Origin of the sequence: Bacillus sp. NMTD17, assembly GCF_002998735.1 — a bacterium.
In the GTDB taxonomy this organism is placed as follows: domain Bacteria; phylum Bacillota; class Bacilli; order Bacillales; family Bacillaceae; genus Bacillus.
Map to the genome: position 1 here is coordinate 518,088 of NZ_PVRH01000001.1, position 57,671 is coordinate 575,758.

At 40.3% G+C, this 57,671-nt stretch carries 56 protein-coding genes and 1 other annotated feature (2 of these 57 cut by a window edge); of the genes, 44 read left to right on the forward strand and 12 right to left on the reverse strand.

The window, feature by feature from the left end; all coding sequences use genetic code 11:
• From tuaE to C6347_RS02585, 5 genes are all read left to right on the forward strand, one after another.
• Window positions 1-1,276, forward strand: the 3' portion of a protein-coding gene (gene tuaE, locus C6347_RS02565) for a teichuronic acid biosynthesis protein TuaE (protein WP_106071366.1). The gene continues 182 nt to the left of window position 1, outside the view; 1,276 of the gene's 1,458 nt are visible here — the last part of the coding sequence; its start codon lies off the left edge, out of view; its stop codon occupies window positions 1,274-1,276.
• Window positions 1,277-1,334: 58 nt separating this feature from the next.
• A complete protein-coding gene (tuaF, locus tag C6347_RS02570) occupies window positions 1,335-2,012 on the forward strand; it encodes a teichuronic acid biosynthesis protein TuaF (protein ID WP_060597405.1) in 678 nt (225 codons plus the stop codon).
• 24 nt (window positions 2,013-2,036) lie between these two features.
• Window positions 2,037-2,792 (forward strand): teichuronic acid biosynthesis protein TuaG, encoded by a 756-nt coding sequence (tuaG, locus tag C6347_RS02575; RefSeq protein WP_060597403.1) that lies wholly within the window; start codon window positions 2,037-2,039, stop codon window positions 2,790-2,792.
• 19 nt (window positions 2,793-2,811) lie between these two features.
• Window positions 2,812-4,008, forward strand: a complete 1,197-nt coding sequence (gene tuaH / locus C6347_RS02580; protein WP_066031804.1) for a teichuronic acid biosynthesis protein TuaH — start codon at window positions 2,812-2,814, stop codon at window positions 4,006-4,008.
• A gap of 131 nt (window positions 4,009-4,139) precedes the next feature.
• Window positions 4,140-5,207, forward strand: a complete 1,068-nt coding sequence (locus C6347_RS02585) for a glycosyltransferase family 4 protein (protein ID WP_034660156.1) — start codon at window positions 4,140-4,142, stop codon at window positions 5,205-5,207.
• 35 nt (window positions 5,208-5,242) lie between these two features.
• Here the strand turns inward: C6347_RS02585 and C6347_RS02590 are convergent, their stop codons facing one another.
• Both C6347_RS02590 and C6347_RS02595 read right to left on the reverse strand, forming a co-directional pair.
• Window positions 5,243-6,334, reverse strand: coding sequence for an LCP family protein (locus C6347_RS02590; RefSeq protein WP_060597401.1), 1,092 nt, complete (start codon window positions 6,332-6,334; stop codon window positions 5,243-5,245).
• A complete protein-coding gene (locus C6347_RS02595; protein ID WP_012011434.1) occupies window positions 6,319-6,987 on the reverse strand; it encodes a YigZ family protein in 669 nt (222 codons plus the stop codon). The genes C6347_RS02590 and C6347_RS02595 overlap by 16 nt, the downstream gene beginning before the upstream one ends.
• Window positions 6,988-7,208: 221 nt before the next feature.
• Between C6347_RS02595 and degS the strand changes: the two genes are divergently transcribed.
• The 24 genes from degS to C6347_RS02715 all read left to right on the forward strand — a co-directional run bounded on the left by degS (window position 7,209) and on the right by C6347_RS02715 (window position 29,281).
• The gene (degS, locus tag C6347_RS02600) at window positions 7,209-8,384 is read left to right on the forward strand and encodes a two-component sensor histidine kinase DegS (RefSeq protein ID WP_003213166.1); all 1,176 of its coding nucleotides are present in this window, start codon (window positions 7,209-7,211) and stop codon (window positions 8,382-8,384) included.
• Between the two features lie 64 nt (window positions 8,385-8,448).
• On the forward strand, window positions 8,449-9,138 hold the full coding sequence (gene degU, locus C6347_RS02605; RefSeq protein ID WP_008348273.1) for a two-component system response regulator DegU: 690 nt from the start codon (window positions 8,449-8,451) through the stop codon (window positions 9,136-9,138).
• Between the two features lie 217 nt (window positions 9,139-9,355).
• Complete coding sequence (locus C6347_RS02610) at window positions 9,356-10,198, forward strand: DegV family protein (protein ID WP_034660152.1); 843 nt, start codon at window positions 9,356-9,358, stop codon at window positions 10,196-10,198.
• 120 nt (window positions 10,199-10,318) lie between these two features.
• The gene (locus tag C6347_RS02615) at window positions 10,319-11,698 is read left to right on the forward strand and encodes an ATP-dependent helicase ComFA (RefSeq protein WP_142393300.1); all 1,380 of its coding nucleotides are present in this window, start codon (window positions 10,319-10,321) and stop codon (window positions 11,696-11,698) included.
• 66 nt (window positions 11,699-11,764) lie between these two features.
• Entirely contained in the window at window positions 11,765-12,058 is a 294-nt protein-coding gene (gene comFB / locus C6347_RS02620) for a late competence protein ComFB (protein ID WP_060597398.1), read from the forward strand.
• A complete protein-coding gene (locus C6347_RS19145) occupies window positions 12,055-12,741 on the forward strand; it encodes a ComFC family protein (RefSeq protein ID WP_181185426.1) in 687 nt (228 codons plus the stop codon). Before comFB ends, C6347_RS19145 begins: the two co-directional genes overlap by 4 nt.
• Before the next feature lie 56 nt (window positions 12,742-12,797).
• Entirely contained in the window at window positions 12,798-13,217 is a 420-nt protein-coding gene (locus C6347_RS02630) for a TIGR03826 family flagellar region protein (RefSeq protein ID WP_060597396.1), read from the forward strand.
• Window positions 13,218-13,296: 79 nt separating this feature from the next.
• Window positions 13,297-13,560, forward strand: coding sequence for a flagellar biosynthesis anti-sigma factor FlgM (flgM, locus tag C6347_RS02635; protein WP_003213252.1), 264 nt, complete (start codon window positions 13,297-13,299; stop codon window positions 13,558-13,560).
• An 18-nt stretch (window positions 13,561-13,578) separates the two neighbouring features.
• Window positions 13,579-14,061: a flagellar protein FlgN gene (locus C6347_RS02640; RefSeq protein ID WP_034660146.1), complete on the forward strand. Its 483-nt coding sequence runs from the start codon at window positions 13,579-13,581 to the stop codon at window positions 14,059-14,061.
• Between the two features lie 15 nt (window positions 14,062-14,076).
• Entirely contained in the window at window positions 14,077-15,597 is a 1,521-nt protein-coding gene (gene flgK / locus C6347_RS02645) for a flagellar hook-associated protein FlgK (protein ID WP_060597394.1), read from the forward strand.
• A gap of 9 nt (window positions 15,598-15,606) precedes the next feature.
• Window positions 15,607-16,518, forward strand: a complete 912-nt coding sequence (gene flgL / locus C6347_RS02650) for a flagellar hook-associated protein FlgL (RefSeq protein ID WP_066031682.1) — start codon at window positions 15,607-15,609, stop codon at window positions 16,516-16,518.
• A gap of 48 nt (window positions 16,519-16,566) precedes the next feature.
• Window positions 16,567-17,145, forward strand: coding sequence for a DUF6470 family protein (locus C6347_RS02655; RefSeq protein WP_034660143.1), 579 nt, complete (start codon window positions 16,567-16,569; stop codon window positions 17,143-17,145).
• A 28-nt stretch (window positions 17,146-17,173) separates the two neighbouring features.
• A complete protein-coding gene (fliW, locus tag C6347_RS02660; RefSeq protein ID WP_034660142.1) occupies window positions 17,174-17,608 on the forward strand; it encodes a flagellar assembly protein FliW in 435 nt (144 codons plus the stop codon).
• Window positions 17,602-17,826: a carbon storage regulator CsrA gene (csrA, locus tag C6347_RS02665; protein WP_003212955.1), complete on the forward strand. Its 225-nt coding sequence runs from the start codon at window positions 17,602-17,604 to the stop codon at window positions 17,824-17,826. Before fliW ends, csrA begins: the two co-directional genes overlap by 7 nt.
• Window positions 17,827-17,979: 153 nt before the next feature.
• Window positions 17,980-18,321, forward strand: coding sequence for a flagellar protein FlaG (flaG, locus tag C6347_RS02670; protein WP_060597391.1), 342 nt, complete (start codon window positions 17,980-17,982; stop codon window positions 18,319-18,321).
• A gap of 20 nt (window positions 18,322-18,341) precedes the next feature.
• Window positions 18,342-19,856, forward strand: a complete 1,515-nt coding sequence (locus C6347_RS02675; protein WP_060597388.1) for a flagellar hook-associated protein 2 — start codon at window positions 18,342-18,344, stop codon at window positions 19,854-19,856.
• A 17-nt stretch (window positions 19,857-19,873) separates the two neighbouring features.
• Window positions 19,874-20,278 carry a flagellar export chaperone FliS gene (gene fliS / locus C6347_RS02680; protein WP_058013567.1) on the forward strand — a complete coding sequence of 135 codons (405 nt, stop codon included), beginning with the start codon at window positions 19,874-19,876 and terminating at the stop codon, window positions 20,276-20,278.
• Window positions 20,275-20,616 carry a flagella biosynthesis regulatory protein FliT gene (gene fliT / locus C6347_RS02685; RefSeq protein ID WP_060597386.1) on the forward strand — a complete coding sequence of 114 codons (342 nt, stop codon included), beginning with the start codon at window positions 20,275-20,277 and terminating at the stop codon, window positions 20,614-20,616. The genes fliS and fliT overlap by 4 nt, the downstream gene beginning before the upstream one ends.
• A gap of 13 nt (window positions 20,617-20,629) precedes the next feature.
• The gene (locus tag C6347_RS02690; RefSeq protein ID WP_034660137.1) at window positions 20,630-21,010 is read left to right on the forward strand and encodes a DUF8042 domain-containing protein; all 381 of its coding nucleotides are present in this window, start codon (window positions 20,630-20,632) and stop codon (window positions 21,008-21,010) included.
• A 33-nt stretch (window positions 21,011-21,043) separates the two neighbouring features.
• Window positions 21,044-22,729 carry a methyl-accepting chemotaxis protein gene (locus C6347_RS02695; protein WP_066031685.1) on the forward strand — a complete coding sequence of 562 codons (1,686 nt, stop codon included), beginning with the start codon at window positions 21,044-21,046 and terminating at the stop codon, window positions 22,727-22,729.
• A 189-nt stretch (window positions 22,730-22,918) separates the two neighbouring features.
• Entirely contained in the window at window positions 22,919-23,482 is a 564-nt protein-coding gene (gene hpf / locus C6347_RS02700) for a ribosome hibernation-promoting factor, HPF/YfiA family (protein ID WP_003213481.1), read from the forward strand.
• Between the two features lie 186 nt (window positions 23,483-23,668).
• Window positions 23,669-26,194 carry a preprotein translocase subunit SecA gene (secA, locus tag C6347_RS02705; RefSeq protein WP_106030560.1) on the forward strand — a complete coding sequence of 842 codons (2,526 nt, stop codon included), beginning with the start codon at window positions 23,669-23,671 and terminating at the stop codon, window positions 26,192-26,194.
• Between the two features lie 67 nt (window positions 26,195-26,261).
• A protein-coding gene (gene prfB / locus C6347_RS02710) for a peptide chain release factor 2 (protein WP_106030559.1) occupies window positions 26,262-27,363 on the forward strand; the annotation gives its coding sequence in 2 pieces (ribosomal slippage) (window positions 26,262-26,333 and window positions 26,335-27,363; 1,101 coding nt in all).
• Window positions 27,364-27,487: 124 nt separating this feature from the next.
• Window positions 27,488-29,281, forward strand: coding sequence for a M3 family oligoendopeptidase (locus C6347_RS02715; protein WP_106071367.1), 1,794 nt, complete (start codon window positions 27,488-27,490; stop codon window positions 29,279-29,281).
• Between the two features lie 16 nt (window positions 29,282-29,297).
• Here C6347_RS02715 and C6347_RS02720 read toward each other — a convergent pair whose 3' ends face one another.
• A complete protein-coding gene (locus C6347_RS02720) occupies window positions 29,298-30,032 on the reverse strand; it encodes an alpha/beta family hydrolase (RefSeq protein ID WP_066031686.1) in 735 nt (244 codons plus the stop codon).
• A gap of 189 nt (window positions 30,033-30,221) precedes the next feature.
• On the opposite strand from C6347_RS02720, the gene C6347_RS02725 reads away from it, so the two are divergent.
• The 5 genes from C6347_RS02725 to C6347_RS02745 all read left to right on the forward strand — a co-directional run bounded on the left by C6347_RS02725 (window position 30,222) and on the right by C6347_RS02745 (window position 34,775).
• On the forward strand, window positions 30,222-31,070 hold the full coding sequence (locus C6347_RS02725; RefSeq protein ID WP_003212797.1) for a YitT family protein: 849 nt from the start codon (window positions 30,222-30,224) through the stop codon (window positions 31,068-31,070).
• A gap of 48 nt (window positions 31,071-31,118) precedes the next feature.
• Window positions 31,119-31,448 (forward strand): cytochrome c551, encoded by a 330-nt coding sequence (cccB, locus tag C6347_RS02730; protein ID WP_060597381.1) that lies wholly within the window; start codon window positions 31,119-31,121, stop codon window positions 31,446-31,448.
• 380 nt (window positions 31,449-31,828) lie between these two features.
• Complete coding sequence (ftsE, locus tag C6347_RS02735; protein WP_034660129.1) at window positions 31,829-32,515, forward strand: cell division ATP-binding protein FtsE; 687 nt, start codon at window positions 31,829-31,831, stop codon at window positions 32,513-32,515.
• The gene (gene ftsX / locus C6347_RS02740; protein WP_034660128.1) at window positions 32,508-33,398 is read left to right on the forward strand and encodes a permease-like cell division protein FtsX; all 891 of its coding nucleotides are present in this window, start codon (window positions 32,508-32,510) and stop codon (window positions 33,396-33,398) included. Before ftsE ends, ftsX begins: the two co-directional genes overlap by 8 nt.
• A 111-nt stretch (window positions 33,399-33,509) precedes the next feature.
• Window positions 33,510-34,775, forward strand: coding sequence for a murein hydrolase activator EnvC family protein (locus C6347_RS02745; protein WP_034660127.1), 1,266 nt, complete (start codon window positions 33,510-33,512; stop codon window positions 34,773-34,775).
• 50 nt (window positions 34,776-34,825) lie between these two features.
• Here the strand turns inward: C6347_RS02745 and C6347_RS02750 are convergent, their stop codons facing one another.
• Window positions 34,826-35,566: a sulfite exporter TauE/SafE family protein gene (locus C6347_RS02750; RefSeq protein ID WP_060597379.1), complete on the reverse strand. Its 741-nt coding sequence runs from the start codon at window positions 35,564-35,566 to the stop codon at window positions 34,826-34,828.
• A gap of 153 nt (window positions 35,567-35,719) precedes the next feature.
• Here C6347_RS02750 and ctpB point away from each other — a divergent pair, with 153 nt between their 5' ends.
• The 3 genes from ctpB to C6347_RS02765 all read left to right on the forward strand — a co-directional run bounded on the left by ctpB (window position 35,720) and on the right by C6347_RS02765 (window position 39,122).
• Window positions 35,720-37,168 carry a carboxy-terminal processing protease CtpB gene (gene ctpB, locus C6347_RS02755; RefSeq protein ID WP_095285735.1) on the forward strand — a complete coding sequence of 483 codons (1,449 nt, stop codon included), beginning with the start codon at window positions 35,720-35,722 and terminating at the stop codon, window positions 37,166-37,168.
• Window positions 37,169-37,512: 344 nt separating this feature from the next.
• Entirely contained in the window at window positions 37,513-37,866 is a 354-nt protein-coding gene (locus tag C6347_RS02760; protein ID WP_007500014.1) for a swarming motility protein SwrAA, read from the forward strand.
• A gap of 68 nt (window positions 37,867-37,934) precedes the next feature.
• Window positions 37,935-39,122: a PDZ domain-containing protein gene (locus tag C6347_RS02765; protein ID WP_181185427.1), complete on the forward strand. Its 1,188-nt coding sequence runs from the start codon at window positions 37,935-37,937 to the stop codon at window positions 39,120-39,122.
• Between the two features lie 10 nt (window positions 39,123-39,132).
• Here C6347_RS02765 and C6347_RS02770 read toward each other — a convergent pair whose 3' ends face one another.
• Window positions 39,133-39,498, reverse strand: a complete 366-nt coding sequence (locus C6347_RS02770) for a winged helix-turn-helix transcriptional regulator (protein WP_034660123.1) — start codon at window positions 39,496-39,498, stop codon at window positions 39,133-39,135.
• A gap of 229 nt (window positions 39,499-39,727) precedes the next feature.
• Here C6347_RS02770 and C6347_RS02775 point away from each other — a divergent pair, with 229 nt between their 5' ends.
• Together C6347_RS02775 and C6347_RS02780 are read left to right on the forward strand one after the other, a co-directional pair.
• Window positions 39,728-40,402: an NAD(P)H-dependent oxidoreductase gene (locus C6347_RS02775; protein WP_060597376.1), complete on the forward strand. Its 675-nt coding sequence runs from the start codon at window positions 39,728-39,730 to the stop codon at window positions 40,400-40,402.
• Window positions 40,403-40,492: 90 nt separating this feature from the next.
• Window positions 40,493-40,717: a binding site (T-box leader), on the forward strand.
• A gap of 75 nt (window positions 40,718-40,792) precedes the next feature.
• On the forward strand, window positions 40,793-42,142 hold the full coding sequence (locus C6347_RS02780) for an amino acid permease (protein WP_034660121.1): 1,350 nt from the start codon (window positions 40,793-40,795) through the stop codon (window positions 42,140-42,142).
• A 209-nt stretch (window positions 42,143-42,351) separates the two neighbouring features.
• Here the strand turns inward: C6347_RS02780 and C6347_RS02785 are convergent, their stop codons facing one another.
• From C6347_RS02785 to C6347_RS02810, 6 genes are all read right to left on the reverse strand, one after another.
• The gene (locus C6347_RS02785; protein ID WP_106030551.1) at window positions 42,352-43,767 is read right to left on the reverse strand and encodes a HAMP domain-containing sensor histidine kinase; all 1,416 of its coding nucleotides are present in this window, start codon (window positions 43,765-43,767) and stop codon (window positions 42,352-42,354) included.
• Window positions 43,764-44,450, reverse strand: coding sequence for a response regulator transcription factor (locus tag C6347_RS02790; RefSeq protein ID WP_060597374.1), 687 nt, complete (start codon window positions 44,448-44,450; stop codon window positions 43,764-43,766). The genes C6347_RS02785 and C6347_RS02790 overlap by 4 nt, the downstream gene beginning before the upstream one ends.
• Window positions 44,447-45,430 carry a YncE family protein gene (locus tag C6347_RS02795; protein WP_106071369.1) on the reverse strand — a complete coding sequence of 328 codons (984 nt, stop codon included), beginning with the start codon at window positions 45,428-45,430 and terminating at the stop codon, window positions 44,447-44,449. The genes C6347_RS02790 and C6347_RS02795 overlap by 4 nt, the downstream gene beginning before the upstream one ends.
• 277 nt (window positions 45,431-45,707) lie before the next feature.
• Window positions 45,708-47,042 (reverse strand): MFS transporter, encoded by a 1,335-nt coding sequence (locus tag C6347_RS02800; protein WP_066031692.1) that lies wholly within the window; start codon window positions 47,040-47,042, stop codon window positions 45,708-45,710.
• 40 nt (window positions 47,043-47,082) lie between these two features.
• A complete protein-coding gene (locus C6347_RS02805; protein ID WP_106071370.1) occupies window positions 47,083-47,655 on the reverse strand; it encodes a TetR/AcrR family transcriptional regulator in 573 nt (190 codons plus the stop codon).
• A gap of 90 nt (window positions 47,656-47,745) precedes the next feature.
• Window positions 47,746-50,277, reverse strand: a complete 2,532-nt coding sequence (locus C6347_RS02810) for a PEP/pyruvate-binding domain-containing protein (RefSeq protein WP_106071371.1) — start codon at window positions 50,275-50,277, stop codon at window positions 47,746-47,748.
• Window positions 50,278-50,561: 284 nt separating this feature from the next.
• On the opposite strand from C6347_RS02810, the gene C6347_RS02820 reads away from it, so the two are divergent.
• The 3 genes from C6347_RS02820 (at window position 50,562) to uvrA (ending at window position 55,961) form a co-directional block, all read left to right on the forward strand.
• Window positions 50,562-50,807: a CsbA family protein gene (locus C6347_RS02820; RefSeq protein WP_012011392.1), complete on the forward strand. Its 246-nt coding sequence runs from the start codon at window positions 50,562-50,564 to the stop codon at window positions 50,805-50,807.
• A gap of 284 nt (window positions 50,808-51,091) precedes the next feature.
• Window positions 51,092-53,077: an excinuclease ABC subunit UvrB gene (gene uvrB / locus C6347_RS02825; protein WP_034660110.1), complete on the forward strand. Its 1,986-nt coding sequence runs from the start codon at window positions 51,092-51,094 to the stop codon at window positions 53,075-53,077.
• A gap of 7 nt (window positions 53,078-53,084) precedes the next feature.
• Entirely contained in the window at window positions 53,085-55,961 is a 2,877-nt protein-coding gene (gene uvrA, locus C6347_RS02830; protein WP_060597368.1) for an excinuclease ABC subunit UvrA, read from the forward strand.
• Window positions 55,962-56,188: 227 nt separating this feature from the next.
• Here the strand turns inward: uvrA and C6347_RS02835 are convergent, their stop codons facing one another.
• Window positions 56,189-56,419: a hypothetical protein gene (locus tag C6347_RS02835; protein ID WP_034660106.1), complete on the reverse strand. Its 231-nt coding sequence runs from the start codon at window positions 56,417-56,419 to the stop codon at window positions 56,189-56,191.
• 195 nt (window positions 56,420-56,614) lie between these two features.
• Here C6347_RS02835 and C6347_RS02840 point away from each other — a divergent pair, with 195 nt between their 5' ends.
• Window positions 56,615-56,950 carry a magnetosome magnetite crystal formation protein family gene (locus C6347_RS02840; protein WP_034660105.1) on the forward strand — a complete coding sequence of 112 codons (336 nt, stop codon included), beginning with the start codon at window positions 56,615-56,617 and terminating at the stop codon, window positions 56,948-56,950.
• Window positions 56,951-56,961: 11 nt separating this feature from the next.
• Window positions 56,962-57,671, forward strand: partial view of a DUF4097 family beta strand repeat-containing protein gene (locus C6347_RS02845; protein WP_066031696.1) — the 5' portion only. It continues 382 nt past the right edge of the window; only the first 710 of its 1,092 coding nucleotides appear in the window; it begins with the start codon at window positions 56,962-56,964; its stop codon lies beyond the right edge, outside the window.

Below are 57,671 nucleotides of genomic sequence, written 5' to 3' on the forward strand. Positions count from 1 at the left end.
GCAAATCTTCATGTCAGCCATCTATCTTTTGATTGCATTGACTTTTCTCAACAACGCTTTCTTTTCTATTAGTGCCGGATTCTTTAGTCTTTTTCTCTACCGTATTATGCTTATCGCCGTCTTTGCTTTATTCATATGGCGGATGAGAGATAAGGGGACGTACATATCGCAGTGGCAGCAGATTCGTGTCAAAGGAATTCTTGGTTTTTTCGCTGCATGGTTTCTTTACGGGCTCATCTCACTGCTTTGGGCTCATTCGGTCACAGACGGCCTGAAATATATGTCCCTGCTTGCAATGGGGATGGGGTTTGTCTTTCTTGTCGTCATGTTCATTCAGCGAATGGATCAAGTGGTGACCTTTTATAGCATTTGGCTGGTCATGACTGTGTTTGTGATGGGGATTGGTTTCTATAATCACTTTACATTGAACCATTTACCGAATACCTCATTGTATCTAGGACCAGCGTATAAACAGCACTATCCTACATCTGTCTTTTTTAATCAAAATGACTTTGCGACGTTTTTATCGACTAGTTTCTTTTTATATCTAGCGTGCATGCGTCAAATGAAAAACGGTTATATCAAAGCGTTTGGATTATTAGGGGCAATCGCCGCACTGTATCTCATTTTGTTAACCGAATCCCGAGCCAGTCTGCTTGGCATATTTGCAGGAGTGGCGGTCTATGTATGGCTGCTGCTGCCGCGATTTCTCAAAAAGTGGTCAATCATTGCAGCAAGCGGACTTGTAGTCATCGGTATCGCTGTCTTTTCAGCCAAGATTTATTCGGTTTTTTATGACTTGTTTCTCGCTTCTCAGGTCGCACATTCTTTTAGTGAACCACTCCCGTCTAACATCGCGAGAGCGAATTTGATCAAAAATGCTTGGCACTTCTTTACGAATTCATACGGATTCGGGGTTGGAGCGGGGAATGTGTCTTACTACTTAGCTCACTTTTCGATCTTTGATACAGACCAGGTCGTAGAAGTGCACAATTGGCTGCTGGAATTGATGACGAACTTTGGGTTTGCAGTCATGCTGGGCTATATCTCAGTATACGCCTATCTCATGTTCACACTGTACAAACAATACCAATGGGCTGACACAAGATCGGCAAAAATGATCATTGAGGGGTTGTTTGCAGCCATGCTGAGCTTTCTCGTTTCAAGTATCAGTCCTAGCTCCGTCTCGAATTTATATTTCCACTGGGTATTTTTAGGACTGGTGATCGCAGCGGTGAATATGTTGAAAAATAAACAACGACTCAAGCTATGGTAAACCGTGTGTATGGCTACACTAGTGAAAGAGCAAATACGTCAATGTTGGGAGAATGAACATGTCTGGTTTCATATCTAGGATAGGGAAGCGAATCAAAAAGTACATCGTATGGCTCATCCTGCTGCCTGTCATATTAGGCGCCTTTGGTTTCTTTTTTGCTAAAGGAACTACGCAGCAGTCCAGTTACACAGCTGCTGTTACCCTCACTCTTGGTAAATATGATGATGGGGTGTATAACAATATGGCAGAAGTGACATCTCTATTAAAAAGCGATGCATTTCTAAATGAAGCACTCAGTGATGTCAAAGAAGAAGAAAGGCAGGATGTGAAAACCCGTCTCATCCTTACCAATCAATCAGATACACAATTACAGCTGTCTTTCACAGATGCCAATAAGGATCGCGCTTTGGCTGTCGTGAAGCAGGTGTCGGATACATTTCTTAAGCAAGACAAAGCATTATTTACAAAAAGGCAGCAGGTGATTGAAAGTAGATTAGCTGCTCTTGAAGACGAATCTGTCAGCAATGATTCCAAAGTCGATAAAGAACGATTCTTATATGAATTGGAGTCGACAAAGCTTGGAATGAAGCAGGCAAAGATTGTCGATCCTGCACAAGTACTTGATGAGGGCAATAAAGGCATGTCAGCCAAAAAACGTGCACTGCTTGGGCTTGTCATTGGCTTTAGCATCTCGCTCATGTTTGTGGTCTTACCCGAAGTGTTCAAAGAATCTTAATGATGAACTGGAGATGAGTCTTAGGTGAACAATCAACCGTTAGTATCCATCATTACACCGGCGTATAATGCGGAACGTTATTTAACGGATACAGTTCATTCCGTCCTTGCCCAAACCTATTCCAATTGGGAGCTGATCATTGCAGATGATTGTTCTACAGATGGAACGAGAAAGCTATTAGGGGATTTAAGTCAAGCGGACGACAGAATCAACGTCATTTATTTAGAGGAAAATGGGGGAGCTGCCATTGCTAGAAACGCAGCCATCAACCAGGCAAAAGGGCGCTTTATTGCTTTTTTAGACAGCGATGATAAGTGGAAAGAGACGAAGCTTGAAAAACAGGTAGACTTCATGCTGACAAATGATTATGCCTTTACATTTACGGCATATGACATCATTGCAGAAAATGGAGAACCGTTAGAAAAAACCGTCACTGCGCCAGCGAGATTAGATTATAATGAAGCCTTGAAAAATACCATTATCGGCTGTTTAACGGTCATGCTTGATCTTCAAAAGGTAGGACATGTGGAAATGCCGAACATTCGCACAAGGCAGGATTTAGCTACATGGCTGTCTATATTAAAAAGAGGATTTACAGCCTATGGTATGAGCGAACCGCTCAGTGAATATCGCATCGTTGGAAACTCCATCTCTAGCAACAAGTGGAAAGCAGCGAAAAAAACGTGGTTTGTCTACAGAGAAATTGAGCAGCTTCATTTTGTCAAAGCGTCCTGGTGTTTTATGCACTATGCGACAAATGCTGTGAAGAAGCGCTTATAAACAGAAGGGAAAAAAGGTGATAAAGGTGAAAGCAGACTCGATCATACATGTTGTCGTAGCGACGGGAGAATGGGGACAGGACGGACTGAGGTACAGACGGCATCGGTTGGCCGAATTTTTAGCATCTGATCCGGAAACGAAAGAGGTCATCTGGGTATGCCCGTCATCATCTCGTCATACAGCTCCCTTTCAGCCCATAACAGATCGAATGAAGCAATTGGCCATTCCTGATGTGCTCAAGAGTAAATTATTTCGCTTTGGCCGATATCAAGACATGTTCTATATTCATAAATTGTCCCCTCTTCTTGAGCATTTGCGGATGGAGGAAAAGAAGGGGATTGCTGTTTGTTTATGGTATACGTTTCCGGGCTTTCCGCTCTTATCTTCCTTATTTGAATGGAAACACATTGTCTATGATTGCAGTGACCTGTGGGGAGAGCCGATAAGCGGCAAACACAACATTCTTTCTTATATGAGGCAGCGTGTCATTGTCAAAGCAGAAAATCGAATCATTAAATACGCACACAGCATTACATGCTCTTCTCAATATTTACACGATCAAATCAAAAAACGTCTTATGGGAGAACCGAAAGATGTGTTTACTGTGGAAAATGGCGTCGAGTACGATGTATTTGCGAAAAGCAATCTTCCGTGTAAAGAAGATGTGCTGGAAGGAAGAGAAGGAACTGTGCTTGGTTTTATCGGAGGAATCAAGCCAAAGCTCGATTTTGACATGATGGCTGAAGCTGCTCGCATGCGGCCTGATTGGACATTTTTATTTGTCGGTCCGGATGGAACGAATGGAGATCCATCTTTTCAGCATGCACTCAAACTGCCAAATGTGATTTGGACAGGAGCTGTTGCACCAGAAGAAGTACCTGCTTATATGAAGCTGATAGATGTAGGCATGATGCCATACAAACAATCCCCTTACAATCAAGCGGTGTTCCCTCTCAAGCTTTATGAATTTTTAGCAGCTGGAATACCGGTTGTCGGTTTAAATCTCCCGTCAACGGAAAGGCTAAAAGAGAAGGATGTGTATGAATATTTAGAGGGCGATGATCCTGCGCTCTTCGTAGAAGCCTGCCTGAAAGTGATCAGCAAAAAAGACGACACGACCTATAGACATCTAAGACAAAGCCGTGCAATGAAAAAAGATTGGCACGCGCTGTTCACAAACATGGTGGAACTAACGAATATTAAAGAAAACGCATAATTCATTCGGGATTGTGCGTTTTTATTTGTTTCATCACCGGGGGAGGTTGTGATCCTCCTCTATTCAATTGTATAATGGAAAGAGCGGCCAATATACAAAATACAGATTTCAATTTAGAAGGAGACTGACCTATGGATTACGAACGCGCCTTATTAGCGTTTTTTGTCTCTCTGGCTACAGTTTTAATTGTGACACCAATCGTCAAAAAGTTTGCAATTAAGATTGGTGCAGTGGACCAGCCGAATAAACGAAAAGTTCATGATAAAGTAATGCCTCGAATGGGTGGTTTGGCAATTTTTATTGGGGTAGCGGCTGGAGCATTAGCAGGCGGGCTGTTTCTACATAATAAAATTACAGCAATTTCAGTTGGTGCCGTACTCATCGTCATTTTAGGTATATTTGATGATAAATATAATTTAAGTGCAAAATTTAAATTTCTCGTACAAGTTCTTGTTGCTTGTTTGATTGTGAGCACAGGCTTAAAAATGGATTTTTTCTCTGTTCCTTTTTTAACAGATCGAATTGAGTTAGGCTGGATGGCATATCCCCTCACCGTGCTATGGATTGTCGGCATCACAAATGCCATTAATTTAATTGACGGTCTTGATGGACTAGCTGCCGGTATTTCCGTCATCGGTTTATCAACGATTGCAGTGATGGCATTTTCTGCTGATAAGATTCTGATTCTTTCTTTATCTCTTGTCGTCATTGGCAGTACGATCGGCTTTCTCTTTTACAACTTTCATCCAGCGAAGATTTTTATGGGGGATACCGGTTCGCTATTTTTAGGGTATATGATCTCGGTGCTGTCACTTTTAGGGTTATACAAAAGTGTCACTTTGTTTAGCGTCGTTGTCCCTGTGATCATTCTAGGTGTTCCTATATTTGATACGACCTTTGCAATCATTAGACGCATATTAAACAAACAGCCGATTTCAGCGCCGGACAAATCCCATATTCATCATAGACTAATGGCCTTTGGCTTGTCCCATCGCATGGCGGTTATCGTGATTTACATGATTGGCTTAGTCTTTAGCTTAAGTGCGATTTTGCTGACAAGCGCCACCATTTGGTTATCGCTCATCATTATCTTTTTACTGGTAATGTTTATGCAAGTGATTGCGGAAGTCACGGGTTTGGTCAACGAAGAGTTCAAACCATTTACGAAATTCTATAAACGAATGGTGAAAAGACAATAAAAAACAGCCCGTTCCTAGGAACTGGGCTGTTTTTATTATTGTCCTGGTGTGCTGGTCGAAGGATTAGTTGTATCACTTGACCCTGTTTCACCAGAGGGTGGATTGGTTTGTGAATCTGTTTCACTCGAGGATTCAGCAGGAAGCTTTAAATGCGTCCGTAATTCATTTTGTACGTTAGCTAGATTGGTTTGATCTGGCTCAAAGTAATACGTTCGATTTGGTCCTAAATAAAGGTCTGTTCCTTTAATAGAAAGTGTTTCTGTGTCGTTTCCTTTAAATCCGCTGTAGATTTGCTGAAGCGCAAGACCTTCTGTGATACGGAAGTTGGTTGTAATGTGATCACTTACTTCTTTAGCGATATTATCGACGTTCGCAATGTTATTTGCCTTCGACATTTGATCAATCATTGCGCGTAAAATTTGTTTCTGACGATCATTACGTCCGAAATCACCTCGTGGATCTTGTTTTCTCATCCGCGCGTAAGCAAGTGCTTCTTCCCCGTTTAAATGCATATTGCCTTTTTTGAAGTAAATCTTTTTCGATTTTTTCACATCACTTTTTTCATTGAAGTCAAATGGAACATCGATATCAATTCCGCCGACTTCATCAATAACATCCTTGAATCCGTCAAAATCAACGGTTGCATATTTATCAATCGGAATATGCAAGAATTGTTCGACAGTTTCAATCGTCTCGTCTTTTCCACCTTTAGCAAATGCTGCATTGATCTTTTCTTTATTTCCTGTCGTGTCACTTGCAAGCTGTACGCGTGTGTCACGAGGGATACTAACCATTTTCATCGTTTTGTCTTGAGGGTTAATCGTTGCGACAATGAGTGAATCTGAACGGCCATGATCACCATCTGTGGCATAATCCTCAATTCCGACAAATAGTACAGAGAAAGGTTTCTTCTTAATATCAATGACCGCATCACGAAGCTTCGATTTCTCTCCTCGGTCTAGCTCATCATATGTTTTGTCAGCAGCCTGAAGTGTATTGACTATTTTATATACTGCAAATCCGCCCATGCAGATGATAAGAAGTAAAAATAAGACCAGGATACGTTTGAAAATTTTCTTCTTCTTACTCTTTTTCTTTCGTACACGCACTCTTACTCGTTGTGCCATTCATCTGTCTCCTTTATCGGACCAATGTCCTTTTCTAAATAAATCAGTTCGCCTTCTTTTGTAACACTCTTTCCATTTGTCAGCTCAGTCATCCATTCAATGAACTGCTCTGTTTGTGTTTCTTCTACATACGTCTCAAAAATAACATCTTCTGCATAATGAATTTCTTTTAGCTGAAAAGATGAGGCTCTAAGCTCATTCTCTACCTTTCCAAGCCATGTATAATCTATTGTTGTGTGCATCGTACGCATTAAACAGCGTTCTACCATACCAACATGGTTGATGGCTTCTGATACAGATTTTCCGTAGGCACGAATCAATCCACCGGCGCCTAGCTTAATACCGCCGAAATAACGAGTGACCACTACGACTGTATCTTTCAGCTTCCGTTTTTTTAACACTTCAAGCATTGGCACACCTGCTGTACCGCTTGGTTCACCATCATCATTCGCTTTTTGAATCAGGTCATGTTCTCCAATGAGATAGGCAGAACAATTATGTGTGGCATTCCAATGTTGTTTTTTAATGGATTGTATAAATGCTTGTGCTTCTTCTTCTGAGACAGCACGCTGTATATGACAAATAAAACGTGATTTTTCAATGACGATCTCATGCTCGCCACGACTTTTTACTGTAAGATAGCGATTCAGCAAAAGACTTACCCTCCTGACAAGCAAATTGTAAGACTAGAGAAAATTTGCATTGATTTTAGAATTTTACAGCGTATTTTGTTATGATGATAGGGGCGGAAAAAGGGTCGTCATAAAAACTTCATGATTTATACGCATTCTTTCATTATAATTCGACATAAAATGCAGATCAATGACATTTATAATAAAAAAAGATGACATCACTGTTACGGGAGGGAAAAGCCATGACAACACCTAAAATGGATCCGAAATTATTGGATTCAATCATCATGAAAATGCTAAGTACAGTTGATGGCAGCAAGGACGAAGTATTTAGGATAGGCGAACAGTCCCGTCAACAATATGAAAGCCTAGTAGAAGAGCTGAAGCAAATCAAGCAGCAAGTAAACGAAGTAATTGATTTTGGGGATAAACTCGAAGTCCATACGAGACATGCTAGAAATCGCTTATCTGAGGTCAGCAGAAACTTCAACAAATTTAGCGAAGAAGAAATACGGGAGGCCTACGAAAAAGCACATAATCTACAAGTGGAACTCACCATGATCCAGCAGCGCGAAAAGCAGCTGAGAGAAAGAAGAGACGATCTGGAAAGACGATTGTTAAGCCTGCAAGACGTCATTGAACGCTCTGAAACGCTTGTGAGTCAGATCACAGTTGTTCTCAACTATCTCAATCAGGACTTACGCCAAGTTGGCGTGTTACTTGAAGATGCTCAGGCAAAACAAGATTTTGGACTAAGAATTATTGAAGCCCAAGAAGAAGAACGCAAAAGGGTGTCCCGGGAAATTCATGACGGTCCGGCCCAGATGCTGGCAAACGTGATGATGCGTTCCGAATTAATTGAACGGATTTTCAGAGACCGTGGGACAGAAGAAGGCTTTAAAGAAATTAGAAGTCTCAGACAGAATGTGCGAAATGCTCTGTACGAAGTGAGAAGAATCATTTATGATTTAAGACCAATGGCTTTAGATGATTTGGGTCTCATTCCGACGCTAAGAAAATATTTAAACACAATCGAAGAGTATGATGGAAAAACCAAGATTACGTTCCAATGCCTAGGGGATACAGAAAGCGAAAGAATTGCTTCTCAATTTGAAGTGGCACTGTTTAGACTAGCCCAAGAAGCTGTCACAAATTCACTAAAGCATTCCGAAGCTGAAGAAATCTCTGTAAAAGTAGAAGTGACGAAAGACTTTGTCACGTTAATTATCAAAGACGATGGAAAAGGCTTTGATATGAAAGATGTGAAAACAAACAAAAACAAATCCTTCGGTTTACTTGGCATGAAAGAACGCGTAGACTTACTGGAAGGTAAAATGACCATAGACTCAAAAATAGGTCTAGGGACATTCATCATGATTCGCGTGCCATTAACATTGCAAAATAAAATTGTAAAATAGAGACAAAAGACATATTGACCATAAAGTTCAGGTGTAGAACAATAAACATGGGGAGGCGTAGCTTGTGACTAAAGTAAATATTGTAATTATTGATGATCACCAATTATTCCGTGAAGGTGTCAAACGGATTTTAGATTTTGAACCTACTTTTGAAGTAGTTGCAGAAGGAGACGACGGTGACGAAGCTGCACGTATCGTAGAACACTATCATCCGGATGTTGTCATTATGGACATTAATATGCCGAATGTAAATGGTGTAGAGGCTACAAAGCAGCTAGTTGAGCTTTATCCCGAATCAAAAGTCATTATTCTATCTATTCATGACGATGAAAACTATGTGACACATGCATTGAAAACAGGGGCAAGAGGCTACCTGTTAAAAGAAATGGATGCAGACACGCTCATTGAAGCAGTGAAAGTCGTAGCTGACGGAGGATCTTATTTACATCCGAAAGTTACTCATAACTTAGTAAATGAATTCCGACGCCTAGCGACTAGTGGCGTTTCAGCACATCCGCAGCACGAGGTATATCCTGAAATTCGCAGACCACTTCATATCTTAACGAGACGTGAGTGCGAAGTTCTTCAAATGTTAGCTGACGGAAAGAGCAATAGAGGAATTGGTGAGTCGCTCTTTATTAGTGAGAAAACAGTCAAAAACCACGTGAGTAACATTTTACAAAAAATGAATGTAAACGACCGTACACAAGCTGTTGTTGTAGCAATTAAAAACGGCTGGGTAGAAATGAGATAATGTTCCGGACAAGTACTCCTTTTTCGCCTGTTTTTGGTTCTCTCACATGTTAATTGGAGAGAAATGATAGGTAGATAAGGAGTCTTTTTCGGATATAACGGGCTTGCCTATTGATTAGGCAGGCTTTTTTGATTACTATTATAAATCTAATGAATAACAATGATCATTCTTTGAAAATAAAAAAGAGCAACTTAACGGATAAGGAAGGTATTTAAGAATGAAAATAGCCGTTGTAACAGACAGTACTGCTTATATACCACAAGAACTGCGTGATAAACATCATATTCATATGATCCCTCTTAATGTCATTTTTGGCAACGAATCATACCGTGAAGAAATAGAAATGGATTGGAAGACATATTATGAAGAAGTCAAAAAGCATAAAGACCTTCCAACCACCTCTCAGCCTGCTTTCGGTGAGTTAATAGAATTATATGAAAAACTAAGTGAAACATACGATGCCGTGATTAGTATTCACCTTTCAAGCGGAATTAGTGGAACATATAATAGTGCAGCCTCAGCAAATGACCTAGTTGACGGGATTGATATTTATCCGTTTGATACAGAAACTAGCTGTATGGCGCAAGGTTTTTATGCGATAGAAGCTGCTGAAAAAATCCAAGGTGGTGCTTCTCTAGAAGAAGTGTTAGCCCATCTCAATTATCTGAAAGAGAATCAGAGAGCTTATTTTATGGTAGACGATTTAACTCATTTACAAAGAGGCGGCAGATTAAATGGTGCTCAGGCTTTTATTGGGAGCCTCTTAAAGGTAAAGCCTATACTGCATTTTGACAACAAGCTAATTGTCCCTTTTGAGAAGATTCGTACACGGAAAAAAGCCATTTCACGTATTTTTGAATTATTTGACGAAGATGCATCACGTGGTGTCCCGATGAGAGCAACACTGATACATGGTAATAGAGAAGAAGAAGCAGACGACTTAATTGCGCACTTATCAGAAAAGTATCCTCATGTTGAATTTTATAAAAGCTACTTTGGTGCCGTGATTGGCACTCATCTAGGCGAAGGCTCTATAGCTCTTGGCTGGGTGATTAGATAAATCTTAAAAAACCTCTTTTCTAATAGAAAAGGGGTTTTGTTTTTCTATTTTAGCTGTTGGACGAAAGGTCATGTCTTTGCGCATAATAGGCAAACATCAGTTGAAAGGTGTTTGGTGAAATTGAACATGGACAAAGCAATGGAACTAAGGCAGCAACTGCAGTCACGCCACCTGCTTACCGCTGAAACAAGATGCTCACAGTCCGATTTGGATTGGCTGGTGGAGAAAGGGTTAGTCATCCGAACACCTGCTATTGAGAGGAAAGCAAATGGTCTTACTTGCTGTAGATGTGGTGTATCAAAAAAGCGGTACTTTGCCCACACTCCGTGTGACATGTGTCAAAAAGATTGTGTGTACTGTAGATCATGCATCATGATGGGGAAAACAACGGAATGTGGCTTTCTTTATGAATGGACGGGTCCACAAATGGAAGAAACATGTCATACGGAATTAACATGGCAGGGAAACCTGTCTAAAGGACAAAAAAGGGCGTCAGAAAAATTGATCGAAGCGATAAAAAACAAATTTGATCTACTCATCTGGGCAGTTTGCGGGGCAGGGAAAACAGAGGTGCTTTTTCACGGAATTGAATATGCCTTACATCAAGGAATGAGCGTCTGCATTGCGACACCTAGAACAGATGTTGTCCTTGAACTAGAGCCGCGGCTTAAAAAAGCATTTCAAGGAATGAAAATAGCTGTTCTTTATGGAGGAAGTCCTCAAAGGTTCCAAATAGCACCGCTAGTGATCGCCACAACTCATCAGTTGATGAGATACAAACTTGCATTTGATGTGCTTATTATAGATGAAGTCGACGCCTTTCCTTATTCAATCGATGAACGTCTCCAATTTGCTGTTTTAAAGGCAATGAGAAAGAAAGGGGTTAGGGTTTATTTAAGTGCGACGCCCTCTAAGAAAATGAAAAGAGATGTATCTCGTGGACAACTAGAAGCCATAAAAATTCCTCTGCGCTTTCACCAACAACCGTTACCTGTCCCGTCCTTTCAATGGATTGGACATTGGAAGAAGAAATTAAAAAAGAACCAGCTCCCACCTAAAGTAATGAATTGGATGCAGAAACATATCACAAAGAAGAGAAGGATTTTACTTTTTGTTCCTTCTATTTCGACCATGAAGAAGATAACGAAGGTCCTTAGAGAACACCGCTTAAATGTGGAGGGGGTGTCTGCTGATGATCCAGACAGGAAACAAAAGGTCCAGCACTTCAGAGATTATAAATACGATGTACTAGTTACAACCACCATTCTAGAAAGAGGCGTTACCATTCCAAATGTTCAAGTGGGGGTACTAGGTGCGGAATCTACTATCTTTACAGAGAGTGCACTTGTTCAGATTTCTGGTAGAGCAGGTAGACATCCCGATTTTTTTAAAGGAGATGTAATCTTTTTTCATTTTGGTTTAACGAGAAGTATGAAACAAGCAAAGAAGCATATCGTAAAAATGAATGATACAGCTGCAAAAGAGTTTTCTGAAAAATAATGTGGGTCCAACTAAATTTCATGGTACATTTATATTCACAATACACAAATGGCAGGAGAGACAAATATGCTACTCAATGCAAAAGAAATACTACTCAAGGAAATCCTCTATCAATATCTCAACCAATTAAACATGATTTGTCACTGTGAAAAGTGTATAGAAGATGTATTAGCGATTTCACTAAATCAAGTGAAGCCTCAGTATATAACAGATATCGATAAAATATCTTACAGTAAATCCGAGATGGTGGATAAACAGAAGAATACGGCCATGCTGGTCATTCTGACAGAAGCTGCTTCAAAGGTCACCACATTTCCAAGATGCGAAAATCGTCTGCCGATAAATAAGGATAACAATTGATCTGCCTAATTTGTGAGGGGCATTTTGTCGCTGCTTTTACATGGAAATCATTACTTCTATTAAATGATGATCATCTATGTATAGCATGTAAGCATCACCTAGAAAAAATTCAACGCCCGATTTGTCCAGCTTGTGGGAGAGCACAGTCGAATGATCAATTATGTCAAGACTGTTTCAGGTGGAAAGAACGATCTGATTCTACTACAGTACTTGTGAAAAATAGGTCTGTTTATGCTTACAACGATTTGATGAAAGATGTCCTTTCCCGCTTTAAATTTCGAGGTGATACAGCTTTAGCTGAGCTTTTTAAACAAGATGTCCAAGCAGTATTTAAGCGCTCCTTTTCAATTAAAGAACCTGTGCTGATCCCGATTCCTTTAAGTAAAGAAAGGCTAAAGGAAAGAGGGTTTAATCAGTCAGTCATACTTGCTTCCTTGATTGGTCAGCCGATCCTGCAGCCGCTTGTGAAAATACATCAAAGCAAGCAGTCTAAGAAAAAGAAAAATGAACGTTTAGATCAAAAAAGAATGTTTCAAATCAAGCAGACAGATGCGATCGTTCAAAGGGATGTTATCTTAATTGACGACATCTATACAACGGGGGCCACCATTTATGATGCGGCAAGAATTTTAAAAGAAGCAGGTGCCAAAAGTGTTTCCTCTTTTACGTTGATCCGTAGTTAAAATTCAGGATAATTAACCGATAATAAGAAGAGAAAATAACGTAAGGGGTTTTGGTTATGAATCAATTGGCAAACTGTCCACAATGTAATCAGCTATTTTTAAAAACCACCATCCAAACGGTTTGTAACAAATGCTTCGAAGAAGAAGAACGTTCTTTTGATATCGTTTATAAATTCTTGCGAAAGCAAAGTAATAGACAATCAACCATTGCTGAAATAGTAGATGCAACAGAAGTTGCTGAAGAATTAATCTTGAAATTTATCCGTTTGAAAAGACTTCAAATTAGTCAATTTCCGAATATCAACTATCCTTGTGAAAGATGTGGCCAACCGATCAGAAAAAACAAGCTGTGCAGCCAATGTGAACAGGATATTCATTCGCAAATGAGTCAAATGAATCAAGAAGAAGAGCGTAAAAGGGAGATTGAATCTAGGAAAAAAGACACCTATTATGCCATTAATCCTAAAAACGATTGATTCCCTAAACTAAGTTGCAGTTTGGTCGATAAAATGGATAGAATCAAGACAGACTGTAACGGAAAGCGAGAGGAATCCCGTGAAAATTAATCGATATGGAACACAACCAGTAAATCCTTACAAGAAAACATATGAGAAACAAACGTTGCAATCAAATCAAGCAAAATCAACTGATAAAGTCGAAATTTCTAAAAAGGCAATCGAAATGCAAAAGGTGCCGAATATCATGAAAGAACGCCAAGATAAAATAGACCAAATTAAAAAAAGCATTGAAGCCGGAACATATCAAGTAGATACAAAAGGCATTGCTGATAAAATGCTGAATTTTTATAAACAACAATAACAAAAGGGAGTAGCGTGAATGTCAGTTAAAATAATCATTGAAGAGCTGCATCGTCTCTATGGATTGCATGAACAGCTTTTGAAGCTGTCGAAGGATAAAACAGAAATGCTGAAAAGCAATGAGATTGATGCTCTTTCAGAGGTTCTGAATTTAGAGCAAAAATATATTCAAGCCATTTCTCAATTAGAAGAAAAACGAATTGAAGCCACAGTTCAATTTTTACAAAGTGATGAACCGCCAACCATCACCGCGTGTATCGAAAAGGCTGAAGGTTCGGATCAAGAAGAGCTCATTTCGTTATATGACAAATTAAATGACATCATGGTGGAACTGAAAGATGTAAATGAACTGAACAAACAGCTCATTCAGCAGTCGCTTCAATTTATTTCACTGACATTCGATCTCGTTAACCCTAATAAAGAAAATATGAATTACGGACAAAATGGTCTTGAGAGTTCAAAGCCTAAACAGCAGAGGGCTTTGTTTGATTCAAAGGCGTAAACAAGGAGGATACCAATGGGTTCTACATTCATGGGTCTAGAAACGGCAAAAAGAGGAATCACAGCCCAGCGTGCAGGGCTTTATGTCACATCAAACAACGTCTCCAATGCAAATACAGATGGCTACTCAAGACAAAGAGTTACCTTTAAAGCAGATAATCCTTATCCAGTCATTTCAGTTTATGACGGCAAGACGTATGGCCAAATGGGGACAGGAGTTCAAGTTGGAACCGTTGAAAGAATTCGAGACAGCTTTTTAGATCTGCAATTCAGAGATCATAACAATAACTTGTCTTACTACTCAACAAAATCTGATGCCCTTTCGCAAATGGAGGGAGTTATGAATGATTTGACGGATGAAGGCTTAAACAGAGCTTTTGATAACCTTTGGAAATCATTACAGGTCCTATCCGAAACAAAAAATGCCGATACAGCGTCTGCGCGTACAGTTGTTAAAACAAGTGCACAGGCTTTAGTAGATCAATTCCGTCTACTTAATTCGTCTTTAACAACGATACAAAAGAATTTAAAAACAGAACTCGATTCAACAGCCAAAAATGTGAACACGATTTTATCTCAAATAGATGAAGTGAACAAACAAATTGCAGCAGTTGAACCAAACGGGTATCTTCCAAATGATCTATATGATACGCGTGATGCGTTGGTAGATCAATTATCCTCACTTGTTGATATTAAAGTGAGCTATAATCCATCTGGCGGGAATGCACTCAAAATTGCTGAAGGAACTGTCAACATCGACATTATCGGTGCAAATGGACAATCTGCTGGAACGATTTTGAATGGCATTACGAGCGAAAAATCTGAACTGCAAATCTCCTATGATAACACAACGGGACTTGTTAACTCACTTCAATTCGGAACAACAACCATTGCAGCAGATCAGCTTCAAGTGAATGGTAAAGTAAAAGCACTTGTTGAGGCTTATGGTTACATGTCAAATGGTGCTGAAAAAGGCATGTATCCGGATATGCTTGCAGAGCTGGATGAAGTAGCACAAGTATTTATGGATACATTTAACGATGTGCATAAGCAGGGGTACACGTTAAATGGCACAAGTGGACAAGACTTCTTTGATATTGAGAATAACAATGAATTGAATAAAGGCTTAGCAGCTCGTATCAAAGTGAGTGATGTCATTTTAGCATCAACAGATAATATTGCAGCATCTCTCAATCAAACAAAAGGTGACGGTTCGAATGCTACAAAATTAGCAAATATACAAGACTTAAAGTTACCAATCGGCGGCAATACAACGACGATCCAGGATTACTACCAAAATGTCATTGCTGAGATGGGGATTCAAGGGAAAAAGAACATGACGCTAGAAAGCAGTTCAGCCGCTCTTGTCAATTCAGCCAATGAACGTAGAATGTCGACGAGTGCTGTTTCCATTGATGAAGAAATGACGAATATGATCCAATTTCAGCATGCATATAATGCAGCTGCGAGAGTTGTGACATTACAAGATGAAATATTGGATAAAGTAATAAACGGCATGGGTGTCGTAGGAAGGTAGGTATAGCTGATGCGAGTCACACAAGGTATGATTTCTCAAAACTCACTTCGTAATATTAGTAAAAGTTATGAAAAACTTTCTAAAATAAATGAGCAAGCACAAACAGGGAGACGTTTCACAAAAACGTCTGATGATCCCGTTGCAGCAGTAAAAAGCCTTCAATATAGCACAGCAATGTTTCGAAATGAACAATATCAAAAAAACTTAAATGAAGCACAAAACTGGATTGATACATCTGAAACAAGTGTCACTGAAATCATTGATATTATGTCAAATGTACGAGATAAAGTGCTTGATGCGGCTAACGGAACAAAGCAGCCAGAAGATTTAGCAGCTATCGGAGTGGAAATTGGCCAGATGAAGAAACAAATCATTGACGCAATGAACACTCAGATGTTAGGTAAATTCGTATTTAATGGAACGAATACAAATGTCAAACCAGTTGTCGAGAACGCAGATGGTACGTTTACGTTTAACTTTGAAAACTATACAGATGCAAATGCCGTTAAGTCGAACATTTCTGATGGTATCACTTTAAATGTGAACTCAAATCCAATTTCAGCGTTTGGTGGACAGTCTGCCAGCGGTCAAAATGTCATTGAAATGCTGACGGATTTAGAAAACTCATTGAAAAATGGAACGTTCGCAAATTCTGATGATGCGTTAGGAAGTATCGATCAGTTTAAAGAAGTGATGAGTGCTGAGCGCTCGGACCTAGGAGCCCGTTCAAATCGTGTTGACTTAGTAGGCAGTCGCTTGACTTCACAATTCGAAGTACTGAAAAATGCCAAATCAGATAATGAAGATGTAGAAAGTGAAAAAGCAATTATTGATCTTCTTCAACAAGAGGTTGTGAATAGAGCTGCTTTAGCAACGACGGCTAAAGTTATTCAGCCATCCCTTGTCGATTTCTTAAGATAATAAAAAGCATCCGTTGGGTGCTTTTTTGCATCATGGAGGTGTACCTATATGCAAATCCCTAGATTGTTAATGCAACAAACCTATGCAAAGCTGCAAATGTCGACAACTCCTTCTCGGCAAGAAGTAGAGCAGCCAAGAGCAGACCTTGAGATTCAGCAGCCCAGAGCCGTCATGAATATGACAAGGACACCGTCAAAATTAACAATAGATCAAACCGAAGCATTTGCCGATATGGATATCAAGTCGATTTTTAGACGATCTGAGGAATGGGCAGCTGAGGGGAAACGTGCTGTTGGAGAGGGAATGGGCCGAAGAGCGGAAGAAGGCAGTGAACTCATCAAGATCGAGAATGGTGGGAATGCAATTGCCGAGTTTGCCAAAATCAATGGCACCCCTCCAGCCAAACAATTCACCATTGGTGTGATCCCTTCATTCTTTAGTGTCAAAATTCACTATCAGCCATCTGAGCTTCAAATTGATGTGGAGCCTCAAAAAGCTATTATAGAGGCAACGCCTCATAAACCAATCGTTAACTACCAGCCAGGTAAGGTCAATATTGATATGTTACAATACCCAGATTTAAAAATAGAAGTTGACGAAACGGGCCAAAATGGTGATAAGGTATAGTTAAGAAAAATGAAAAAGGTCGTGAATTATGATCATTCAAACAAAATATCATGGTGAAATGACAATCAAAGAGGAGCAAATCATCAACTTCTCTAATGGAATACCAGGATTTCTAGATCAACAACAGTTTGTCATTTTACCTTTATCAGAAGAGTCTCCATTTTTAGTTCTTCAATCATTGAAAAACGCAGAGTTAGGCTTTATTGTCAGCAGTCCGTTTTTATTCTTCAATCAATATGAATTCGATCTAGACGAAACGGTCGTAGATATTCTAGAAGTAGAAGATGCCAATGATGTGGAAGTCATGGTGATCTTAACAATGGAATCTTCTATTGAAAAAACGACAGCCAATTTAAGAGCGCCTATTATTGTGAACCGGAAAAACATGAAAGCCAAGCAGGTGATTTTGCATGATTCAGCCTATCATACAAAACATTTGTTAGAGGTGGCATCCTCATGTTAGTTCTCTCGCGTAAATTAAACCAGTCGATTCAAATTGGCGATGATATTGAAGTCAAGATTATTTCAATCGAAGGCGATCAAGTGAAAATCGGGATTGAGGCTCCTAAGCACATTGATATTCATAGAAAAGAAGTGTACCTGTCTATTCAAGAAGAGAACAGTCGTGCTGCGAGTTTATCTGTAGATCTCCTCTCTCAATTATCCTCACAAAAAAAGTGAGGATTTTTTTATCTGATTCAGCTATCCTTCTCCACGTTTCTGTGTGGATGTTCACCATCTATATGAAACTTTAACAAATCGGTCCATCTATATTTAATTTGAAAATTCAAAGCCGATATAAAAGATAGATTAAAGCACAGGAGCTGAATAACTATGTCTGTTGGTAAGTTGACATCGCTAGAGCCAATTATCGATGCATTTCAAACCCGTGTTTCTAATAACCAGAATGACAATGTAAACTCTGATTTACAAGCAAATGGCAAGGTCGTTTCAAAAGAAGAAATTGAAAAAACGCTTCAAGGAGCAAACAAGCTGATTGAACCCACTCAATTTCATCTGCAATTTGAATTACATGAAAAACTCAATGAATATTATGTCAAAGTCGTAGATAACCAAACAGAAGAAGTCATTAGAGAAATTCCTTCCAAGGAATGGCTTGATTTCTATGCGGCAATGACAGAAATTGTCGGTTTATTTGTAGATAAAAGAATGTAAGTGAAGGGAGAACATAAAAAATGGTCAATCGAATTACTGGATTTTCAAATGTGTTTGATATTGATGAAATCGTATCAAAGCTAATGAAAACTGAGCAAGCACCACTTGATAAAATGACACGCCAGAAACAAACACTTGAATGGCAAAGAGACAGCTATCGCGAGGTGAACTCGAAAGTCAAAGAATTAGATGATTTGATCAACAGTTTAAACTTAACGCGTCCAAGTACATATGGCGCAAAAAAGGTGACAAGCTCAAATGAATCTGCTGTCACAGCAACTGGATCAACAAATGCTGCCTCTGGCTCAATCAATGTCACCCAATTAGCGACAGCTTCCGTCTTCAGATCATCTGGTACATCTGGATTTACACCAACAAATGGCACGTTTACATTCGAAGTGACGACACCAGATTCGACAAAACCGAAAACGGTGACGATCAATACTTCTGATACCGATACAATTGATGACATCGTGAAAAAGCTGAACAACTCGCAATTAGGTGTGACGGCTTACAAAGGACAGATCTTTGACGGATCAAACTATGTCGATACGGTCGCTCTCACTTCACGGACAACGGGAGAAGGTGTCAGTATTAAAGCAGCTGATGGTAATTCAGCTTCATTCTTCACTCAATTAGGCTTCCAAGTGGATGGAGATAACAAATTAGTTGCGACCACTCAAGGGCAAAAAGCACAATACGAGATTAATGGTCTGAAAATGGAAAATAACAACAATACATTTGAGCAAGCTGGTATTACGTACGAGCTTAAAGGGACAACCGATAAGCCTGTCAGCTTAAACGTTTCAACAGATGTCGATACAATCTTTGATAAAATTAAACAATTTGTTGATAAATACAATGAACTTGTTGAGCAGGTCAATGGCAAAGTCAATGAAAAAAGAAATAGGGACTATCATCCTTTAACAGCTGAAGAGAAAAAAGCAATGTCTGACAAAGAAGTGGAGCTATGGGAAACGACAGCGAAGTCTGGCTTGCTGAGAAGTGATTCCATTTTACGAGGTGGTGCCTCTAAAATAAGAAGTGATTTTTATGCTGATATTACGACAAGTGATGGGAATAGAATTCACATGACACAAATCGGAATTGCCACTTCAGATAAATATAAAGATGGCGGTAAGCTTGTCATTGATGAACCGAAACTAAGAAAAGCCATTGAAGAAGACCCACAGAAGATCAGTCAAATATTTATGTCAGGTTCGCTAAATGTGGATTCAAAAGATAAAGACAAAGCGCAGCAACAATATCAAGAACAAGGAATCATTCATCGTATCAAAAATTCCTTATCAGCCTTCTCGAAGAGCATTCAAACAAAGGCTGGCAGCACAACGATGGAATTAAAGGAATACGGACTTGGTAAGGACCTTGATTCTTTAACAAAACGAATGGGTACATTCCAAGATCGTTTAAAAATGGTGGAAGCCCGCTACTACAAAAAGTTTAATGCCATGGATAGCGCGATTCAAAAGCTAAACAACCAATCTGGCTATCTTTCTCAACTGCTTGGACAATAATTGGAGGTTTATAACATATGGCAATACAGAACCCTTATGCCGCCTATCAGAAAAATTCTATTGAGACTGCAACACCTGCCGAGTTGACGCTTATGCTTTATGAAGGCTGCTTAAAGTTCATTAGACTAGCGAAGTATGCCATTCAAAAAGAGGATGCAGAAACGAGAAATGTGAACCTGAAAAAGGCTCAAAACATCATTCAAGAATTAAATGTTACCTTAAATCGTTCTTATGACGTATCAAAGAGTATGGCAAGTATGTATGATTACATTTATCGCAGACTGATTGAAGCCAATCTTCAAAATGACGAAGAGATGTTGAATGAAGTAGAGCAATACGTAACTGATTTTCGTGATGCATGGAAGGAAGTTATTCAAACCGATCGAAAAGGGCGCCACCACTCTATCGGGGGATCTCTATGAGTATTGTGGACCAGCTGTATGACCGAACATTAAAAATGGCAGCCGAAATAGCGGCAAATCCACAAAGTGACACCTTGGTTGAAGATTTTGATGCCTTTTTAATTGAGAGAGACGAATTAATGAGAGATATTCAGCATGAGCTGACGGATCAAGAAAAAGAGAAAATCAAAGAAATCATCCAAACAGATCAACAGATGGCGAAGCAATTAACTGTGATCCAAAATGGGATAAGAGCAGATATTCAAGCCATTCAAAGAAAGAAAACAAAACAGCTGAATTATCAAAATCCATACCAGCCTATGACGAGTGACGGCGTATATTACGATAAACGGAAATAATTAGGTGAGACCTGTGGCGTATCGTTCAGATGACTATATTTTATTAACCACATATTATGAACTTCTATATACGATAGAAGAGAGTCTAAAATATTTAGATGAAATTGAGAAGGATTTTGCTAAAACTGAAGGGGATCGGATCTTTAATGATCTGATCCATGCCTTCTTTCATTTAGAGACAACACATCCCCTTCTGCTTTCAATTATAGAAAATGAGCACTTTGCCAAAACGATTCGTTCGTTTGATCAAATTTTTTTAAGTTTTGATATACTAGCTTTCTATACATTCCCTTCAATACACTTCCAATCATTCCTTACATCATATTTTATACCTGAATATAGAAAGTGGATGGATGAAATACATGCCTGTATGAGGCCGTATGTCATTCATTAATTTTTGTTCAATTCAGACCATTCGGAGGAAATTATGAGACTAAAAAATCAATTTTTGTTTGGGCTTATTGTCATATGTGTATTGTTTGTCAGTATTTTAGGGTTCTCAAGCTTTATCTATTACAAAACAGATCAATCCTACAAGACGCTTCTCAGCAAAGAAGTGAAGCTTTATCAGACCTCACTGGAATTAGAGGCGCTTTTGCAAAAGCAGGAAGCGCAAATCAAAACCTATGTTGTCGTGCAAGATGCTGAAAATTTACAGAAAATTGAGCAAACATATGAAGAGATTAATAAGAAAACAACTGAAGCTTCAAAAATGAGCGCTGTCAAACAAGCAAAAAATCTATTAGATCAAATCTCAGAAAAAAATTATCTTTACTACACCTCAACGAACCGACTATTTAATTCATTGAATATGCAAAATCAAAAAGAATTCAACACCCGCCTCAGTCAAGAATTACAGCCTATCGAACAAGAAATACATACCTTTACAAAAGAATTTGCTCAAACCCAGTTGAAGCAACGTGACCAGAAAATCAATCAACTCAATCAAGACAGTAACAAATTATTATTCACACTCATTCTAGTCAGTGCGGTCATTATTGTTGGCTTTTTGGTGATTGGGACAAGATTCGTTCATCGTATGACAAAGCCGATTGTTTCTGTCACAAATGCCGCGAGAAGGATGGCAGATGGTGATCTTACACTTGAAGAGATTGAAGTGACCTCTAAAAATGAGATTGGCCAACTCGGTACCGCTTTTAATCAAATGACGACTCATTTACGTCAACTCATTTTACAGGTGCAAAATGGATCAAGACAATTAGCTGATTCTGCTGCTCAGTTTGAGGAAACCATTCATCAAACAATATCGGCAAGTGAGCAGACGTCTAGTTCGATTGAACAGGTCGGTGAAGCTTCACGTGAACAATCAGACGCGGTCGGAAAAGTAGCTTCTGCGATTCAAGAAGTCTCGACTGGTATGCAAAATGCAGCTGAACATACATCCGATGTTTCGGGTCACTCAATTTCAGTGACTGAAAAGGCTGAAGAGGGTGCAGCACTTATTCAGCAATTTGTAAAACAAATGAACTCTATAAAAGCGTCTGTGAATGAACACCATTCCACAATGGCTCATGTACAAACCCAGTTTACTGGCATTGAAGATTTGTTAGGTCATATCCATGCCATTGCTGACCAAACGAATTTGCTTGCTTTAAATGCTGCTATTGAAGCGGCAAGAGCAGGAGAACATGGAAGAGGCTTTGCGGTTGTAGCAGATGAAGTGAGGAAACTGGCGGAAGAATCTAGTCAGCTGACAGATCAAATTAGTCAATTACTCGCGAACGTGAACAAAGATACTGAAAAATCATCACACTCGATGACAAAGGTTGAGCAGGATGTAGCAGAAGGTGTGAAAGTATCGCAATTGTCTGAACAGAGTTTTCATGAAATCCTGGAATCTATTCGTGATATTTCGATGAAAGCAGAGGAGCTTTCAGCCACTGCAGAGCAAATTTCGGCTAGTACAGAGGAAATATCTCAGACGGTTGGGGTCATTGAAGAAGGAGCCAAACGCAATTCAGAAGAGACGGAGTACATGTCTGCTGCTGTTGAAGAATCATTGGCGGCAAATGAAGAGATGAAAGCAGCGGCGGAAGATTTAAAAACCTTATCTCATTCGCTGAAAACATCCATTTCATCTTTCACGATTTAAACGTGAGCTGGTCTTTTTCAAGAATGAGCCGAATATATATTCATCACCTATCAAGCAACAGTTGAAGCACCGCAAAATTCGACAAATTTCAATGAATATTCACATTTTTTTTACGTTTGAGCAGGAGAAAAGGAGGGAAAAGTAGAAATAGGTTTACATATCCTTAATTTTAAAGGAGGCGTTCTTTACATGAATTACAATGTCAGAGGAGAAAACATCGACGTAACACCTGCACTAAGAGATCATGTCGAGAAAAAAATTGGAAAGCTGGAGCGTTATTTTGAAACAGACGTAGATGCTTCAGTCAACGTGAACTTGAAGTTTTACAATGATCAAGAATCTAAAGTTGAGGTTACCATTCCAATGACTGATCTAGCACTTCGAGCTGAGGTGCATAATGAAGATATGTACAATGCAGTAGACCTAGCAGCCAGTAAATTAGAACGTCAAATTCGAAAACACAAAACAAAAGTAAACCGTAAATTCCGCGAGCAAGGTGCCAAAAAACACTTATTTGCTGGAGGAAATGGGACGGCTGATGTAGCTGTTCAAGATGACGAAGAAATTGATGAAACAGAAATCGTCAGACAAAAACGATTCAATTTAAAACCGATGGATAGCGAAGAGGCCATTCTTCAAATGAACATGTTAGGTCATAGTTTCTTCGTCTTCACAAATGCTGAGACAAATTTGACCAATGTGGTCTATCGCCGAAATGATGGCAAATATGGACTCATTGAGCCAAACGCTTAATCTGATCTAAAAACAACCTAAAAAAAGTAAACCCGTTCCCTTCATAAGGGGCGGGTTTTTTGTGCGAAATCATTGCAAATTCTTTGGAAATGAAGGAAGGTATGGTATGATAAATGCAGGTAAATATGGACCTGTCAATCTTTTGGACATGCCGAAAAATTGCATGAAATAGAGGAGCGTTATTATATGCTTGGAATCTTAAACAAAGTGTTTGATCCTACGAAGCGTACGATCAGCAAATATGAAAAAAAAGCAAATGAAATCGAAGCTCTCGCACAAGATTTCGAGAAATTATCTGACGAGGCTTTACGAAATAAAACGATTGAATTTAAAGAAAAACTTGAAAAAGGACAATCCGTGGATGACCTGTTGGTTGAAGCATTTGCAACGGTTCGCGAGGCATCACGCCGCGTGACAGGAATGTACCCGTTTAAGGTGCAGCTCATGGGGGGGATCGCGCTTCATGAAGGCAACATCTCTGAGATGAAAACAGGTGAAGGTAAAACGTTGACATCAACAATGCCTGTTTATTTAAATGCTCTTTCTGGAAAAGGCGTCCACATTGTGACAGTCAACGAATATTTGGCAAGCCGTGATGCAGAGGAAATGGGCAAGATTTTTGAATTTCTTGGCTTAACGGTTGGCTTAAACTTAAACAGCTTAGACAAAGATGAAAAAAGAGAAGCGTATGCCGCTGATATCACGTATTCAACAAACAATGAACTGGGCTTTGACTATTTACGAGATAACATGGTGCTTTACAAAGAGCAAATGGTTCAAAGACCGCTTCATTATGCCGTGATCGATGAGGTTGACTCCATCTTAATTGATGAAGCGAGAACACCTCTTATCATTTCTGGACAAGCTGCGAAATCTACAAAGCTTTACGTACAAGCCAATGCATTTGTTCGTACATTAAAAATAGAAGATGATTTCACATATGATATTAAAACAAAAAGTGTACAGCTGACAGAAAGCGGAATGACGAAGGCGGAAAAAGCATTCGGCATCGAGAACTTATTTGATGTTAAGCATGTTGCGCTGAACCATCACATCGCTCAGGCGCTGAAGGCACATGTTGCGATGCAAAAAGATGTGGATTATGTCGTTGAAGAAGGCCAAGTCGTTATTGTTGACTCTTTTACAGGACGTTTAATGAAAGGACGCCGTTATAGTGAAGGTCTGCATCAAGCCATTGAGGCAAAAGAAGGTCTCGAAGTGCAGAACGAAAGTATGACCCTTGCAACGATTACGTTCCAGAACTACTTCCGTATGTATGAAAAGCTATCTGGTATGACTGGTACAGCGAAAACGGAAGAAGAAGAATTCCGTAACATTTACAACATGCAGGTTGTGACAATTCCGACCAATCAACCAGTGGTTCGTGATGACAGACCTGATTTAATTTACCGCACAATGGAAGGTAAATTTAAAGCAGTGGCTGAGGATGTTGCGCAGCGCTATATGACAGGGCAGCCAGTTCTTGTCGGAACAGTAGCGGTTGAGACATCTGAGCTTATTTCTAAGCTGCTTAAAAATAAAGGGATTCCTCATCAAGTGTTAAATGCGAAAAACCATGAGCGTGAGGCACAAATTATTGAAGAGGCTGGTCAAAAAGGTGCCGTCACCATTGCGACAAACATGGCAGGTCGTGGTACGGACATCAAGCTTGGCGAAGGCGTCAAAGAGCTTGGCGGTCTAGCTGTGATTGGGACAGAGCGTCATGAATCACGACGTATTGATAACCAGCTTCGCGGACGTTCTGGTCGTCAAGGAGACCCAGGGATTACTCAATTCTATCTCTCCATGGAAGATGAATTGATGCGCCGATTTGGTGCAGAGCGCACGATGGCGATGCTTGACCGCTTTGGCATGGATGACTCTACACCTATCCAAAGTAAAATGGTGTCTAAAGCCGTTGAATCATCTCAAAAACGCGTCGAGGGGAACAACTTTGATTCCCGTAAACAGCTTCTGCAATATGACGATGTACTTCGTCAGCAGCGTGAAGTGATTTACAAACAGCGCTTTGAAGTCATCGATTCTGATAACTTAAAATCGATTGTGATCAATATGATGCAATCTTCAATTGAGCGGGCTGTTGGTTCTTATACGCCGAAAGAAGAGCTTCCTGAAGAATGGAAACTAGATGGGCTTGTTGAATTAATCAACACGAACTATTTAGATGAAGGAGCTATTTCGGTCAAAGATATTTATGGCAAAGAAGCAGATGAAATCACCTCCTTCATCATGGATCGTATTAAAGAAAAATACGATGCAAAAGAAGAAACATATGGCGATGAACAAATGCGAGAATTTGAAAAAGTCATCGTTCTTCGTGCGGTGGATTCAAAGTGGATGGATCATATCGATGCAATGGATCAGCTGCGTCAAGGGATTCATTTACGCGCGTATGCACAAACAAATCCGCTTCGTGAGTATCAAATGGAAGGATTTGCGATGTTTGAGCATATGGTTGCTTCAATCGAAGATGATGTAGCCAAATATGTCTTAAAATCAGAAATTCAAAACAACCTAGAACGTGAAGAAGTCGTTCAAGGCCAAACAACTGCTCATCAGCCTCAAGAGGGTGATGAGGAGAAGACAGTGAAAAAGAAGCCGGTACGTAAAGTCGTAGACATTGGGCGAAACTCACCATGTCACTGCGGAAGCGGTAAGAAATATAAAAATTGTCATGGGAAGACAGAATAAGTAATGGAAAGAGGTGAAAACCTCTTTCTATTCATGCCAGCCCCCATACATCTATGAGGTGAAGGATATGGAATTAGTAGAAATTAGACAAGAGCTTGAAAATATGGCTAGCAGGCTAGCTGATTTTAGGGGGTCTCTTTGACCTCGAAACAAAAGAAGCCAAAATTGCAGAACTCGAAGCGACAATGTCAGAAGCTGATTTTTGGAATGATCAGCAAAAGGCACAAGGCGTCATCAATGAAGCCAATGCACTAAAGGATAATGTGAATGCATACCATGAGCTCAGTGAATCTCATGAAGAGCTGCAAATGACACATGACCTATTAAAGGAAGATTATGACGAGGAGCTTCATGCAGAGCTTGAAAAAGAGCTGAAGAACTTAACCAAGCAGTTTAACGAGTTTGAGCTGCAGCTTCTCTTAAGTGAACCATATGATAAAAACAATGCCATTCTTGAGCTTCACCCTGGTGCAGGCGGTACTGAATCACAGGACTGGGGTTCTATGCTTCTGAGAATGTATACTCGCTGGGCAGAGCGCAGAGGCTTTAAGGTTGAAACGCTTGATTATCTTCCTGGTGATGAAGCAGGAATTAAGTCTGTGACATTGCTCATCAAAGGGCATAACGCATACGGGTACTTAAAAGCAGAAAAAGGTGTCCATCGTTTGGTTCGTATTTCTCCTTTTGATTCATCTGGCCGCAGGCATACATCGTTCGTTTCCTGTGATGTTATGCCGGAGTTCAATGAAGAAATTGATATTGATATTCGGACAGAGGATATCAAAGTAGATACGTACCGTGCCAGCGGTGCAGGTGGACAGCACGTCAATACGACTGACTCTGCCGTTCGTATCACACACATACCAACCAATGTTGTGGTCACATGCCAAACAGAAAGGTCACAAATCAAAAACAGAGAACGTGCGATGAAAATGCTGAAATCGAAACTTTATCAAAGACGGATCGAAGAACAGCAGGCTGAATTGGATGAAATTAGAGGAGAGCAGAAAGAAATTGGCTGGGGAAGCCAAATTCGCTCGTATGTATTCCATCCTTATTCTCTTGTGAAAGACCATCGAACCAATACGGAGATGGGAAATGTTCAAGCGGTCATGGATGGAGATTTAGATTCATTTATCGATGCTTACTTACGTTCGAAATTATCATAAAAACTCGGCTTCTTGCTGGGTTTTTTTAATTGTGAGAAAATATAATGAATATAAAGGAATACATACGCCATACTGACTCTATATCCTTTGTATGATGAAATTAGCAAATAAAGGGGGAAATATTTTGGGATTAACACCATTACAAGAGACGTGGGATTTAGATGCCTTTTTTAAAGGAGGCAGTTCTTCACCAGAATTTAAGACATACCTGCAACACATTCAGCAGCTATTAGATGAATTAAGACAAAAGGTCGATGCCTTTTCAAAAGAAGATACACACATTGAAAGCAGGTTAACGTCTGTCCTTGACACGTATGAAACGACATATAAAAAACTGTCTCAAGCAGGTTCATTTGTTTCCTGTCTTCAATCTCAAAATACAAAGGATATGAAGGCTGGCAGTCTTCGAGGTACGATTGCCAAGCTGGAAGCTGATTTAGGTACCATTCTTGCGCTGTTTGATCAAGCGCTTGCTGCCATCTCTCCTGGAAAATGGGAAGATCTCTTGAATTCAGAGGCCTTTTCAGATGTACGCTACATATTAAATGAACGCAGAGAGCGCGTGAAGGATCAATTGCCTGTTGAACAAGAAACGTTGATTCAAAAGCTAGCCGTAGATGGCTACCATGCGTGGGATGAGCTTTATTCTAGCTTGGTGAATAAGATTATGATTCCATTTGAACAAGATGGTGAAACGCAGATGATCTCTGTCGGCCAAGCGGAAAATGCGATGGATGATTCAGATCGTGAAGTCAGAAAGGCCGTATATCATAACTTAGAGCACGCATGGACACAGGATGAACATCTATTTGCAAGCACGCTTAATCATCTGGCAGGTTTCCGTTTACAAGTATATGAAGCAAGAGGCTGGGATCATATTTTAAAAGAGCCGCTTGATATTTGCCGGATGAAACAAGAAACCCTTGATGCAATGTGGTCTGTGATTGATGAACATAAGCAGCCATTCATTGATTACTTACATCGAAAGGCTGACATGCTTGGAGTGGATAAGCTAAGCTGGTTTGATGTTGGGGCTCCTATTGGCAGTGAAACCAAGATCTATCCGTATCAAGAAGCAGCTGCTTTTATTGTGAAACATTTCGCTGGATTTGGAAAAGAGCTTGCTGCCTTTACAGAAAAAGCCTTTAATGAACGCTGGGTAGAAGCTGAGGATCGTCCAAACAAACGAGTAGGCGGTTTTTGTACAAATTTTCCTGACAACGGGGAGTCACGCATTTTTATGACCTTCTCAGGAAGTCCATCCAATGTGGCGACACTCGCGCATGAGCTTGGTCATTCGTTCCATCAGGAAGTGATGCAGGATGTTCGCATTCTTAATCGCAAATATGCGATGAATGTAGCTGAAACGGCGTCGACATTTGCAGAAATGATTGTGGCTGATGCTTCATTAAAAGAAGCGGCAAATGAAGAGGAGCGTCTCAGTTTGTTAGAGGATAAGCTTCAGCGGAGTGTAGCATTTTTCATGAACATTCAATCTCGTTTCTTATTTGAACAGCGTTTTTATGAAGAGCGTAAACAAGGAGAAGTGCCGGCGGATCGGTTGAATGAGCTGATGGTAGAAGCGCAGAAGGAAGCCTTCGGTGACTCTTTAGATGAATACCATCCACATTTCTGGGCGTCTAAGCTGCATTTCCATATCACAGGTGTACCGTTTTATAATTTCCCATACACATTTGGCTACATGTTCTCACTAGGGATTTATGCAAAAGCCTTGCGGGCTGGTACTTCGTTTGAAGAGAAGTACATTGCATTACTAAAGGATACAGCTTCAATGACAGTAGAAGATTTGGCTCATAAGCATTTAGGCGTCGATCTTACCCAAAAAGCCTTTTGGGAGGAAGCCATTGGTTTAGCTGTAGCAGACGCTGAAGAGTTTTTAGAAGCGACGAAAAAGTAAAAATGAAAAGCTCCTATTACGGGAGCTTTTTTGCTGGTTTTAGCCATTCAAGCATGGTCTGAATGATATCCTTTTGCTGCGTGAGGGCTGGAATGTCCGCAGGCTGATCACCTTTTTGTTTGCCGTACATGCCAAACTGAGCATGGTTCCCGCCTTTTATTTCATGGTAAACGGTTTGAGACGGCAGATTTGTTTTCGATTTCTTGATTTTCTCTTGTGTCGCAAGCCCATCCTTTTCACCTGATATAGAGAGTACGTTCAAGGACGATGATTTCAAGTTATCTGATGCTGGATAAGACGCAAAGAAAAAGAGACCGTCGAGCTTGCGCTGGTTTTTTTCTGCAAACATAGCGGCAGCTGTTCCGCCTAGTGAATGACCGCCAATATACCAGTGTTTGATCGTTTGATGAACTTTCATAATATCGTGTGCTTTGTTTGTATTAAAAATCGCAAACGAAAATGGCATGTCAGGGATAAAGACAGAATAACCTTTTTTCATCAGTTCATTCCCAATATAGGTATACGCAATTGGTTCCACCTTTGCCCCGGGATAGAGAATAATACCAGTATCGCTTTTTGCTGATGCAAATGTATACACATCGTTTTTATGTTCCACTTGCTCGATGTTCACTTGCTTTTTTAATGCGGCGGATGGTCCGTATGTAAAGCGGCTCCATGTATAGAAAGCACCAAAAGCCAAGATGATCAGTGCAAGTAATGTCATGCCTGTTATCTTCAGTATTTTCTTCATCGCATGTCCCTTCTTTCTCATGTACATATTAAATATACCATCATTTGCTCCTATGCCAAACGGCAAGCACGCTGATCCGTTTGTGTGATAAAGTATTAATCCATTAGCACTGCATTTGGCTGTTATTTACATTCGTTTTAGAAGGGCTTAAAATAGGTGTGCATTCAGAAGTAACGGAGGAAGAAAGACATGAAGCAGGGACATTCACAATTATGGATTGAAGCGAAAAATTACTTGTTCATTTTAATCGGATCAGCCATTGTGGCGATTGGATTTAATACGTTATTATTACCGAATCAGATTGCTGCAGGTGGAGTGAGCGGTATTAGTACGATTATGCAGTCATTCGGCTTTGAGGCGGCGTATGTGCAATGGGGACTCAATATTCCGCTGTTTATCGCTGGTTTTTATTTATTAGGCGGGACATTTGGCGTGAAAACGCTCGTTGGCTCTATTTTTTTACCTTTGATGGTGTTTGTCACAAGACATATTGCACCTGTGACACATGAAGCGCTCTTAGCAGCCATTTTTGGCGGAGTGGTGATTGGGATCGGAATAGGGCTCGTGTTCCTTGGAAATGGATCAACAGGTGGAACGGCGCTCGCTGCCAAAATCATCAATAAATATACAGGCCTCACGCTTGGCACCTGTTTAGCGATGATGGATGGCCTAATTGTCCTGGCTGCGATGACTGTTTTTGGGATTGAAGAGGGACTGTACGCTGTCATTGGTGTGTTTATTTCAAGTAAAACGATTGATGTCGTACAGGCCGGCTTCAGTCATTCGAAAATGGCGATGATCATTACAGGGCATGAGGATGAGGTCAGGCAGGCAGTATTTGATCAAATTGACCGTGGTGTCACAAAGATCTCAGCAGTCGGTGGATATACCGACCATGACCGTCCAATTCTGATGTGTGTCGTTGGGCAGTCACAATTCACAAAGTTGAAACAAGTGGTGAAAGCAATCGATGCATCAGCATTTGTCATCGTAATGGATGCAAAAGAGGTGCTTGGTGAGGGTTTTAAAAGGGCGTAAACAAGGATATAATAGCGTTGACCAAATGATTGTAAGGGAGGGAAATTGATGAAAAAAAGCGGATTAATGATGCTGTTTGCAGTGATGCTTCTTGTTCTTGCGGCTTGTGGAGGAAATTCAAGCAGCAGTGACAAAGAAGGCAGCAAAAGTGCTTCAACTGTGAGCAGTGGTGAGGAAATTTATCAGCAAAACTGTATTGGCTGTCATGGGAAAGACCTATCTGGTGGAGGCGGACCAAGCCTGAAAGAAGTAGGGAAGAAATATAATGAAAGCCAAATCGCAGATATTGCACAGAATGGTAAAGGCTCTATGCCAAGCGGAATGGTAGATGAGAAGCAAGCAAAAGAAGTGGCAAAATGGCTTGCAGGGAAAAAATAAAACCTTTGTCTAATCGACAAGGTTTTTTTGTTTTTATATGTAGAAAAAGACTTTTGAATAGTATGAAAACGTATCATATTAAATTTTATTAAAAAAATAAGGGTAAAAAGACATGTTTATCGGTTTTAATTGTTCTTTTTACCTTTTAACTATAAGTTTTGAAATATAAATGTAATACCATTGCGTCGATTCATGACGTATAATTGGAGTTGTTGAAATTTAGACGATTCATTTTTTTCATCTTTTTGGATGAAAAGGACATAAATTGCTTGTACGTATCGAAGGGTATGTGCGTGACCATACATAACGTTTTTTGACGATAAGTGTCAAAACATCATGATAAGCTGTTAGTCAGCAATAAGAAAAGATTAGGTGATTACATGATTGAAATGAAGGAAGTCTACAAGATCTATCCTAACGGTGTAAAGGCGATCAATGGAATCAATGTCTCTATCCACCCAGGAGAGTTTGTGTATGTTGTTGGTCCCAGTGGTGCTGGTAAATCCACTTTCATCAAAATGATGTATCGTGAAGAGAAGCCAACCAAAGGGAAAATCTTAATTAATAGCAGAGATTTAGCCTCAATTAAGGAAAAAGAAATTCCTTACGTAAGAAGAGAAATTGGCGTAGTATTCCAAGATTTCAAACTACTTCCAACCCTCACGGTGTTTGAGAATGTGGCATTTGCTCTTGAAGTCATTGGGGAACAGCCTCATATCATTAAGAAAAAAGTGCTTGATGTACTTGATTTGGTACAGCTCAAGCACAAAGCACGACAATTTCCTGACCAGCTGTCTGGCGGTGAACAGCAGCGTGTATCTATCGCTCGCTCGATCGTGAATAGTCCTGAGGTTGTCATTGCAGATGAGCCGACAGGAAACCTTGATCCAGACACATCTCTGGAAATCATGAAGACACTTGAAGAGATTAATAACCGCGGAACAACAGTCGTCATGGCGACACACAACAAAGAAATTGTAAACAGCATGAAGAAACGTGTCATCGCAATCGAAGATGGAATGATTGTGCGTGACGAAGCAAGAGGGGAGTACGGCATTTATGATTAAAACTCTCTCGCGGCATTTACGTGAGAGCTTCCGTTCACTTGGAAGAAACACGTGGATGACATTTGCATCAATTAGTGCGGTCACTGTCACATTGATTTTAGTTGGGGTTTTTCTTGTGATTATGCTCAACTTGAATAACATGGCATCGAACGCTGAAAAAGAAGTAGAAGTAAAAGTGTTAATCGAATTAACGGCGAATCAAAAGCAGCAGGATGAATTAAAAGCAGAAATTGAGAAGATTCCTGAAATCAGTGATGTGAAGTACTCATCAAAAGATGACGAACTAAAAGCGCTGATTAAAAGCTTTGGTGAAAATGGACAATCCATGGGACTTGTTGATCAAGAAAACCCATTAAACGATGCGTTTATTGTGAAAACATCTGATCCACACGATACACCAAAAGTAGCGAAGAAATTAGAAAACTTAAAGGGTACGTATAAAGTAACCTATGGAAAAGAAGAAGTCAGCCGACTCTTTAATGTGGTCGGAGTGGCGCGAAATGTAGGTATTGCGCTCATTATTGGGCTTTTATTTACAGCCATGTTCTTGATCTCTAATACGATCAAAATTACGATTTTTGCTAGACGTAAAGAAATCGAGATTATGAAACTCGTAGGTGCAACGAACTGGTTTATCCGCTGGCCATTCTTTATTGAAGGATTACTGCTTGGTGTATTTGGTTCTATTATACCAATCGCTCTATTGCTCGGCACATATCAATATGCAGTGGGCTGGGTGGCACCGAGAGTACAAGGCTCATTTATTTCCATGCTTCCATATAACCCGTTTGTCTATCAAGTTTCACTGGTCCTTCTATTGATCGGTGCAATCATTGGTGTATGGGGAAGCTTGACGTCCATCCGTAAATTCTTAAAAGTATAAATCTATTTTTGATGGCAGCACTCGAGAATTTGATAGAAGGTGTGACCGGTTGAACCGATTCATCCGGTCGACTCTTTATGCAGGCAGTTGTCATAGGAGGGGAATATCGTTTTGAAAAGAAAGCTGATGATGGCTGGAATGGCAGCGTTTATTGGAACAACGTGGCTATACATTCCAGGGAACGAGAATCGTGCATTCGCATACGAAGACCTAGATCAAAAACGTCAACAAATCGAAGAGAAAACATCAAAGACTGAATCCACTTTGAAGAAAAAGAAATCAGAGCTGGCTAAGCTTGAAAAGAAAGAATCCAAGCTCAAAAAAGAAATTGAAAAGATTGACCACAAGGTAAGTGCTGCAACTGAAAAAGTCGCTGAAAAAGAAAAAGAAGTCAAACAAACGAAGCAAGAGATCAAGAAACTAAAAAAAGACATTCAAGTCATCAATGATCGAATTGAAAAAAGAAAAGCTATATTCAAAGATCGAATTCGTTCGATGCAAAAAAGCGGCGGTACGATCAACTATTTAGATGTGCTGCTGGGTGCTCGCAGCTTTAGTGATTTTGTCGGTCGTGTTGGAGCTGTCACAACCATTGTCGAAGCAGACAAAGACATGATTACAGAACATGAAAATGATTTAAAGCTGGTGGAGCAAAAAGAAGCAGAGCTAAATAATCAGCTAAATGGACTTGAAACATCTCTGAAAGAGCTAGAAGAGTTGAAAAAGGATTTGTCTAAACAGCAAAAAGAAAAAGAGAAAATCTTAGGGGATGTAACAGATAAAAAGAACCATGCCCATGATGAATTAGGCAAACTTGAAAATGAACAAGAAATTCTAGCGAACCAAAAAGCGGCTGTGAAGTCTGAGGAAGCACGCCGCCAAAAGGAAGAAGCGAAGAGAGCAGAACAAGCAGCTGCTGAAAAAAGTGCACCTGCACCTCAAAGCGGCGGCTCGGATCAAGTATCTGATACACCAGCAAGCAGCTCCGGCTTTATTAAACCAGCTGCTGGCCGATTCTCATCTGGCTTTGGCGGACGTTCAGGCGGACAGCACTACGGTTTAGATATTGCAGCAAAAGGCACAGTATCTGTCGTCGCAGCTGCAGCTGGAACAGTCACGAACTCAAGCTACTCATCGAGCTACGGGAATGTGATATTCATTACGCATAATATCAATGGACAGACCTATCAAACGGTATATGCCCACCTGTCTACAAGAAGTGTGTCCACAGGGCAGAGAGTCGAGCAAGGACAATTCCTTGGATATATGGGGAATACAGGCCAATCACATGGTCAGCATCTCCACTTTGAAATTCATAAAGGATTATGGAATGGCGCTAAATCAAATGCAGTCAATCCAGCGCAATATATCCGCTAATCAAAAAGCCGATAACATCATGTTATCGGCCTTTTTTATTCTAAATGAAATTAAAATAACAGCAGTAAACCGGCAATAATAGGTGTTAACAGTACAGCCGACTTCAATAAGAGCTTCGGTGCAAGGCGTGTGAATTTTGCGCCAATAAATGCCCCTAATACTGTTCCGATTAAAATTTGAATCAGCAAGATAAAATCAACATAGCCCTCTGTAATATATCCAATTCCACCACCAATGGAAATCGGAATAATGACAAGCATTGTCGTGCCAACTGCCTGTCGAATGGAAAGTCTCAGTAAAATCAAAAGTCCTACTTGAATAAATGGTGCAGACCCGATACCAAACATACCTGACAGCAATCCGGATACAAGTCCTAAAATAATACCCCTTATGAGCAGCTGACGTGAAGAAAGCGGCTGATGCTCAGTGTCTTCCTTAAGAACAAATAATTTGATCATCATAAACACAGCGGATAAAAAGAGCATTCCAGCTGTTAAATAGTGCAGACTTTCTTCTGGAATAAAAGGAGCAACCTTAGCTCCTGCAAAAGAAGCAACACAAGCCAAAGCTCCGACAATCAAACCAGATTTCAGCTGAATATTCCCTTCCCGGTAGTGGCTGTATGCACCTGATAACGTCGTAAATGCCATTGCGGCTAAAGACGTCCCGAGTGCGGTATGGATAGGGATATCAAAAATTAACGTAAGCAATGCGATGACAAAACCAGCCCCGCCTGCTCCTACAAATCCTAATAAAATTCCTAATAAAAGCATCGTCAATATAATATTCATAGCGAAGACTCCTTCTCGATCATAACAAAATAAAAATTACACCTAATGAAATGATTAGTCAAGCCTTCGCGGGAGAATGTCTTTACATGAAATCCCTTCTTCTGGCATATAATAACTCAGGTCATCAGGAAGAGTTGAAGAAGGAGGCCAAAGATGAAAAAACAAATCGCATCTATTATGGCAAGTGTCGTTCTATTAATAAGTGCAGGGGTGATGACGCATAAAGAGGGAACTCATGCGGAGTCACCGCAAGCAGCTGTTGCAATGGCTGGACAAGCTCAATCAAGTGATAAGGCGAAAGAGAATGGGATGGAGAAAATCGAGAAAGCCTATGACCTGATATCGAATGAATATGTAGAGGAAGTGGATCGCCAAAAGCTGCTTGAAGGCGCCATTCAAGGAATGCTTTCAACTTTAAATGATCCGTATTCAGTATACATGGACAAGCAAACCGCCAAGCAATTTTCTGATTCGCTTGATTCTTCTTTTGAGGGAATTGGGGCAGAAGTGGGAATGGATGAAGGAAAAATCATTATCGTCTCTGCCTTTAAAAAATCCCCTGCGGCAAAAGCAGGTCTAAAGCCGAAAGATGAAATCATCAGCATTGATGGTGAGCCGATGAAAGAAAAAAGCTTAAACGATGCTGTACTGAAAATCAGAGGGAAAAAAGGAACATCTGTCGCTCTGAAAATCAGACGAAATGGGATTGAAAAAGAGTTAACATTCCATATCAAACGAGAAGAAATTCCGCTCGAAACCGTGACTTCTTCTGTGAAAGAGGTAAATGGTCATAAAACGGGCTATATCGCGATCTCTAGCTTTTCTGAAGATACTGCGAAGGATTTCACGTCAAGCCTGAAACAACTCGAGAAAAAGGGCATAGAAGGTCTTGTGCTGGATGTGAGAGGGAACCCTGGCGGCTATCTGCAAAGTGTAGAAGACATTTTGAAGCATTTTATTACGAAGGATCAGCCTTATATTCAAATTGCAGAACGGAACGGCGACAGGAAACGGTATTTTTCAAAACGGAAAGAACAGAAGCCTTATCCAGTCAATGTCTTAATCGATAAAGGCAGTGCATCCGCTTCTGAAATACTTGCTGGTGCTATGAAAGAAGCCGGAAAATATGAAGTCGTCGGTGATGTCTCCTTTGGGAAAGGCACTGTGCAGCAGGCGGTTCCAATGGGTGACGGCAGTAACATTAAATTAACGCTGTATAAATGGCTCACGCCAAAAGGGAATTGGATTCACAAAAAAGGTGTCGTACCGACAATTGCGATTCATCAGCCAGATTACTTTACCGTAGGCCCACTTCAACTGAAAGAACCGCTTCAGCTGGATATGAACAATGAAGAAGTGAGACAAGCACAGACGCTGTTAAAGGGATTGTCATTCGACCCCGGCAGAGTAGACGGCTACTTTGATGAAGAAACGAAAAAGGCAGTTCTAGCCTTCCAAAGCACATACAATCTCGATAAATCAGGTGTGATTGATCTGAAGACAGCGAAAATGATGAACAAAATGGTGGATGAAGTGAAATCCTATGAGAAAAATGATCTTCAACTGCAGACTGCACTAAAAGCACTATATCTTAAAAAATAAAGAGGCGAATAAATGCCTCTTTTTTTTGGTTCATAAGTGTCACGAACATGTAATAGTTTATTCTTAAAAATAAATTATATCGAGAAATATATTCATTTATTTTACAAAAAACATAACATTCCTTCGATTTTACCCGATAACATATTTATATAAGAGACTTTCTGTTGATTTAAACATGTCATGAAAATGAAACTTTTGAAAGTTGTATGTTACATAAATAATTCTTACAATATAAAGTAGCACTCATTTTAAATATTTTATTTTTTGCGGATATTCAGCTTGAGCATTAAGCTGTACCGAGGTTTGCGCTTTTCTTAAAAGAACTAGTAAATGGGGGTACACAATTGAAAAGGGCAAGTATTGTGAGAGAGAAAAAATATTACGAGTTGGTAGAGGAGCTTAAGAGTCGTACGAAAGATGTGACGTTTTCCGCTACAAAGGCATTAAGTCTGCTCATGCTGTTAAGCAGGTACTTGGTCAATTACACAACGGTAGAATCAGTCGACGAAATCGATGAAGACTGTGCTGAGATATACTTCAATTATTTAATGGATAATCATAAGAGACTTGGTATAAACTTAACCGACATCAAGAGGTCGATGCAGCTGCTCGGCGGCATACTAGATGTAGATGTCAATCACTACTTAAAAGATTTTTCACTGTCGAATGTCACACTTTGGATGAATCAGGAGAAATAAACCTGGTGTCAAGCATCGATTTATTTGATAGAATAAGAGAAAATGCTTGACTTGGGCGGTGAACGATAATGAGCTCGGAGTGGATGGGAGCTGGATTAAAAGCGGTCGGTCTGTTTTTAATCCACCCTCTTTTTTATTTCATGATATTAATCAGCCTGTTACATGGCTACATCCGCGTAAAGCGGGAGAGAAAAGCGTTTCAAACAAGAATAGAAGATGTATATGATGAACTTAAATTTACATATTCAAAGGGATGGATTCTAGGGATTTGCCTATCCGTCATTTCAGTAGGCTTAGGGATTTCCCTCCCGCCTGGATTCATCGTGCTGATTGCAGTGATGACCATCGTTTGCTCTTTATTCTTTAAGGCGAGTGCGCTTTCGTCTGCATACACACTCGGTTTCAGTTTTATTGCGGCACTTGGACTAATGTATGTCCAAGTGAGCCATTCTTGGCTGCCGCAGCTCTCAATGATGAATGCATCAGCCGTTGTTATTTTGCTAGGTCTTTTATTAATGACCGAGGGGATTCTAGCCTATCGAACGGCGCATTTACGAACATCGCCTGCAATGGTGATGAGTGCGAGAGGACTTTTGATTGGCCAGCAGCGGGCAAACCGCCTGTGGCTTTTACCGCTTGTTTTGCTGATGCCGGCAGGTGAATTTACTTCTTCTCTGCCATGGTGGCCGGTGCTTCAAGTACACGATCAAAGCTTTTCATTTATTTTGATTCCATACATCATCGGTTTCGGGCAGCGGATTCAAGGATCACTGCCAATTGTGAGCATTCAAATTACGGCACGGCGTATTCTCATGCTTGGACTCGCTGTTGCTTTACTAGGTGCTGCAAGTATTTGGTTTGAGCCGATTGCATGGGGAGCTGTATTGATAGCGATTGTCGGAAGAGCTTTCCTCTCATGGAAACAGAGAGTCAATGACAATGCGGCTCCATTCTACTTCTCTAAGCGTAATCAAGGGCTGATGGTGCTGGGAATCATTCCGAATACACCTGCAGCTGATTTAAAGCTTGAGATCGGAGAAGTCATTACAAAGGTGAATGGAATTGAAGTCAAAACCGTTTCGGAATTTTACGAAGCCCTTCAAACCAATCGTGCTCTGACAAAGCTTGAGATCATTGGCTTGAATGGTCAGACAAGGTTTGAGAAACGCGCTTCTTACGAAGGGGAGCATCATCAGCTTGGCATCCTGTTTGTGAAGGATGATCCACAGCAAGAATCAACGGCGATTTCATCATAAAAAAAAGCTGCTAGAGATGGCAGCTTTTTTCTTTTGGGCGAGCTTCTTTTCCATAGGATTCGCCCCATTCACGCATAGCGAAGATGATGGGTTTTAAAGTATCTCCAAGAGAAGTGAGTGAATATTCGACACGAGGAGGGACCTCCTCATAGACTTTTCTGTGAACAACGCCGTCTTGTTCTAGCTCGCGCAATTGCAGCGTGAGAACACGCTGAGAAATTCTTGGCAGAAGCCGGCGTAATTCGTTGTATCGTTTTGGACCGCAAGTCAAATGATAAAGGATCACTCCTTTCCATTTTCCTCCTATTACACTCGTTGTGGTTGAAACGGGACAGCCATGATTGACAATACTGACTGGATTGGATGGTGCACTCATCTTTACACTCCTTTCTAAGACGAAATGGGTGATAAACGAACATGATTGTACCTAACGAACAAAAATGTGCGTACTTGAATCAATGGAAGCTTTTCTTTTACCATAGAGATATCACATCACACATTCGGGCTGTTTGTTTTATTATCATAACAATTTCTATATGGGAATGGAAAGAAATTGGATTGATGAAACTTCTCACCCTAATCGTTCACTAGAAAGGATGAATACCATGCGAGACAAAGAGCAATTAAAAAAAGAAATCATTGAGGCGTATGAATTCCGTCATGCGACAAAAGAGTTTGACCCGACGAAAAAGATTCCAGAAGATGACTTTGCGTTCATTTTAGAAACAGGAAGACTTTCCCCAAGCTCTGTCGGATTTGAGCCTTGGAAATTTCTCATCGTTCAAAATGAAGCATTTAGAGAGAAATTAAAAGAATATACATGGGGTGCGCAAAAGCAGCTTCCAACTGCCAGCCATTTTGTGATCATTTTGGCAAGAACAGACGCCCGGTATGATTCAGCATATGCAGAATACATCAACAAGGAAATCAAGGGAATGACAGACGAAACGTTTGAAATGGTAAAAGAACGCTACAAAGAATTCCAAGAGAATGATCTTCATTTGATGGAAAATGACCGTACGCTCTTCGATTGGGCTTCCAAACAAACGTATATTGCCCTTGGAAATATGATGACAGCCGCGGCACAAATCGGCATTGATTCATGCCCTGTTGAGGGATTCAGCTACGATGAGATTCATCGTATTCTTAAGGAAGAAGAATTACTTGAAGGTGGTCAGTACGACATCTCTGTCATGGCAGCCTTTGGGTATCGAGTCATTGAGCCAAAGCGCGGCAAAACGCGTCGTCCGATGGATGAAGTAGCCGTTTGGATTCGTTAAAAGAAAATGTCTGAAAAAGGCTGTTGACAATTGCGTGGTTAGTCAGTATATTTAAAAAATAAAATCTTTGATAAATAGACAAATTGACTATAAAACGCTTTGACTTGAGAATAGTAAATGAATATCCGTTTTCTAAGAGAGCTGCGGGGTGGTGCAACGCAGTAAAACGAATCATTGAACTCGCTCAAGGAGCGGCAAGACTGAATGAATAGTAAGTCTTTACGTGTGACCTACGTTATCGGGTTTCAAGTTGGATTCAGCTATGTCTGAATCAATAAGAGTGGTAACGCGGTTGCAAGGTCAGTCGTCTCTTCAAGGAGATGACTGGCCTTTTTATATGCTTTTATCTTATATTTGTCTGAAGATTCAAATTTAAAGGAGCTATAGAAAATGGAAAAGGAACATGTGCAGTTAAAACGAACAATGACGTCAAGGCATATCATGATGCTCGCACTTGGCGGTGCCATCGGTGCTGGTCTGTTTAAAGGAAGCAGTTCTGCCATTGATATCGCGGGTCCTGCTGTCATTTTGGCATATATGATTGGTGGTCTTATTTTATTATTTATTATGCAAGGACTTGCCGAAATGACGGTTGCACGACCTGGCGCTAGAACATTTCGTGATTTAATTGAACCTGTGTTAGGCAAATACCCCGCCTATTTCTTAGACTGGATCTATTGGAAAATGTGGGTGCTGAACATTGCAGCAGAAGCGATCGTGTCTGCAATCTTTATTCAGTACTGGTTCCCGCAAGTACCAATATGGACACTTGTGTTAATCATTTCACTTGTTGTGACATTGATCAATGTTTGTTCAGTCAAAATGTTTGCTGAGACAGAATACTGGTTAGCCTCTATAAAAATTGCTGTCATTCTTTTATTTATTATCATTGGGTTAACGATGCTGTTTGTCTCATTCGGACAGCATGCAGCACCGGGATTATCCAACTTAACCGACCACGGGGGATTTTTCCCGAATGGAACGGGCGGCTTAATTGCGGCAATGCTGGTGGTCGTGTATTCATATGGGGGAACTGAAATGATTGGGGTCACATTAGCAGAAACAAAAAACCCTGAAAAAGTCATCCCAAAGGCCATTCAAAGTACATTTGTACGAATCATCGGTTTTTATGTACTTCCGTTCTTCATCATCGTCAGCTTGATTCCTTGGAATCAAGTAAACAATGAGCAAGTGAGTCCATTCGTCACGGTGTTTGCAACGATTGGTGTGCCATATGCAAGTGATATCATGAACGGGATTATTTTACTAGCGATCTTGTCTTCTATGAACTCTGGTCTGTATGCTTCTTCAAGGGTACTATTTACACAGGCGATGGATGGCCGTGTATGGAAGGGTTTTTCTAAGCTGTCGAAACAGCAGGTGCCAGTCAGAGCGATTCTAGTATGTACATCTACTTTGTATGCAGCCGTATTAATCTCTCTTTTTGTAGGAAGTCAAACCTTTAATTATTTAATGGGATCTTTAAGCTACACAGTCTTATTCATCTGGTTTATTATTGCTGTTGGGCATCTAAAGTCTCGAAGCGTAACAGCACCAGGAGGATATCGCGTCAAGCTGTATCCTTTCACGACATGGTTTTCTGTCATTGCGATCATTGCCATTTTTATTGGCGTAGTATCAACAACTCCGATCGTCCAAACCTTGGTCACAATGGGTATCTATCTCATCATCACTCTTTCTTTCTTCATCAATAGAAAGCGGTTTGAAACAGTTGTTTAATTTAAAAGCGTGCAGGACTTTTGAAGAAGGTCTGGCACGCTTTTTTAATAGTTTTATTGTTTGAACTGAAGCAATCGACTCTCCTTTTGAAAGGAATTGATGCATAAAAGTAGATGATCAAAAAGGGGCTGAAAATAGCTGTTCGAATTTAGACGACTGATGCACATATATGGATCAAGCGAATGACCCTACCTATAAAATCTAATTTGTTATATCAAAGGCAGGTTTTCATCGATCGGAGTATTTGGCAGCTGAATGATGGCTGTCGTACTGCATCCTGGCTCAGATTGAATATCGAACGTGCCATGATGTTTTTTCATGATTTGATAGACAATGGCTAGTCCAAGACCGGAGCCGCCATCTTTTCTCGTACGTGCCTTATTTACTCGGTAAAATCGCTCAGAAACATGTGGAAGGTCTTCTTTTGGAATGCCGTTGCCCTCATCTGTCACTCTCAATTCAGCCATATGCTGGTGAACTAGTAATTCAATCGAGATCGATTTTCCAGAGGGAGTGTAATGAATGGCATTGTCCAGTAAATTACGAACCACTTGTTGCAGCCGATCGCTATCGCCATACACAATACAATCCTCATCAAGTGTTCGTTTCAGATAAATGCCTTTTTGATTAGCGATAAATGCCATTTGATCAAGAACGTCATGAATCAGCTGTGCAAAGACAATTGGCTCCATCGTTAGTGGATAAGAATCACCTTCTAGCTGCGCAAGGTCTAAAAGATCGTGCACAAGCCGGCTTAAACGTGCGGCCTCATCCTGGATGATGTGCATTCCTTTTTTTTGATCAATGATCCCTTCTTCAATTCCTTCAGCATATCCTTTCATATAACTTAGCGGAGTCCGAAGTTCGTGAGAGACATTCGCAAGAAATTCCCTGCGGTGCTGCTCAACTTTTTCAAGGGTAGAAGACAGTTTGTTAAAGGAGCGGCTCAGCTGGTTTAACTCATCTCCGTTTTTGGTCACAGCCATACGTTTTGAAAAATCACCAGATTCCATTTCCATAGCAATTTCTTTCATTTGATTAATTGTCCGCACGACTTTATTGGAGCTTTTATATCCGATAAAGAAAATCAGGAGCAGGATCAATAAAATGGATATGCCAAGTGTCAATCTGATTTGGACAAAGGGTTCATACACATCCGATAAGGGCATGGATAGAAAAATTGTCCCCGATAGCTCATCTTTGCTTGAGAAAACAGGGATAGCGATGCCAAGAATATCTTGATGAAACTGTGAGTGTTCTCTAATCAGCACGACGGTTTCCCCTTGAAGGAGCTTTTGGCGTTCCTTGAACGTAATGAGATTATCATTTGTGTTCGTATCAAAAGGAAGACCACTTGAAAGCTCCATTGGGTCATCTGTAAAAATAATGTTCGCCTGACTTGAGTCGTTTGCCCATTTTATTCTATCGGTAAAATACGTATCTTTCCCGTGTTTATGATAGATTTGTGCCAACTTTTTACCTTGTAAACTTAAGGAATCGATTTGTTTATCAATATATAAGTGCTGGTATAAGTAATAGGTAAGGGCAAGAGCTGAGGCAGCAACGATTCCGGTCACTACAAGGATTAAAAAGAGCACTTTCTTTTTAATCGATAAAGGCTTCATTCTTCCTCCTCAAACTTATAGCCGACACCCCAAACGGTTTTAATATGCCGTTCCGCTCCCTTTAATTTCAGTCGCAGCGTTTTGATATGTGTATCGACTGTTCGTAAAGAGCCGCTCGTGGAATGTGATTCCCACAATTTTTGATAGAGCTGTTCTCGTGAAAACACTTGGCCTTGATTGAGTAAAAGAAACATGAGTAAATCGAATTCTCTTCTAGTTAAATTAATGGGCTCCTGATGGATATAGACTTGTCTGCCATCCTGATCAATCTCCATGTCACCAATCTGTATTCGGCTGCGCTTTAGCGAAAGACCTCTAATTCGTCTCAAGGTTGTTTCAATTCTTGCTGCAAGCTCACGTAGACTGAAAGGCTTCATGATGTAGTCATCCGCACCAATTTCTAGACCTCTAATTCGATCCTCCTCATAACTTCTAGCTGTTAAGAATAAAATGGGGATTTGAGATGTTTGCCGAATACGCTGACAGACTTCAAATCCATCCATATCAGGCATCATGATATCCAGTACAACAAGGTCAACGGGTTCTTTTTCAAGCTGACGTAAGGCATCCATTCCATTATTAGCTGTGATGATGTGAAAGCCTTGTCTCTTTAAAAAGGATCCGATTAACTCAAGCATATCGAACTCATCGTCTACGATTAAAATATGCATTTGTTCTTTCATTTCTTTTCCTCCAACACGATAGCATAAGGTCCTGATGGGACATTCAGTCGATTTTTCATCATGAATGTATGTTTATCGATAATTGATACTGAATTGTCATCTAAGTTACTCACATATATTGATGTGGTATCAGCGGTGATATAATTCGGGTTTTGACCAGTTTCAACAGAAGCAAGCTGCTTATTTGTCTCTGTATCTACTTTGTACAGAGTATGATCTCCATGACAAAGTACATATAAAGTAGAAGAATTTTTCTCTGAAAAGAATGCAACGGGCATAACGCCTAGTTTCATTTCTCGCTGCTTTTTACCTGTTTTTGGGTCGTAAGAAAAAATGCTTTTATTTAAGGTACCTTGTTTACCGTGTCCACCGACCCAAATGGACTTTCCATCAAAATGAATACCAGAAGGCCGTTCAAGTACAGAGAACGTACGTATATGTTTTTGCTTCTCAATATCTATGACGGAGACAGTATGACTTTCTGCATTTAAAACAAATAAAGTACCTGAAGAAGAAAGTGTCATAGAAGAAGGTAACTTTCCGGTCTTCACAGTTGCTTTTATTTTTTTACGCTGCGTATCAATAAAATAAACGACATTTTTCTGTGTATCCGCTGCAATTAAGGTGTGAGAAGCTGCATCATATGTAAGAGAAGTCAGCCCTTTATTCACATCCATATAATCTGTTGCTGTACCTTTTTTTAAATTAATTTCGATAAGCGATTCTCCTTCTTTACTTGTTGCAATGATGACGTCTTTGTTGATTTGGATAAGGTCAGTGAGCGGATGTTTTAAATCAACGGAAGAGATCATTTTATTCTTTTGTAAATCAACTATTGAAAAGGAAGCTTTTTTTAATTGAGAGATGACCGCGATCGATTGAGAGCTGCCAGGTGGATTAAATTGCTGGTCTTTGCCACAGCTTGACAGGAATAATATTAGAGCTGATAAACAGATCAAAACATATTTTGCACGTTCCATTCTTCCGCTCCTTTGCGTCCTATATTTTCAAAAAGCATACCACAAAAATTGTGAAAAAAAATCGAAGTTATCAGTACTGGAAGAGATGAAAAACAGCTTTTAGGTGGGTGAACGGGGACAATTTCGATCGAAAGTTCCTTTTTTGTCTAGTCATATGGCTTTTTTTCATCTTTAAAAAAGGATTTTCAATATTTGATTACTGTACCCGCTCTAGCTTACAGTGATACAAATGATGAAAACTCCCCCGCTCTAAATCAACATAGAGCGCAGGGAGTCATTAGGCGGAATGCCCCGATGATGGAGAGGTGGAACTTGTTTTGACGCGTTGAGATAAAAGGAAACCAAGGATTCCTGCGCCCATTAATACAATAAATAAAGATTGGAAACCACTCATGATACCAATCAATGTCGATGAAATGATACTGCCAAAATATCGAAAGGTAGAGAAAATACCAGATGCCGAACCAGATAAGCTTTGATCAACAGCAGTTAAAGAAGCCATCTGCATACTGGTCATACCAATCCCTGATGAAATTCCACCTGCGATTAGTGTCACGATTAGCAGTGGTAAGGAGGGGTACTGACTCAGTGTAATTAACATGATGCCTGATAAAGTGAGGCAGAGAAATGAAAAGCGAATCATTTTTTTCGCGCCTTTTTTCGGATGAAGTCTAGCCCCTAGCAAACCGCTAAGAGACATACAAAGCGAAAATACCGATAAAATCATACCGCCTTGTGTATGAGAAAGGGCAAGTTGTTGTTCCATAAACAGCGGCATAATAAGAAGGATGGCGTACATGACAAAATTACTTAGCATGATCGACAGATTCGCATTTGTAAATGAACTGTTTTTAAATAGGGACAAATCGATGATCGGATTCTTTACTTTCCGTACATGTTTAAAGAATAAAGGAATCACAATCAATGCTAAAATGCCATAAATTAAATATTCATTTAGTAACTGGCTTTTTGTGCATAGAATGATTGTGGCAATTCCGATGGTTAAATACAATGAACCGATGATATCTACCCTTGCTTGTAAGCGTGTATGCTTTATGTTTGGAATGAGTAAAATACCGGTGACAAGTGTAAGAAACAGAAATGGGATATTCACTAAGAATATGGAATGCCAGTCAAAACTCTGAATGAGAATCGATCCAATAAAAGGTCCAAGTGCGGCACCAATACCAGCACCAAATCCAAAGTAACCCATTGTTTTAGACAGTTTTTCGGGTGATACTGTTGCACGAATCAATGCAATGCTATTCGGTGTTAAAATAGCCCCGCCAGCTGCTTGAATGGATCGAAAGATGATGAGAAATGCTAGATTAGGTGCTAAAGCACAGCCAATCGAGCCGATTAAAAAGAGTGTTACTCCGGTTAAATACATGCGGCGGTGTCCGTATATATCTCCTAACTTACCAGCGATAGGCTGAGTGACCGCCATGACAATAAGATAAATTGTGACAACCCAAGTAATGTTTGAAATGGATTGATCATAATAAGTTGATATGGATGATAGAGCGACTGCGATCATCGTTGAGTTGACCGGAACTAGTATAGCTCCAAGTAACAAAGAATAGATGATCAAGCTCTCTTTTTGTAACCTCAATGTGTATACCACCTTTTGTAAAAAAGAAGAATTCCACCCTTTAAGCGGGAGAAATTCCTCTCATGAAAATGTGTGTGTATGTCTCAATAAAATCATCTTTTTGTGTTAAAACGAGTTGAAAGTCTTGCTCTAGCTGCTGAATAAAAAAACCGAAATACGTACTAATGAAAATGTCTGCATAAATGTCTTCTTTTCCTTTTAAGACATGATGCTGAGCACTCATCTTTTTGAAATATTGTATCAGCATTTCCCTTAGTTCTTGAGGATAAATTTTTTCATGACTGGTCAAATCTTTAAACATAGCCGGTTCTCGCATGCTGATATAAATAAATTCTTTTTTTGAAGTTAAATCTTCAAGGAAATAGGAACCGAGAAACTTTAAAACGGTGTATAAATCGCCTTTAAATTCTGCTTCTAAGGTTTTCGTCGGTGTTGATTTCATTTTCATAATGGCAGCAATGACGCCGCGTTTGTTTTTAAAGTTGCGAAAAATAGTCGCTTCACTGACATTCGCTTTTGTGGCTATTTCTTTGGTTGTGGTTTTTTGATAGCCTTTTTCAGTTAATAAATCCATTGTTGCGCGAATGATTCGTTGATTTGTAGATTTTAACAAGCATACTCACCTCAGGTTATGAATGTGTTTGCAACAAAGTAAGTATACCGATAAAACCTATGACCGCCAATATGACCCAAAACGATAAAGTTAGACACGTGCATGCTGTTTTAATATCTGAATGCGTCCATTGCTACCATCTACTGTCACAAGGTCACCGGATTGAAGTGTTTCAGTCGCTATTCGGGTACCTAGGACAGCTGGCATCATATACTCTCTAGCGATAATAGCTGAATGAGACAAAATGCCTCCAGCATCGGTTATGACTGCTTTTGCATCTCTAAATAAGCTCGTCCATAAAGGTGTGGTTGTTTTGCAAACTAAAATATCATCCTTTTGAAATTGTGAGAATTCCTCAGCACATGTAATGACTTTTACTCTTCCAGAAACAATACCGCTAGATGCGCCAATTCCATAGATCATATCGTTTGTGTTATTTTCATTTTCTCTTAATGAACCGAGCATTTTTTCCACTTGCTGTAATTCAGCTTCAGTTGGGGTGCCCATATAAGCTGGTGGTTGAATGTCTTCATTTTCTTTCATTTCGATTTTTCTTTGTGCAATGACCGTATCGAATGTTGTAGACGTTGTGAGCGCTGTGTGTACCTCCTCATCGTAGAGATACCATAGATCTTCTTGATGAGGAATCGCTCCTTTTTGTACAAGAAGTTCGCCAATTTTTAATAGATATACTCTGGCTTTAGCATCTAACATGGCATCAATGTAGAAGTGATGATCATCACGGATATTAGCGGCCTGTAGGGCAAATTGATAAAGTGTCTCAAATTTTGTTTTAAACGCTTCATCCTTCACTTGGCTCATAAAATGTTCATATGTCTCTTGTCTTTTGATGACGGCTTGTGCAAATTCTTCATCAAAATCACATTGGTATTGAATGTTGTTTCTGATGATATCTAGTATAAACTCAGGGTTTTCCACCCATGTTTCTTCCGTAAGGTCATGACTTTTAACAGATCGCCAGCCATAGACTTGAAGAAACTCCTCTAATTCCAAAATGAAGTGTCTGCCTTTTTCCGAGTGATTGAGTGCATCAAGCAGCTCTGGGTTCTTTTCATGCTTCATAAATGCTTGATGAAGTTCAGGATCTTGAAGGACACTCTTTGCAAAATCAGAAAGCTTCTTGTCTGTTTCAAGAGATTTGTTCATCACGCCTATCAACATCTCATGCAGCAGGACCACTTGTGATTGATCACCAGTATATGTCACAAGCATGTCTTCGATCATAGCTGATAGAATAACTTGTGGTATGACAATATCAAAATGATCATCATATGCTTGTATATAAAAAGCCTTTAATTCTTCAAAGCCGATGATGGCTTCTTCAATGGTCATAGGTTCCTTCATTTGGCGATCGATTTTTTCGTAAAAGGGAAAGAAATTTTCCTCTAAAATCTCATACATACGTTCACTTAAATGCGGAAATAACTCAAATATGCGCTCATCAAAAACTGGCGCAGCTTCTGCACTCGTTTCAGGCAGTGACGGTGCTGAGTACAGGTGGCCTCTATAAAGCTTGATATTTTTAATATTCAGATCAGGTACTTGATATTTTTCACCATTTTTCTTCATTCCGCTTTTTAATGCTGGGATGATCAGACTTGAGAAGAGAGGACTTGTTGGGCCCGGCATATGATCGTCCATTGAGATCCAGAAATCCTGCAGCTCATCTGGCTGCATTTGAAAAGAAACACCTGCTGTTTCATCTGCTGCTTTTGGGAGAGCTGCGGTAATCGGCCTGGCTTGAAGTAAATAAAATGTGCCATTTGTTATTCCAAATTCGATATCGACTCCATGTCCATAAAGTGCTTCTACTTGTTTGGTGATTTGCGTCATTTCTTCTAATTGATCATCATTCAGGCAAAATTGCCCAGCCTTTTCCTCCGTTACTGCTTGTTCTATGACACCCTCTTGATAAGGAACAATTTGCAGCTCTTTCGTTCCAAGTGATTTTTCAATAGAAAGTGTCTCTTTGTCTACAATAAATGTGTCTGGTGTCACAAGCCCGGAGACGATTGCTTCTCCTAGTCCGTAGCTTGCTGTCAGCATCATTTCATTTGTTTTTCCCGATACGGGATTCTCACTAAAGATGACTCCGGAGACGTCAGAATGGATCAATCCTTGAACGACAACAGCCATGAGCGGCATCTCTTCCTCGTTTTCATCCATCTCTTCCTTATATTCTGTCACTCTCGCTGCAAAATAAGAAGACCAGCATTCTTTGACAGCCTGTAAGAATTCTTCATTTGTTTTGATATTTAAATAGGTCTCGTACTGTCCTGCAAATGAGGCGCCTTCGAGATCTTCAGCAACAGAAGAGGATCGAACTGCAACTGAGGGATAAGTCTTCCGCAATGATTGAAAGGACGAAAGGAGTTCTGCTTCCATTTGAGAAGGAAACGATGCTTCTTTGATTTTGTGAGCAAGGTTTTGTTCAGTTGGATGCAGGTTGTGATATGAAAGAAAGCTTGAAAAGCTGTTGGTTTTGATAATAAATCCATCTGGGACTGGCAGTCCGTGATTGTTTAATTTAATTAAATTCAGGCCTTTTGCCCCTGCGAGTGCTGCGGATTCTTCAGCCGCATGAAATAAAACTGAATACATGGGAATGCCCCCTTATCCAAATAGCCAATGATTTGTATATCTCTCTATAGTTTTTAAAATGATAGTGCGCACTATCATTTTAATCATAGGATGTATTGGATGTTACTGTCAAAGACGGAAAGACCTATCTTTACAAAGGGGACATTCTCACTAATTTCCTTCTATATCTATAACAAAAGTCTCCGAACAGAAAGAAAAATAGGTGAAATTGAGAACTGTGAATTGTTCAATATGCCAATCTTTACTATAATCAAGGAAGTAGACCAAGAAGAGGGAGGGTTTTTGTGATTACAAAAGCCATATTTGCACTTGTTTTTCCTTTCCTGCTCGTTATTTTATTTTCAAAGGTTACTTATAATCATTATGTGGGCATTGCATTAACAGCAGCGCTTTTATTTGCCTCGTACATGAAGGGCTATACAGAAACCTACTTTATTGTGGGATTAGATATAATTTCTTTAGTAGCTGGGGCATTATATATGGCTAAAAAAGAAATTGAAAAAAGAGAAAAGGCTGAAAAACATCATTGATGTCATCATCAAGAGCGTGCTAGGCCGAAAGGTGACGTTTTTTAAGCTGTGCTTACGAATTCTAGTGAGTGCAGCTTTCTTTTTGTGCTCATCGAATATCTCTCACCAAAATGTTCCATACTGAAAGGAAGGTTTTCGTAAGAGGGTTATTTGCCATTGAAGAGAGGGTATGACTGTATTGGAAATAAAAATCAAGTAAGAGCCGAACTTTAGTTCGTATTTTTGTGTTCTTTTATGATAATATATTCATTAGATAGATTTCGTAACGAAACGGAGGCTTTGATGTGAGTGACCGCTTTGAATTAGTTTCTAACTATCAGCCCCAAGGAGATCAGCCGAAGGCGATTGAAAAGCTTGTTGAGGGGATCCATCAGGGGAAACAGCATCAAACGCTGTTAGGTGCTACAGGTACGGGAAAGACCTTTACTGTATCCAACCTGATCAAAGAAGTGAACAAACCGACACTTGTCATTGCGCATAACAAGACACTTGCCGGTCAGCTATACAGCGAGTTCAAGGAATTCTTTCCGAATAATGCTGTCGAATATTTTGTGAGTTACTATGATTATTACCAGCCAGAGGCGTATGTGCCTCAGACTGATACATTTATTGAAAAGGATGCCAGCATCAATGATGAGATTGATAAGCTGAGACACTCCGCTACTTCCTCGTTATTTGAGCGGAGAGATGTCATCATCATTGCCAGTGTGTCCTGTATTTATGGCTTAGGTTCGCCAGAAGAATACCGAGAGCTTGTGCTGTCTTTACGTACTGAAATGGAGATTGAACGCAATCAGCTTCTTCGTAAGCTGGTGGACATTCAGTATTCTCGTAATGATATAGATTTTCAGCGCGGAACCTTCAGAGTACGAGGAGACGTCGTTGAAATTTTTCCTGCTTCACGTGATGAGCATTGTATCAGAGTGGAGTTTTTCGGTGATGAAATTGAACGTATTCGTGAAGTGGATGCACTGACTGGAGAAATACTCGGTGATCGTGAACATGTGGCTATTTTCCCAGCATCTCACTTCGTCACAAGAGAAGAAAAAATGGAAAAAGCAATTATTAATATTGAACAAGAGCTTGAGGAGCAGCTCGAAAAGCTTCGAGATAATGGAAAATTGCTAGAAGCGCAGCGCCTTGAGCAGCGGACAAGATATGACCTTGAGATGATGAGAGAAATGGGCTTTTGTTCAGGAATCGAGAACTACTCAAGGCATCTGACCTTGCGCCCTCCTGGTTCAACACCTTACACATTGCTTGATTATTTCCCAGATGATTTTATGATTGTTGTCGATGAGTCACACGTGACGATCCCGCAAATCCGCGCGATGTACAACGGGGACCAAGCAAGAAAGCAAGTGTTGGTTGATCACGGATTCCGTCTGCCTTCAGCACTTGATAACAGACCGCTCACCTTTGATGAGTTTGAAAAGCATATCAACCATATTGTGCATGTATCTGCCACTCCTGGTCCTTATGAGCTTGAGAAAACCCCAGAGGTTGTGGAACAAATTATTCGTCCAACAGGTTTACTTGATCCAATCATTGAAGTGCGTCCGATTGAAGGTCAAATTGATGACTTAATTGGAGAAATTCATGCTCGGATTGAGAAAAATGAGCGTGTGCTCGTGACTACGCTGACGAAGAAAATGTCTGAGGATCTCACAGATTACTTAAAAGAGATCGGAATCAAGGTCAATTATCTGCATTCAGAAATTAAAACCCTTGAGCGGATTGAGATTATTCGAGATTTACGTCTCGGAAAATATGATGTGCTTGTGGGAATCAACCTTCTTCGTGAAGGACTGGATATTCCAGAGGTGTCGCTCGTGACGATTTTAGATGCGGATAAAGAAGGCTTTTTACGCTCTGAAAGATCCCTCATCCAGACGATTGGCCGTGCAGCGAGAAATTCAGAAGGCCGGGTCATTATGTATGCAGATAAAATGACCAAATCAATGGATATTGCGATTCAAGAAACGAAGCGCAGACGAGAGCAGCAAGAGGCGTATAATGAGAAATTTGGGATTACTCCGCAAACCATCCATAAGAAAATCAGAGATGCCATTAAGGCAACAAAGATACATGAGGAATCGGAAGAATATGAAACAAATGCAGCACCAAAGCTGTCAAAAATGAGCAAAAAAGAACGAGAAAAAGTGATCGAAAAGGTCGAGATGGAAATGAAAGATGCAGCAAAAGCGCTTGATTTTGAAAAAGCAGCAGAATTAAGAGATCTATTGCTAGAGCTAAAAGCGGAAGGATGATTGCCTGATGGCTATGGAACGAATAGAGGTGAAAGGTGCTAGAGCCCACAACCTTAAAAATATTGATGTGAATATCCCGCGTGACCAGCTAGTGGTCATCACGGGTTTATCTGGTTCAGGAAAATCGTCTCTTGCCTTTGATACCATTTATGCAGAGGGTCAGCGCAGGTACGTTGAATCTCTTTCAGCGTATGCGCGCCAATTTCTCGGTCAAATGGATAAACCGGATGTAGATGCCATTGAAGGTCTTTCCCCGGCGATTAGTATTGACCAGAAGACGACGAGCCGGAACCCTAGATCAACGGTTGGAACCGTTACTGAAATCTATGATTATTTACGTCTCTTGTATGCTCGAGTCGGGAAACCTATTTGTCCGATACATGGAATTGAAATTACGTCCCAAACGATTGAGCAGATGACAGATCGTATTTTAGAATATCCAGAAAGAACGAAATTGCAAGTGCTTGCTCCGGTTGTATCTGGCCGCAAAGGAACACATGTCAAAGTACTTGATCAAATTCGAAAGCAGGGCTATGTTCGAGTAAGAGTCGACGGAGAGATGGAAGATCTGTCAGAAGAGATCGAGCTTGAAAAGAACAAGAAGCATTCCATTGAAGTCGTGATTGACCGAATCGTGGTGAAGGAAGGCGTTGCGGCTCGGCTGTCTGACTCCCTTGAAACGGCGCTGCGACTAGGTGAAGGCCGTGTGATGATTGACGTGATTGGACAAGAAGAGCTGTTATTCAGTGAACATCATGCTTGTCCGCACTGCGGATTCTCTATTGGTGAGCTTGAGCCGAGAATGTTTTCATTTAATAGTCCTTTCGGTGCCTGCCCGAGCTGTGATGGGCTTGGCTCTAAACTAGAAGTTGACCCTGAGCTCGTCATTCCTAATAAGGATTTGACGTTACGACAGCATGCTATTGCCCCATGGGAGCCGCAAAGCTCACAATACTATCCTCAGCTTCTTGAGGCAGTATGTACACATTACGGCATCGACATGGACATTCCAGTGAAGGATATACCGTCGCATTTATTCGATAAAATTTTATATGGCAGCGGCTCTGAACGGATTTATTTTAAATATGAAAATGATTTTGGTCAGGTACGTGAAAATGAAATTGAATTTGAAGGCGTTCTTCGTAACATTGAGAGACGCTATAAGGAAACCAGCTCTGATTATATTCGTGAGCAAATGGAAAAATATATGGCCAATCAGCCATGTCCGACATGTAAAGGATATCGTCTGAAAAAAGAAACGCTTGCGGTTCTGATCAATGGCAAACATATCGGAGAAATCACTGATTTGTCTGTCTCTGATGCCCTTGATTTATATGGTGAAATCGAGTTGTCTGAGAAAGATTTGCAGATTGCCCAGCTCATTTTACGTGAAATCAAAGAACGATTGTCTTTCTTAAATAATGTGGGATTAGATTACCTCACATTGAGCCGGTCAGCGGGCACACTATCCGGCGGAGAGGCGCAGCGGATTCGTCTGGCGACTCAAATCGGGTCAAGGCTGACAGGTGTTCTTTATATATTAGATGAACCATCCATTGGTCTGCATCAGCGTGACAATGACCGGTTGATCGGGACATTGAAAAACATGCGTGACATCGGGAACACCCTCATTGTCGTAGAGCATGATGAGGATACGATGCTGGCCGCTGATTATTTGATTGATATTGGACCTGGAGCAGGAGTTCATGGAGGAGAAGTGATTTCAGCTGGGACGCCGGAAGAAGTCATGAAGGACAAGAAATCTTTAACAGGACAATATTTATCGGGTGAGAAATTTATTCCGCTGCCGATCGAAAGAAGAAAGCCTGACGGCCGCTACATTGAGATCAAAGGTGCAAAAGAAAACAACCTGAAAAACGTCAATGCGAAGTTTCCTCTAGGCGTCTTTACAGCTGTGACCGGTGTGTCCGGCTCAGGGAAAAGTACGCTTGTGAATGAAATTCTATTAAAATCACTTGCGCAAAAACTGCACAGAGCGAAGGCGAAGCCAGGACAGCACAAAGAGATCAAAGGAATGGATCACTTAGATAAGGTGATTGATATTGATCAATCTCCAATCGGCCGTACGCCGAGATCCAATCCAGCTACGTATACAGGCGTATTTGATGATGTGCGGGATGTGTTTGCACAAACCAATGAAGCAAAGGTACGAGGCTATAAAAAAGGCAGATTCAGCTTTAACGTCAAAGGCGGACGCTGTGAGGCGTGTCGTGGAGATGGCATTATTAAAATCGAAATGCACTTTTTACCTGATGTGTATGTGCCTTGTGAGGTGTGCCACGGGAAACGTTATAACCGCGAGACACTTGAGGTCACATATAAAGGGAAAAACATTGCCGATGTCCTTGAAATGACTGTGGAGGACGCACTCCAATTTTTCGAGAATATCCCGAAAATTAAGCGGAAACTTCAAACGATTTTTGATGTTGGGCTAGGATACATTACACTTGGACAGCCTGCGACGACATTGTCCGGGGGAGAGGCGCAGCGTGTGAAATTAGCATCTGAGCTTCACCGCCGTTCAAACGGAAGGTCTCTTTATATTTTAGACGAGCCGACAACAGGTCTGCATGTGGATGATATTGCCCGTTTATTAAAAGTGCTTCAGCGTTTGGTCGAAAACGGAGATACGGTGCTAGTGATTGAGCATAACCTTGATATTATCAAGGCTGCTGATTACCTCGTTGATCTCGGACCAGAGGGCGGTGCAGGCGGCGGAACGATCATTGCCTCTGGGACTCCTGAGCAGATTGCAAAAGAAGAAGCTTCTTACACTGGTCAATACTTGAAGCCTATTTTAGAACGAGACCGTGAACGAATGAAACAGTTGGTCAAAGAAACAGAAAGTGTAACGTCATCATAAAAAAACCCTCGTTAAGAGGGGTTTCAGATTGTTGACAAAGGGCTAAAATGATGTTTATTTTAGCCCTTTGTCTTCTTTTCAGTGTGATAGAAAACCTTTGAAGTCTAGGAAGGATGAGCACTGGCGCGGAGCGAATTTGACATTCGGGAGCACCAGCGCGCAGTCCTGACAAAAAATGCGAGGGTTTGCCTACACGCTGAAACCCCTCGTTAAGAGGGGTTTTTCTTTTATTGCGCATCTTCCTTCGGCATTAAATGACTGAGTTGCGTTAAATCCTTTAAAATATGGGTGCTGCTGCTGTCGAGCAGTACTTTTAAATAACGGATATCACCATACTTTGGATGAGACGGATGAATGGTCTCAAGCTCCCTGATCATATCGCTGTTCATGCTTTTCTGTTTCTGTATAAGGTCTAAAAGCGTTTGAGCCGTGTGGTTAGTATTATGATGATCTGTCAAAATAATTACCCCCTATAATGATAATCACCATCTTTTCAACATATTTTAAAGGGTAATCCGTGAAGAATCTATACTTAGGTGCAAAAAGATATAATTTGTGTCTAAGGTCATATGTAATTCGAATGATTTTGAAACTTTTGATACGCAATAAACGTATGAGTGAGAAAGGAATTTTCATCATGAAGGAGCGAATATATGAATAGAGATCAGTCGATCATTGCATCTATTTGTTATTTTAGTGTATTTTTTATGCCGTTTATTGTACCGATCGTGGCATATTTTGTAGTTGATCAAAAGGAAACGAAACGGCACGCGATGCGGGCATTGTGGTCACACCTTTTGCCAGTCGCAGCGTGCGTGATACTGGTTTTTGGATCTATCCCATTTTTATTGGCGACACAGGCAAGTGACTCACTTATTCCAGTGATCACGATGCTCATCTTGTCCTTTTTAGTCGCCATTGGCTTTTTGATCTCTGTCATTTGGAATATCATTCAAGGTATTAAAGTACTTCAATCCATCAAATCGTAGGAGGGCTTTGTATGAATGAAAAAGAACGCATTTTAAAATTAGTAGAAGACGGGACATTATCGGCAAAAGAAGCGATTACGCTGCTTGAAAAACTAGAAGAAAGTCAGTCTGTTTCATTAGAAAAGTCTACAGCTGATCACACCTTTCATGAAGAAAAAGCTGGCACAGAGAGCAAAGGAACTGGTACTGAAAATCTTGGTGCAAAGCTGTTTGGCTGGTTAGATTCTGCGGTGAAAAAGGTGAAAGACGTAGATCTTGATTTAAACTTTGGACAGTCGGTCGACGTTGAGCACATTTTTCAGTTCAAAGACGCCACGCTCTCTCATTTAGATATTCAATTGGCGAACGGCAGTCTCAATGTGATGCCTTGGGACGATGGGGATATTCGTGCAGAGTGCCATGCGAAAATCTACCGTGCAGAGGACGGAGAGCAGGCAAGACAGCAATTTCTCAATCAATTGGACTGCGGCCTGGAAGGGGATAAATTTTTTATACGGACCGAAAAGAAGACGATGAAAGTCAATGTCACTTTATATGTACCTCGTATCCAATACGATAAAATCAAGGTTAAACTGTTTAATGGTCCGATTCGCGGGGAAAAGCTAAAGACAAAAGAACTTGCTGCGAAAACCACCAATGGTGTTGTCTCTTTTGCCTCGTTACAGGCAGAAAAGGTCGGAATTGAAACAGCAAACGGACAAATTAAACTGGCGGATCACGA

Excerpts from the sequence above, each read along its gene's own strand:
- ctpB (WP_095285735.1), top strand. The coding sequence starts at position 35,720 with ATGAAAAAACAAATCGCATCTATTATGGCAAGTGTCGTTCTATTAATA.
- C6347_RS02585 (WP_034660156.1), top strand. The coding sequence starts at position 4,140 with ATGGATTACGAACGCGCCTTATTAGCGTTTTTTGTCTCTCTGGCTACA.
- ftsX (WP_034660128.1), top strand. The coding sequence starts at position 32,508 with ATGATTAAAACTCTCTCGCGGCATTTACGTGAGAGCTTCCGTTCACTT.
- C6347_RS02770 (WP_034660123.1), bottom strand. The coding sequence starts at position 39,498 with ATGAGTGCACCATCCAATCCAGTCAGTATTGTCAATCATGGCTGTCCC.
- C6347_RS02765 (WP_181185427.1), top strand. The coding sequence starts at position 37,935 with ATGAGCTCGGAGTGGATGGGAGCTGGATTAAAAGCGGTCGGTCTGTTT.
- tuaF (WP_060597405.1), top strand. The coding sequence starts at position 1,335 with ATGTCTGGTTTCATATCTAGGATAGGGAAGCGAATCAAAAAGTACATC.
- C6347_RS02785 (WP_106030551.1), bottom strand. The coding sequence starts at position 43,767 with ATGAAGCCTTTATCGATTAAAAAGAAAGTGCTCTTTTTAATCCTTGTA.
- C6347_RS02720 (WP_066031686.1), bottom strand. The coding sequence starts at position 30,032 with ATGAAGAAAATACTGAAGATAACAGGCATGACATTACTTGCACTGATC.
- comFB (WP_060597398.1), top strand. The coding sequence starts at position 11,765 with ATGCTACTCAATGCAAAAGAAATACTACTCAAGGAAATCCTCTATCAA.
- C6347_RS02725 (WP_003212797.1), top strand. The coding sequence starts at position 30,222 with ATGAAGCAGGGACATTCACAATTATGGATTGAAGCGAAAAATTACTTG.
- secA (WP_106030560.1), top strand. The coding sequence starts at position 23,669 with ATGCTTGGAATCTTAAACAAAGTGTTTGATCCTACGAAGCGTACGATC.
- C6347_RS02590 (WP_060597401.1), bottom strand. The coding sequence starts at position 6,334 with ATGGCACAACGAGTAAGAGTGCGTGTACGAAAGAAAAAGAGTAAGAAG.
- uvrA (WP_060597368.1), top strand. The coding sequence starts at position 53,085 with ATGGCTATGGAACGAATAGAGGTGAAAGGTGCTAGAGCCCACAACCTT.
- C6347_RS02630 (WP_060597396.1), top strand. The coding sequence starts at position 12,798 with ATGAATCAATTGGCAAACTGTCCACAATGTAATCAGCTATTTTTAAAA.
- C6347_RS02775 (WP_060597376.1), top strand. The coding sequence starts at position 39,728 with ATGCGAGACAAAGAGCAATTAAAAAAAGAAATCATTGAGGCGTATGAA.
- degS (WP_003213166.1), top strand. The coding sequence starts at position 7,209 with ATGACAACACCTAAAATGGATCCGAAATTATTGGATTCAATCATCATG.
- cccB (WP_060597381.1), top strand. The coding sequence starts at position 31,119 with ATGAAAAAAAGCGGATTAATGATGCTGTTTGCAGTGATGCTTCTTGTT.
- ftsE (WP_034660129.1), top strand. The coding sequence starts at position 31,829 with ATGATTGAAATGAAGGAAGTCTACAAGATCTATCCTAACGGTGTAAAG.
- C6347_RS02655 (WP_034660143.1), top strand. The coding sequence starts at position 16,567 with ATGCAAATCCCTAGATTGTTAATGCAACAAACCTATGCAAAGCTGCAA.
- C6347_RS02780 (WP_034660121.1), top strand. The coding sequence starts at position 40,793 with ATGGAAAAGGAACATGTGCAGTTAAAACGAACAATGACGTCAAGGCAT.
- flgL (WP_066031682.1), top strand. The coding sequence starts at position 15,607 with ATGCGAGTCACACAAGGTATGATTTCTCAAAACTCACTTCGTAATATT.
- C6347_RS02840 (WP_034660105.1), top strand. The coding sequence starts at position 56,615 with ATGAATAGAGATCAGTCGATCATTGCATCTATTTGTTATTTTAGTGTA.
- C6347_RS02790 (WP_060597374.1), bottom strand. The coding sequence starts at position 44,450 with ATGAAAGAACAAATGCATATTTTAATCGTAGACGATGAGTTCGATATG.
- hpf (WP_003213481.1), top strand. The coding sequence starts at position 22,919 with ATGAATTACAATGTCAGAGGAGAAAACATCGACGTAACACCTGCACTA.
- C6347_RS02675 (WP_060597388.1), top strand. The coding sequence starts at position 18,342 with ATGGTCAATCGAATTACTGGATTTTCAAATGTGTTTGATATTGATGAA.
- C6347_RS02610 (WP_034660152.1), top strand. The coding sequence starts at position 9,356 with ATGAAAATAGCCGTTGTAACAGACAGTACTGCTTATATACCACAAGAA.
- fliW (WP_034660142.1), top strand. The coding sequence starts at position 17,174 with ATGATCATTCAAACAAAATATCATGGTGAAATGACAATCAAAGAGGAG.
- C6347_RS02750 (WP_060597379.1), bottom strand. The coding sequence starts at position 35,566 with ATGAATATTATATTGACGATGCTTTTATTAGGAATTTTATTAGGATTT.
- csrA (WP_003212955.1), top strand. The coding sequence starts at position 17,602 with ATGTTAGTTCTCTCGCGTAAATTAAACCAGTCGATTCAAATTGGCGAT.
- flaG (WP_060597391.1), top strand. The coding sequence starts at position 17,980 with ATGTCTGTTGGTAAGTTGACATCGCTAGAGCCAATTATCGATGCATTT.
- C6347_RS02640 (WP_034660146.1), top strand. The coding sequence starts at position 13,579 with ATGTCAGTTAAAATAATCATTGAAGAGCTGCATCGTCTCTATGGATTG.
- C6347_RS02795 (WP_106071369.1), bottom strand. The coding sequence starts at position 45,430 with ATGGAACGTGCAAAATATGTTTTGATCTGTTTATCAGCTCTAATATTA.
- flgK (WP_060597394.1), top strand. The coding sequence starts at position 14,077 with ATGGGTTCTACATTCATGGGTCTAGAAACGGCAAAAAGAGGAATCACA.
- C6347_RS02810 (WP_106071371.1), bottom strand. The coding sequence starts at position 50,277 with ATGTATTCAGTTTTATTTCATGCGGCTGAAGAATCCGCAGCACTCGCA.
- fliT (WP_060597386.1), top strand. The coding sequence starts at position 20,275 with ATGAGTATTGTGGACCAGCTGTATGACCGAACATTAAAAATGGCAGCC.
- fliS (WP_058013567.1), top strand. The coding sequence starts at position 19,874 with ATGGCAATACAGAACCCTTATGCCGCCTATCAGAAAAATTCTATTGAG.
- C6347_RS02695 (WP_066031685.1), top strand. The coding sequence starts at position 21,044 with ATGAGACTAAAAAATCAATTTTTGTTTGGGCTTATTGTCATATGTGTA.